Below are 57,671 nucleotides of genomic sequence, written 5' to 3' on the forward strand. Positions count from 1 at the left end.
ACAACCTCTGCCCGCTCCGGCTCACTGTGTTGGCGTAGTTACCTCGAAAACCGGTGCGGCCTTGCACGATATTCTCCACGTTCTGAAGCGTCGCGATCCCTCCCTGCCCGTCATCATCTACCCCACCGCGGTTCAGGGGGATGATGCCCCAGGCCAGATCGTGCGCGCCATTGAACTGGCGAATGCGCGCCGTGAGTGTGATGTGTTAATTGTCGGGCGCGGTGGCGGTTCGCTGGAGGATCTGTGGAGCTTTAACGACGAGCGCGTAGCACAGGCCATCTTTGCCAGCGCCATTCCGGTGGTCAGCGCTGTCGGCCATGAAACAGACGTCACCATCGCCGATTTCGTGGCGGATTTACGCGCCCCGACGCCGTCCGCAGCGGCCGAAGTGGTGAGCCGCAATCAGCTGGAGCTGCTACGACAGCTTCAGAACGGGCAGCAACGCCTGGAGATGGCGATGGATTACTTCCTCGCAGAACGTACGCGTCGCTTTACCCAGCTCCAGCATCGCCTGCACCAGCAGCACCCTCAGCTGCGTCTTGCGCGTCAGCAAACCGTGCTGGAACGTCTGCGCCAGCGCATGAACGTTGCGCTGGAGGGCCAGCTCAAACGTGCGACCTTGCGTCAGCAACGCGTGGCCCAGCGCCTGAACCAGCAAAATCCGCAGCCGAAAATCTACCGTGCGCAAACCCGCATTCAGCAGCTTGAGTATCGGCTGGCCGAGAATCTGCGTGCGCGGCTCAGCAGCACGCGCGAACGCTTTGGCAACGCGGTTACCCATCTGGAGGCGGTCAGCCCCCTCTCTACCCTGGCACGCGGTTATAGCGTCACCACCGCGACCGATGGCAAAGTGCTCAAACAGACCCAACAAGTCAAAGCCGGCGATGTGCTGACGACCCGCCTGTCAGACGGCTGGGTCGAGAGTGAAGTGAAAGGCGTGACGGCCGCGAAAAAACCGCGGACCCGAAAAAAACAGCCCTAATCTGTAGGCGTATCGCCCCCCGGCGTGACGCAAAGCATCAGCCAGGATAAGGCAGAAAAGCTCATCAGCGCGCCAGCCGCGCCTATTGCTCCATACAGCTGCCCGAAGACAATCGCCCCGACAATCTGCCCGACCGCCAGCATTAAAAAGGCCAGACTCACCCCCATCGCGGGTGCAGAGGCGGCAATCGCCGCCCCCTGAACTAATAGCACGCCGGAGAGGATCACATAGCCCGCGCCGTTCAATGCCACGGCAGGTATCAGCCACCCGCTAAAGCCGTGGATCAGGGCGAGCAGAATAAGCGAAACCGCCATAAAAATTTGCGATCCCCGGTAGACCACCCGCATCCCTGTGCGCTGAGCTACGCTACCGGTTAATACCGCCGCAATGCCCGCTCCCCCGCTGATCAGCCAAAGAATATTCGTGGTGCCGCTCTCCAGCCCGGTATGACGTTGAAGCAGCTCCGGACCAAAACTCCACCACGCCGCGCTGGCGATACCGCTGACAAACGCGATCAGTAATAATCTCAGCATTGCCGGTTTAGCCAGTTGGGCCCGCCACCCCTGTTGCACCGCAGCCTGGGGGGCTTTACCCGCAGGGAGAAAGCGCCAGACAGGGATCAAGCAAAGCAGAGCCAGTAGCGCAAAAGCGACACAGGCGAATCGCCATCCTCCCGGCAGAAAAAACAGTATCGGTACCGAGAGGATGATCCCTCCGCTGGTACCCGCATTGATGACCGTATTCACTTGCGTGTTACGCTCAGGCGGTATTACCGCGCTGACCGCGCCGGCCAACGAGGGGGACGCCAGGCCTGAGCTCAGTCCCGCAATAAACAGTCCGATGGCCAGACAGAGCGGCGAAGGTGAAACGGCCAGTATCAGTAGCCCGACGGCCGCGGTGATGGCCGCGAGCGACGCCGTGAACCGGGCACCGAATCGGTTGGTTAACAACGACGCAAATAATACCGACAGGCAGTATGCCGCGTAGCTACAGGCGGCAATCAGACCGGCGGTTTCCATAGAGAGCGGGATGGCCTGTTTTATATCGGGCAGCATAATGCCCCATGAAAACCTTGCCATCCCATAGGTCACGGCGATCAAGACAAAACCGCTGAAGGCGAATGCCATGCTTTTTTTCATTCTGATCCTCGTTATGTACCCCGCTAAAACCTAATCCCTGAACCGGCGGAGTGCCAGTTTTACGCTGCGCGATTTGTCCGACTTATGCCCATCCCCGTGTCGATGGCTTACACTTACACTGGTTCTTTTTTCGGCATTGCCAGAAAACAGGAGAGCAGCATGACCCAGCCTTATAGCGTTATTCCCCCCTACATCTTGCGCCGCATCATCGATCGCGGCTCTGAATTACAGCAGCAGTGTGCTCGCCAGACATTAACCCACGTGCAGACCTTAATGGCCCATATGCCCGGCAAACCCGCCGCCCCGCACGTCAACAATGCCGGTCAGCTGGAGCGTGATATCTACGATGCCCGAAATCTGCAGGAGCTACCGGGAACGCAGGTTCGCTATGAAGGACAACCCTCAACCGGCGATATCGCGGTGGATGAGGCCTATGATTACCTCGGCGTCACGCATGACTTTTTCTGGGAAAACTATCAGCGCGATTCGCTGGATGGTAAGGGGCTAATATTGACCGGCACCGTACATTATGGCCGGGAATATCAAAATGCTTTCTGGAATGGCGAGCAGATGGTGTTCGGCGATGGCGACGGCGAAATATTTAACCGCTTTACCATCGCCATCGACGTGGTGGCCCATGAACTGAGTCACGGCGTGACCGAAACCGAAGCGGGATTAATTTATTACGAACAATCCGGCGCGCTGAACGAATCGCTTTCAGATGTCTTTGGCTCGCTGGTTAAGCAATACCATCTTAAACAGACCGCCCAGGAAGCCGACTGGCTTATTGGTGAAGGGTTGCTGGCATCCGGAATTAACGGGAAAGGGCTACGCTCCATGAAGGAGCCCGGTAGCGCCTATGACGACCCTCTGCTGGGTAAAGATCCGCAGCCAGGCCATATGAATGATTTCCTGAAAACCCGTGAGGATAACGGGGGCGTGCATATTAACTCCGGGATACCTAATCGCGCATTCTATCTCGCCGCGACCGCGCTGGGGGGCTATGCATGGGAGCAGGCCGGATATGCCTGGTATGATACGGTTTGCGACCGGGCCCTCCCGCAGGATGCCGATTTCGCGACTTTCGCCCGATTGACAATCAACCACGGGGGCAAACGGTCCGGCAGCGCAGTGGCAGCAGCAATCGAGGCGGCCTGGAAAACCACAGGAGTGCTGTAAATGCAGATTCCGGAATTGACTGAAGACGCTGTCGTTGAACTGGCGCGAGAAGGCGGCGTCGCCTTTATTCCAAAGTTAAGCGGCCTGCGCAGAATCGCGCTCTCTTCATTGAATGCGCAACAGCGCCAAAAAGTGGTAGAGATTCTGGACCAGGCGCTGGAGCTGGGCCAACCGCCCGGCCAGCCTGCGTCGCCAGGCCAGGGCGATCAGCGCTACTTTCGTATTCAGATCGTCTGGACCCGGCACAATCAGGCGCAATATACGGATGTCATCTTGCTGGTACCCGAACAGGAAGCGCCGCCGTCGCTGGTAGATTTGTGGTTGAAAGGCGAAGGTTGCGTTTGCGATTAAGCCTCTGGCAGAACAAACTCCACGCGCTTTTTCGAGATCAGACCGTGGCCATTCTGGCAAAAATAATCCACTGCGCCGCAAGCTTTTAAGACCTGCAAAGGCTGATGGCACTCCGGGCAAAGGGCTTGCAGCGCAATCTCTTTGTTACAGGCCGCGCAGTGCGCCAGGCCATTTTGCGGGGTTAATTCTGCATGACAATCGGGGCAGGTAACAGGCATTGTGACTCCTTAAAAGGGGTTCAGCATGGGTTGATTTTACCACAGCGCGGTCAGTGGGGGCCACGCAGCCGTTGCTGTAAATTGAGGAGCAGTGTGACTTCGTCCAGTCGCCGTCGGGTAATGTGGCGCACCTCATCCGGCGCGCGGGAAAACAGGCTCGCTTCCCCAAGGATCTGTTCTGCGAGGCAGTGTTCATAGAGCGTACCGGTACGCGCCCAGCGCTGGAGATGTTCACCTTCGCTGAGCGTTAGCACATCCTGCTGGCCTCGCCTGTCGTGGCTGATAATGCGGCCATCGCGAAGATGCAGCCGCAGCCCTTTTTGTCCGCCCTGAGGCCCGGCATATTTATTAAGCCAGACAGCCACCGGAATACCGCTCAGATGCCCTTCTAAATGCGCTTCACCTTCTGCCGTGCGCAGATCGCCTCTCTCGATATCGCGCCCCAGCCGATCCCTGGCGGAGATCACCTGCAGCGCCATGTCGTTATTTCCCCCGAGATGGCAAACCGTTTCCCGCATCATTGCCAGTACGTGGGTGCCAATATCCAGAATTACGCCGTCCGGATGGTGCAACGTACGTGTATCAGGCTCCCCGGTAGCGAAGTTAAGAGCGACAGGTTCCCCTGCCTCATTAAAACCGCTGGGTTCCAGCAAAAAGCCCTCTATTTTGACGATATCTGCAACGCCGGAAATGGCGCGTATTGGGCGTGCTTCACCCTGCGGCTGCCAGCGGGGATCCGGTTGCCCCAGCGCCAGCTGCAGCGCACCGGTTCGCGCCATCCAGTGATCGAGGGCCAGCACTTGCCGGGCGACCCGGCAATCGTTCAACAACCCGTTTAACCGGGTGGCCTGAGCGAGGGTCGCAATAATCGGTTTTTCCACCACGATACGGGGGATCGGGGAAGCCAGGGCCTGCTCGAGTACCTCAAGGTGATGGAGCGAAGAGGTGGTAATAAATAGCGTTTCCAGCGGGGATTCCAGGAGCGTCGACAGCATGGGACAGCGAATGATCCCCTCAGGCTGGCGGTCAAGGCGAAGGTCAAAGCCGTAACAGTTTGCCCCCGTCTGTCGTAGCGCAGGGAGGTAAGCCGTTTCCACCACCGCCCCCAGGCCGATAAAGCCGACATTCATATTCTGCCTCGCTCAATATAAAAAAACCGGCGTACAAGGCGCCGGTTTTGTCTGGTTATAACCCTGCCATCAGGCGGTGGTTACCGGTTTTTCCTCACTTTTCGTCTGCGCATTTTCCAGCATGCGGCGGACCGGAACAATGAGGACGATCAGTACGGCAGCACAGATCAGCAGGGCAATAGAGCAGCGTGCAAAGAGATCCGGCAGCATATCCAGCTGATCGGCCTTAACGTGGCCACCAATCAGGCCCGCCGCCAGGTTGCCCAGCGCACTGGCACAGAACCACAGGCCCATCATCTGGCCACGCATTCTTTCTGGGGCCAGCAACGTCATGGTTGCCAGGCCAATCGGACTCAGACACAGCTCACCTAGGGTCAGCATCAGGATACTGCCCACCAGCCAGAACGGCGATACGCCTGCCCCGCCATTTTGCAGCACGTTCTGTGCCGCCAGCATCATCAGGCCGAAACCTGCCGCTGCGCAGAGAATACCGATGACAAATTTGGTGATGCTGCCCGGACGAATGTTCATGCTCGCCATCTTCGGCCACGCCCAGCTAAAGACCGGTGCCAGCAAAATAATGAACAGAGCATTAATAGACTGGAACCATACCGCCGGAATTTCAAAGTCGCCGATCATACGATTCGTATAGTCATTGGCGAACAGGTTGAACGAGGTAGGTTTCTGTTCAAACGCAGACCAGAAGAAGGCCGCCGAAATCAGCAGAATGAAGCAGACCAGCAGGCGGGCACGCTCTTTGCGATTGAGACCGGCAAAGACGAACAGCCAGATGAAGTACAGCGCTACCGAGGCGGCAATCACGTAGACCAGCGCGCTGGCGACCGCGACCGGATTAATCACAATCACGCCCTGAGCAATCAGCGCAACGACAATCGCCACACCCACCGCCAGCGCCACCAGCCAGGCACCGACGCCATTTTTCTTCGCCACCGGGCTGTTCCAGGTGGAGTCGAGTCCCACTTCGCGGTCATAGCGTTTCATTGATGGCACGGCGAAGAGACGGAAGATCACCAGGGCAACCAGCATCCCGATACCACCGATGCCGAAGCCCCAGTGCCAGCCATGAGATTTAATCAGCCAGCCGGAAATCAGTGGCGCGATAAATGACCCCATGTTGATGCCCATATAAAAGAGCGAGAAGCCGCCATCACGACGCGTATCGCCTTTTTTATACAGGGTCCCTACCATCACCGAGATACAGGTTTTGAACAGACCCGATCCCAGCACAATGAACATCAGGCCGATAAAGAACAAATTGTTCCCCATCACCGCCGACAGCGCAATCGACAGGTGGCCGAGCGCAATCAGAATGGAGCCGTACCAGACCGCTCTCTGCTGGCCGAGCCAGTTGTCGGCCAGCCACCCACCCGGCAGGGCCGCCAGATACATGGTACCGGCGAAGATCCCGACGATAGCCGAGGCATTTTCACGTGCCAGCCCCATGCCGCCGTCATAAACGGTGGCCGCCATGAACAGAATCAGTAACGGGCGAATGCCATAGAACGAGAAACGTTCCCACATCTCTGTGAAAAAGAGCGAGCCAAGCGGATACGGGTGGCCGAAGAAGGTCCGGCTTTCTTTATTATTAACTGAGGATTGCATAGTTCTCCCGAAGAGGTGTGTCGTTGTGCTTATAAACGCGGAATTAAGGTCGGCCAGTTAGGGTTCAGCTCGATCAATACACTCCGAAAATTTTATTTAACCATTTGATAACCAGTCGCTGGTTTTGTCTAGTGCCAGATGCGGAACGTTAAGACGAAAATTCGACAGGTATCTCTTTTCGTAGATTTTATGCTGGAAAAAGCAGAATTGTGATTGACATCAGCGCACTAACGTCAGGAAGGTGAAAGAGCGTGAAAAGTAAAAAGCCCGCTGAAAGCGGGCTTGTTGAGCAACAGGTCACCTGAAACGGTTATTTGCCCTTTTTGATGTGTTTGATTAAACGCTTACGTTTACGCATCTGGTTTGGCGTCAGGGTGTTGCGCTTATTGGCGAACGGGTTATCCCCTTCCTTGAACTGGATACGAATCGGCGTGCCCATTACGTCCAGAGACTTACGGAAGTAGTTCATCAGATAACGTTTGTAGGAATCCGGCAGGTCTTTTACCTGGTTACCGTGAATCACCACAATCGGCGGGTTATAACCACCGGCGTGGGCATATTTCAGCTTCACGCGACGGCCACGCACCAGCGGCGGCTGATGGTCTTCAGCGGCCATGGTCATGATGCGGGTCAGCATCGCCGTGCCTACGCGGCGGGTGGAGCTGTCATAGGCTTCACGCACGGATTCAAACAGATTTCCCACCCCACTGCCATGCAGAGCAGAGATGAAATGCACGCGCGCAAAGTCGATAAAGCCCAGACGGTAGTCCAGGGTCTCTTTCACCTGCTCTCTCACTTCATTGCTGAGGCCATCCCACTTGTTAACCACAATCACCAGTGAGCGCCCACTATTCAGGATGAAGCCGAGCAGAGAGAGATCCTGATCGGAAATACCTTCACGGGCATCGATAACCAGCATGACTACGTTGGCATCTTCGATCGCTTGCAGGGTCTTAATAACCGAGAACTTTTCCACCACATCGGTAATTTTGCCGCGCTTACGCACCCCTGCGGTATCAATCAGAACGTATTCACGCTCGTCACGCTGCATCGGAATATAGATACTGTCGCGGGTGGTGCCCGGCATATCGTAAACCACCACGCGGTCTTCGCCGAGGATACGGTTGGTAAGCGTAGACTTACCTACGTTCGGACGCCCCACGATAGCCAGTTTAATCGGCAGATCCTGCGGGTTGAAGTCGTCTTCCGGCTCTTCTTCGCCCTCTTCACGCTCTTCAAACTGCGCCCAGTATTCGGCGTCTTCATCAACCTCTTCCGGCGGGCTGATTTCATCAACGAACGGCAGCAGTGCAGTTTCGAGCAGGCTGGTTACGCCACGGCCATGTGAGGCCGCGATAGGATAAATATCGCCCAGACCCAGAGACCAGAAATCGGCCATCGCCTGGTCGACATCAATACCGTCGGTCTTGTTCGCTACCAGGAAGGTCGGCTTTTGACGCGAACGCAGGTGCTTGGCAATAGCGGAATCCGCAGGCATCAGACCCGCGCGGGCATCCACCAGGAAAAGAACGACATCGGCTTCTTCGATAGCCAGCAGAGACTGCTCAGCCATACGCGTTTCAACGCCGTCTTCGGTTCCGTCGATACCGCCGGTATCAATACAGATGAATTCACGACCTTCCACTTCTGCACGACCGTACTTACGGTCACGCGTGAGCCCCGGGAAATCCGCAACCAGCGCATCACGGGTGCGTGTTAAACGGTTAAAAAGAGTGGATTTTCCAACGTTCGGGCGCCCGACAAGCGCGACCACAGGTACCATGTTTAAAGCCTCATAAAATGCATTACTACGTCGCTTTTGCGGCGTAGATAAAAAAGTCAAAACGGCCCCTGAAGAGACAGGAGCCGTTTATTATACTACAACCGCTGTGATTAACGCGTGATCGCGTACAGCGTGCCGTCTTTTGCCTGAATCAGCAGTTTGCCGTCAGCGACGACAGGTTCCGTCAGGAAGCCGGAGCTGTCGACTTTATCCTGAGCAACAAAGCGGCCATTTGACGGATCGATCCAGTGCATATAGCCTTCGCTATCGCCCACCACCAGGCTGCCGTTATAGAGCGCCGGTGCGGTCAGCAGACGGTGCAGCAGATCGCTTTGCGTCCACAGGGTCACGCCCCCTTCGGTGCTCAGCGCCAGCAGACGATCGTTCTGGTCAACCAGGTAGATACGGTCGCCATCAACGATGAAATCATTCACTGAACCCAGCTCACGTTTCCACATGATCTGGCCACTACGCAGATCCAGCGCGGTCAGATTGCCGTTGTACGCCAGCGCGTAGACGACGCCGTTGACGATAACCGGCGTGGTATCCACGTCGCTCAGACGGTCGATCTCAGTCGGACCGGTCGCCTGTGAAATACGCTGTTGCCAAATCAACTGGCCCTGCTGCATCAGCACGGCGTTCACACGACCGTTATCACCGCCCACGATGGCTGCGCCAAAGGCGGTTGCAGGGGCGGATTCACCGCGCAGAGAGAGCGCAGGCATATCCAGGTTAACGGTCCATTTTACCGCGCCATCGGCTTCGTTAAGCGCCTGAAGCTGACCATTCGCAGTGTGAACCAGCACCATACCATCGCTCACGACCGGACGAGAAAGCGCTTCGCCTGCGACACGACTCTGCCAGACGATTGAGCCATCGCCGCTGTCCAGGGCGTAGACCTGTGCTTTTTCACTGGCCACATACACGCGTCCACCGGACACGGTTAAACCGCCAGAGAGCAGCGCTGGGTTACGGGAGAACCAGCCGCTTTTTTCTGCCAGATTGATCGACCAAATCTCTTTTCCGTCGTCGGCGTTGACCGCTTTCACGGTGCCTTTACGATCGGCCGCATAGACGACGCTATCCGCATAGGCCGGGTGCAGGTTGGAGTAGAAATCACCGATACCGTCACCGACGGAGGTACTCCACGCAGTAGACGGGGTGAATTGATTTTCCACCGTCGGCAGCGGAGACATGGTGACAACATCTTCTTCGCCACTGAACAGTGAACAGCCACTCAATAACGTAACGGAAAGCAGTCCTGGCAGAAGTAATTTACGCAATTGCATCGGGTCCCTCTCAGACGGACAAATTATTTATTTTCATCTGCATCATTTCGCTCAGCGCTGGCGAGGCGTTGCTTTTTACGCCCGCTTCCCATGCGCTGCGCGCGCCTTGTTTATCGCCTTTGCTCAGCAGTGCTTCACCGCGCAGATCGGCAACAATAGAGGCAAAACCTTCACCTTTAATGGTGTCGAGCGTTTTCAGCGCTTCGTCAGCTTTCTTCTGCTGAACCTGAACGCGTGCCAGACGCAAGTTGATCAGCGCTTTCAGGTTATCGTCGCTGGCGGCAGCCAGACCTTGCTGAAGCTGAGCCGCTGCTTTATCCAGGTCGTTTTTATCAACGAACTGCTGCGCAACTTCCAGCGACGCCAGTGCACCATAGGTGTTTTTTGTCTCCGCGGCGAATTTCTCAGCGGCGGCCAGGGTTTGCGGCTGGTCGGCTTTGATCGCGCTGACCGTATTTTCATACTGCAGCGAGGAGCCACGCACGGAATCCACCTGATGACTGGTCCAGTAACGCCAGCCAATTAATGCGCCAACACCTAAAATAACCCCAACTGCCAGAGCCTTGCCGTTTTCAGCAAAGAAGCGCTTGATGGCATCAACCTGGTCGTTTTCGTTTTCGTACATTTCCACGCCGTCCTTCTCCTTAGAAAGTCAAAGAGCGCAAGTGCGCCGCAACGCCGTCCTGCGTTACCGTAATCTGTTCACCAGAGCGCAAGTCTTTCACCACGACGTTACCCGCAGCGACTTCAGACTCACCCAGCACCAGTGCCACCTGTGCGCCCCACTTATCGGCACGCGCAAACTGTTTTTTAAAGTTGCCGCCACCATGGTTGGTCATCAGCTTAACGCCCGGCAATTCATCACGAATGCGTTCGGCCAGCTGCATTGCCGCAGGTTGCGTATCCGCACCCGAGGCGACCAGGTATATATCGACAACGGATTCTGCTTTAAATTCCGGATTAACTGCCTGAACCAGCAAAACAAGTCGCTCAAGACCCATGGCGAAGCCCACTGCAGGCGCAGCACGCCCACCCAGTTGCTCAACCAGGCCATCGTAACGACCGCCCGCGCAGACTGTACCCTGCGAGCCCAGGCTGGTAGTTACCCACTCAAATACGGTACGGTTATAGTAGTCCAGACCACGTACCAGGCGCTGGTTCACGGTATAGGCAATGCCCGCCGCTTCCAGTAATTTGCACAGACCGGTGAAGTGTTCACGAGACTCGTCGTCCAGATAATCACCCAGCGCAGGCGCGTCGTTCAATAGCGCCTGTACCTCGGCGTTTTTGGAGTCCAGTACGCGCAGCGGGTTGCTGTACATCCGGCGTTTGCAATCGTCGTCCAGCTTCTCTTTATGCTGTTCAAGGAACGCGACCAGCGCGTCACGGTAGTTGGCTCGCGCTTCCAGAGAGCCGATAGAGTTCAGCTCCAGGGAAACGTGCTCAGCAATACCGAGCGCACGCCACCAGCGGGCGGTCAACATAATCAGTTCGGCGTCAATGTCCGGCCCTTGCAGGCCAAAGACTTCAACACCCAGCTGGTTAAACTGACGATAGCGGCCTTTTTGTGGACGTTCGTGGCGGAACATCGGGCCGATATACCACAGGCGCTGCTCCTGATTGTACAGGAGACCATGTTCGATGCCGGCGCGTACACAACCCGCCGTACCTTCAGGACGCAGCGTCAGGCTATCGCCATTGCGGTCTTCAAAGGTATACATCTCTTTTTCAACCACGTCGGTTACTTCGCCGATTGCGCGCTTGAATAACGGGGTCTGCTCTACAATCGGCAAACGGATTTCGCTGTAACCGTAGCTGCCGAGCACCTGTTTCAGTGTGCCTTCAATGCGCTGCCAGATGGCGGTCTCGCCAGGCAGATAATCGTTCATGCCGCGAATGGCTTGAATGTTTTTTGCCACGTTTATTCTCTTTCTATATACAAAAATGAACCCAAAGATTCATTAACCCAAGGGTTCAATCATACACAGGAAGCGCACCGCTTCCCATCTCGTTATTTTTCGACGTGTTGCACGCTGATGCGTTGCGTCTCATCTAGCATGGTTGCCTTGGCACGAATGCGGGCTTCCAGCTGATCGATCATGTCGTTATTATCCAGACGATCTTTGCGAACGCCATCTTCATAGAGACCGCTTTTCTTGTTACCGCCGGTTACGCCCAGGGTAGAGACCAGCGCTTCGCCCGGGCCATTGACCACGCAGCCAATGATAGAGACATCCATTGGCGTGATGATATCTTCCAGACGCTGCTCCAGGGCATTAACCGTACCGATAACGTCAAACTCCTGACGTGAACAGGTTGGGCAGGCGATGAAGTTGATCCCGCGCGAGCGGATGCGCAGCGATTTAAGGATATCGAAACCGACTTTGATCTCTTCGACCGGATCCGCCGCCAGTGAAACGCGCAGCGTGTCGCCGATCCCTTCGGAGAGCAGCAGGCCCAGGCCAATGGCTGATTTCACCGATCCGCTGCGCAGTCCACCGGCTTCGGTGATCCCCAGGTGCAGCGGCTGATCGATCTGTTTTGCCAGCAGGCGATAGGACTCTACGGCAAGGAAGACGTCAGACGCTTTCACGCTGACTTTAAACTGATCGAAGTTCAGACGATCGAGGTGATCCACATGGCGCATAGCGGATTCGAGCAAAGCCTGCGGCGTCGGCTCGCCATACTTTTCCTGCAGATCTTTTTCCAGCGAACCGGCGTTCACACCGATACGGATAGGAATGTTTTTATCGCGTGCGCAGTCAACGACGGTGCGAATACGCTCTTCACTACCGATGTTACCCGGGTTGATACGCAGGCAGTCCACGCCGTATTCCGCCACTTTCAGGGCGATACGGTAGTCAAAATGGATGTCTGCAACCAGCGGAACGCTGACCTGCTGTTTGATAAGTTTGAACGCCTCGGCGGCATCCATGGTTGGTACGGAGACGCGAACAATATCGGCGCCTACGCGTTCTAACGCTTTAATCTGATTAACCGTCGCTTCCACATCCGTGGTGCGTGTGTTCGTCATTGACTGAACGGCGATAGGTGCCCCATCGCCGATTGGCACATTCCCAACGTAAATGCGTTTGGACTTTCTACGCTGAATAGGGGCCTGGTTATGCATGAAAAATCTCCCGCGTCGCCTGTCTGTTACTGTGCTGCTGATTGTTCGGCATCGAGGGTCAGACGCGCAACCTGGTTAGTTCTGATAAAACGGCTCAGATCGACAGGTTTACCCTGGAACTGAATCTGTACGGCTGATGGTGCACCGATTTTAAGTTTGTACGGTGTCTGGCCTGCCAGATTTAAACTGCCATCTTTACGCTGCAGGCCGCTGAAGAGTTTTTTGCCTGTGGCATCGGTCACTTCCAGCCAGCAATCGGCGGTGAAGTTCATGACCAGTGCATTAGGGTCAGCCGCGGGGGTTGCCACCCCTGCCGGATCGGACGGCAGAGTCTGGGCGGTATCCGTCGTCGTGGTGGCCGGAGCGCCAGAATCGACGTTCGCCTGAGACGGAGAAACCACGGCGTTATCCACCGGTGCCTGAGCAGGCTGATCGGCTGCTGGCGTCTGTGCCGGCGTTGCCGCAGGCGCAGCGGTTGCTGCTGTCTGCGGATCGGCTGAAGGCGTGCTGCTTTCGGTGTTCAGAGGAACGTTCTGCGCGCCGCTGTTTCCGGAGTTGTTAAGCTCGATAGAAGATTGATCGGCCATGGTGGTGATCTCTTCCTGCTGCGCTTTGTGGTTCTGCCACCACCATGCGCCCGTCAGACCGATCACTACAAACAGCACCAGCCAGGTAAAGCTCATCAACCAGCCGTCGCGTTTTTTGCGGCGTTTACCTAAAGAAAAAGTCTGCATCGGCGCGACCTTAGCCGCTCTGACCGGTGCCTGCTTTTCCATCATAGGCAGAAGTTCTTCTTCGGGGATATGCACCAGTTTTGCATAAGAGCGGATATAACCACGCAGAAACGTTGAAGCGAGATCGGCCGGAGCCTTGTCTTCTTCAATATCGCGAACCGTGGAAACCTTCAGACATAGGCGCTCTGCAACGGCTTGCTGGCTAAGTCCGAGTTGTTCACGGGCGTTGCGGAGACGAACGCCGGTGGAAAGTGCTGCATTTTGGTCGTGAGTGGCTTCAGTATTCATTCGCTACAACTACTGGTACGTGAAAATTAAGGATCCAGGTGCCGGTGAGTCACAATGCTACCCGCACCGCGAAACTTCTGGTCAGTTAACCTTAGTAAGACAGTCCTGGACTGTCAGGTTTTTGTTGACAGAAGAGGCCTGCCCGCGAGGCTAAACTGTTGTTGCGTCGTTACATACTGCCCTAAAGTCATCAGAAACGCACCGTAATTATTTCCCCTTCACTCGCACACGGAATGATTATGCGCGTGAGACGCCGTCACCGCGCAAAACCTGCGCGGTGACGGCATAAGGATTAGACGGCTTTGACCGCAATCGACTCGCCCTGCATGCGTTTACGCAGCGTGCGTTTGGTACGGTCAATGACGTCACCCGCCAACTGACCACAGGCGGCATCGATATCATCACCGCGAGTTTTACGCACGATAGTGGTGAAACCGTACTCCATCAGAACTTTGGAGAAACGGTCGATGCGGCTGTTAGAGCTACGGCCATACGGCGCGCCAGGGAACGGGTTCCATGGGATCAGGTTGATCTTGCATGGCGTATCTTTCAGCAGCTCGGCTAACTCATGCGCATGCTCGGTACCGTCGTTCACATGATCCAGCATCACGTACTCAATGGTCACGCGGCCCTGGTTAGCGTTGGACTTCTCCAGATAGCGGCGTACACCGGCAAGGAAAGCTTCGATATTGTACTTTTTGTTGATCGGTACAATTTCGTCACGAATTTCGTCGTTAGGTGCGTGCAGGGAGATAGCCAGCGCCACGTCGATCATGTCACCCAGTTTATCCAGCGCAGGCACAACGCCTGAGGTAGAGAGGGTAACGCGACGTTTAGACAGACCAAAGCCGAAGTCGTCGAGCATGATCTCCATGGCCGGCACAACGTTCGTCAGGTTGAGCAGCGGTTCGCCCATGCCCATCATCACAACGTTCGTAATCGGACGGGTACCGGTCACTTTTGCCGCACCGACGATTTTCGCCGCACGCCAGACCTGGCCAATAATTTCGGACACGCGCAGGTTGCGGTTAAAGCCTTGCTGAGCCGTAGAGCAGAATTTACACTCCAGCGCGCAGCCAACCTGTGAAGAGACGCACAGCGTTGCACGATCGTCTTCCGGAATGTAGACCGTTTCAACACGCTGATCGCCCACGGCGATGGCCCACTTAATGGTGCCGTCAGAAGAGCGTTGCTCTTCTACGACTTCCGGCGCGCGAATCTCAGCCACTTCTTTAAGCTTGTTACGCAGCACTTTATTGATGTCAGTCATGTCATCAAAGTTGTCGCTGCAATAGTGGTACATCCACTTCATGACCTGATCGGCACGAAATGGCTTCTCGCCCATCTCTTTAAAGAACTCGCGCATCTGCTGACGGTTCAGATCCAGCAGGTTAATTTTTCCATTTTTATTTGGAACCGCAGGCGTGGCGATTTCGGAGGTGTTCACTAATTCAGACATAATTTTTTCCGGCCTCGTTGTTACACGTTATGGCCCGTGGAGGGTTGAAAAGAAACGCCCCGGAAAGCAGTGTGCTCATCCGGGGCGTTGCATTGTACAAAGTCTGGCGCAGGGATGCCACGTTTGCACGTGGCATTTACGAAAATAATGTGTAAACGAAACCGTTAAATTAACGGGTACGTGGACACACTTCGCCTTCTGCGAAGAAGAAAGCGATTTCACGGGCTGCTGATTCAACAGAGTCGGAACCGTGGGTGCCGTTCTCGGTGAAGCTGTCTGCGTAGTCAGCGCGCAGCGTACCCGCCAGGGCGTTGTCCGGGTTGGTTGCACCCAGCAGATCGCGGTGACGCTGAACCGCGTTTTCGCCTTCCAGTACAGAGACAACGATTGGGCCAGAGGTCATGAACTCTACCAGGCCGTCGAAGAATGGGCGACCTTCATGCTCAGCGTAGAAACCGCGAGCCTGCTCTACGGTCAGATGCAGCATTTTGGTGCCAACGATTTTGAACCCTGCAGATTCAAAGCGAGCAAAGATGCTGCCAATAACGTTTTTTGCCACCGCGTTTGGTTTGATGATGGAAAAAGTACGTTCAATAGCCATGATTACCTCTGTGATTTGTTATGTGGTTTGCATACAGCGTTAGACCTGGCGCGGATTATAATGAGCAATAGCGCCATTGCCTATGGATGGATGTAACATTTTTTTAAAATAAGACGAGTTTCAACAACAGAAACGTTCAGAGACCCCTTTTCTCCGTTTACCTACTGCAGCGTAAAGTGCACAGTGGCCACCTGCCCGGCTTCATCCATCACCAGAAGTTGATACTCCCCGGCCTGTTCCAGTTTTAAGGTATAGGTCCGCCCTTGCGCATTGAGCGGTTCACCGTTTAAAAACCACCAGCGCTGCCCCGTACTGCCGCTAACCTGTAGCGGCAGCGACACGCGCGGCTCGCCCGGAAGACGCTTAACAACCGCCCCCTCCTGAATACCGGAAAGAATTAACGGCACCGGATCGTCCTGACTCAACGGCGGGCACTGCGTCGATGACGGTGGAATACGCTCCGCCCGCCGCTCTGTTCCCGGCAGCCACGGCTCCAGCGCCAGCGGCCAGACGTCGACCGTTTTCTGCCTCGCCTGCGGGCAATCTGCCGCGACCCGTTTACCGGCGCTATCCAGCCACAGCGGGAAGCGGATCCCTCGCATCCCCTCCTGCTCGGGCAGTAAAAGCGTAGGCGGCTGGCTGCCATCGAGCAGCCAGGTTGCCAGACGTCGACGGCAGTTATCATCCCCATCGGGCAATGCCTGGCCTCCAGGCCAGCAGATGACCCCGCGCCCCACAGACGCAGGACGCGGGTCGCGTGGGAGTCGCGCTTCATCCACCACCGAGTGCGACAGCAGCAAATTATTCACCTGGTTAAGCAGCGGTACCGCGCTGGCATAGCCAAACTGCCCCGCCACCGGCGTGCCGTCCGGCCGACCGGTCCAGATGCCGATGACATAGCGGGCATTAACACCGATAGCCCAGGCATCGCGATAGCCATAGCTGGTTCCGGTCTTAACCGCCAGCGGCACCACCTGAGGCAACGCGCTATCTGGCAAAGGCTGGGCCTGGTTAGCCAGTATTCGACGAATGATCCACGCCGCCCCCGGCGTCATTAACGGGCGTTCAACCAGCGGATCGCCGGGTAACAGACGCAGTCGCGCGGCATTTCCATGCCGGGCAAAAGCACTGTAGGCGGCGACAATATCCTGCAGGCGTGCCCCCGCCCCGCCCAGAATCAGCGCCAGATTGGGCTGGGCTCCGGCGGGCAAGATGAGCGGTAAGCCGACGTTACGCAGCTTCCCGGCAAATTTTTTCGGTCCGTAGGCTTCCAGCACCTGTACCGCAGGGAGATTCAGCGAGCGTAGCAGCGCCTCGCTCATACTGATTGGGCCATGGAATCCACTGTCAAAATTGCCAGGCCGATAATCGCCAGTGCGGCGAGGAACGTCCTGTAGCAGCGAGGCCGGATGGATCAGTCCGTCGTCCATCGCCAGGCCATAAACGAAGGGCTTCAGGACCGATCCCGGGGATCGGATTGCGCTCACCATATCCACATGGCTAAAGCGACTGTCATCGTTAATGTCTACCGATCCCACCCAGCCGCGCACTTTCATCGTGGCGTGATCGACAACGATCATTGCCAGCGAGCTACGCGGCGGCAGGCGTCCTTTCCAGTTCATTGCCAGCTCTTCAAGCTGGCGCTGCAAGGTGGCATCCAGCGTGGTGACAATTTTATCGTCGCGGCTTTTGCCCAGCATCATTCGCGAGAACAGCGGCGCCAGCTGCGGCATCTGACGCGGCGCCAGCCACACCGGCTCTTCACGGGATTCCCGCACCTGCTTCGCGCTCCACACCCCCTGGGTTTCCATCCGCGCCAGCACTTTGTTGCGCGCCGCTTCGGCGCGCCCGGGCCAGCGGTCAGGACGCAGACGGCTCGGCGCCTGCGGCAATACTGCCAGCAATGCCGCCTCGGAGTAGCTGAGCTGTGCCGGTGATTTGCCCAGGTAGGCCCAGCTTGCAGCCCCTACCCCCTGCAATGTGCCGCCAAAGGGGGCGCGATTGAGGTAGAGCGTCAGGATATCGCGCTTTGACAGGTGCCACTCCAGCTGCAGGGCGCGCCAGAGTTGACGAATTTTGCCGCCAAAGGTGCGGGGATGTGGATCGAGAAGGCGCGCGACCTGCATGGTCAGGGTGCTCCCTCCGGAAACCACTCTGCCAGAGGTAAGATCTTGCCAGGCGGCACGCAGAACGGAAAAGGGGTTAACGCCCGGATGATCCCAGAACCAGCGATCTTCGTACTGGATCAGCGCTTCAAGATAGCGGGGAGAGACCTCTTCTATTGTGACCGGATAGCGCCAGATCCCTTCACTGTCGGCAAAGCGCCAGAGCGGCGTGCCCTGTTCGTCCACAACAACCCGCGCGGGATTAACCTCTTTTAACGGTAGCGGCCACAGGCGATCGGCGGTAACAACCAGCCCCCATATCAGCAGAATCGCCCCCGCCAGCCACAGCCAGCGGGAGCGCAATGGTGAAAGAACCGGCACGTTACGGGGCTACAGTCAGCGGGCCACTTGCCGCACCCGTTGCCCGCCACTGGGGAACGTACATCGATTCAACCATGGGGACCGGCACCTGATAGGTCCCCGGCGTCACGGCACGTGCCAGGTAGACCAGCGTAACGGGCTGGCCTTCATTCACCGGTACTGCGGCCACAAAACGGTCATCGCGAAACTCCATGTGCTGGATATCCGCCTGCTGCATCTGGTTTAGCAGATTTTGCACTTCGCTACCGCTCTCCTGCAGGCTGGCGCTGCTGCTGGCCAGATTTTGATTTTCCAGCTCAAGACCGGCAGGGAGCAGATCAACCACCAGCGCATCCGGTACGTTCTGGCTGGCCTGCACCTCGAGCCAGACCAGTACCAGCTCACCGCTCTTCAGGGTAGAGAGATCTTTGCTTCTGCCATCGGTGGCCAGAATGTGGCGCTCGATTTTCAGCACCTTCGAGGAAGGCTGCGGCGCACGCTGTGGATAGCCGCTACTGTCGAGACGTACCCACAGCGGACTGGTGCCACTGTTAGTCACCTGCAGCGCAGCCAGCCGATCGCCATCGACATTGGTTACCTGCGGTTTGTCACCGTGCGCCGGCTCTTCTGCCAGGCTGGTGGTGGCCTGCCACGCACCAGAGAGCGTTTGTTGCGCGCGTCCGGCGAGGAACAAGGCATTACTCTCCTGGGTTGATAACCAGCGCTGGCTGAATGCTTGCTGTGCCAGGGCATTCAGCAGGGTGTTTTGTGCCTGCGGTAACAGAGAATTTTCCTGCAACAGCGCGAGCATCATGGCGTTATCACGCAGTTGACTGCCGTAATCCGCGATCCAGTTTTGCGAATCTGTACGCGGGGTTTGCAGCGCAGCTTCCAGCGCCTGCTGGCTTCGTGGCGCATCTCCCATCATCTTCAACGCGACGCCTAACTGCATTAGCGGAAGACCCGATTTTGCCTGCGCATGCTTTTCCCATATTTCACGCAGCGCACCCAGCGGGGCTTTTTGCTGACGCGCCAGCACCAGCGCGGCATAAGCCTGCACCGCGAACTTACTGGCCTGGGTATCGTTACTGTAGCGAATAGAGATCATGCCCGGGTCCTGCAGATAACGCAGCAGACGGTTGTTAGCACTGTTTAGCGCCTCTGCCGGCACGCTGTAGCCCTGCTCGCCCGCCCGTACCAGGAAGTCAGTCACGTAGGCCGTCAGCCAGTACTCTTCCGGGCCGTTTTTATCCCAGAGCGCAAAACCGCCGTCATCCCGCTGCATCTGTAACAGACGCGAGATGCCTACATCAATGGCACCACGCCGTTTTTCATCGGTGTCACCTTTGATACCTAGCGCAGCCAGCTGCGCGGCATTGGTGTAGAGCGACGGGAAGAGTCCACTGGTAGTCTGCTCCAGGCAGCCATAAGGATAGGCCTGCAGTTCACGGATATAACGCGCGAGGTTGAGCGGCGGTTTACCGCTCAGCATCAGTTGCGCCTGCAACGTTGCAGGCGAGAAACCGGCAAGGTGTTGCCCTGGCGCAATCCAGCTCTCCCCCGGGTTGAGCATCGTACCCGAGTTAACCGTCTGTGCCGGGAAGGCCGGACGCACGCCGATTTTCCAGTTTTTACTCAACGGCGCGAAGGTTTCGCCGGGAAGCGACAGGCCATTGACCTGGGCCACTACCTCTCCGTCGCCATATCCCTCCAGCGCACGCACCGGGATGAATAGGGTGCTACGTGCACCGGGCGCCAGTTTTACGGGCTGCGGTTGCCCCCCTTCCAGCGCCAGTTTGCCGTGAACCGTTAACGCCACGTTCAGCGTCTGCGGCCGATCGGTCAAGTTAGTGAGATCCAGCGTCAGCCGCGAAATATCGCCACTGGCGAGGAAGCGTGGGGTGTTGAGCTCAGCGATGACCGGTGCCGCGACCACGACCTTACTTTCGCCGCTGCCAAAGTCGTCGTCGGTCCAGGCTTGTGCCATCAGACGAAGCTCACCGTTAAAATCGCCGATCGGCATCGTAATGGTGCCTTCGCCGTTAGCATCCAGCTCAACCGGCTGCGCCTGCTGGGCGATGATGGTCACGTGATTAACAGGCGGTTTGCCGCCACGTTTGAGCTCATCGCCATCGCCACCGAAGCGCAGGGAGGTCAGACGCCCCTGCCCCTCTATGACCTGGCCGTAGATATCGTAAATATCGGCGCCGTAACGCTTCTGCCCAAAGAAGGCCTGCCAGGGATCCGGCGTGACATAGTCGGTAATGTTTAGCACGCCGCTGTCCACCGCCGAGAGCAGGACATTCACTTTCTGCGGCACCGCCCCCTCTTTAACGCTGGCTTTCACCTTCACCGTCACCGTCTGGTCAGGACGCATTTTTGGCGGGTTTTCCAGCGAAAGATTCAGACGACGGTTTTCATCCCCCATCGGCAAGTGCAGCAGGCCGACGGCGCGTTTTGGCGTGGCAGATTTAGACTTATCGCCGGGACGTACCACCAGCGTACTGAGGTAGAGGTCGTGGCGTTTCCAGGCTTTATCGACAGGAATAGAGAGCTCCAGCCCGTCGGCCGGAACATCGATCTCTTTCCACCATAGCGGCCCTTCGCTGGATTCGATCATCGCATAGCCTTTCCCGGCAGCCGGGGCGGCAATATGCAGCTTGATGGTATCGCCAGGCTGGTAAGCCGGTTTGTCTATCTTCAACGTAACGCGATCCGGGCGCGCCGCGCCGCTGCCTTCACTGTTATCTTGCCAGCTATAACCGGCCCAGAAACGGACGCTGCTGACGGTGTCGTTTGGCGCTTTTACTTCCAGACGATATGATCCCCACTCCACCGGGAAGCTCACTTTACCGGTCTCATCGGCCTTCAGATCCAGCGCCTGCTCCGCTTCGATCAGATCTTTTTGATCGTACTGGGACTGCCAGCCTTCGCTCTCTGACCAGTTCCAGAAGTAGTCACGACGCTCGCGGATAAGGCGAACCTGCAGACCTGAAACTGCTTTTTTGGCGCCGCTGGCATCGGTGTAAACAATATCGAAACCGGCCTGGCTATTTTCGTCCACGATGGGCTGCGTCACGGTGGTGTCGGTGCGGTAGTCATAGACCGCTTTGCTGGCGAACTGCGGGCGAATCCCCGCCAGCGTGTCCGCCGGCCAGATAGCCTGTTCAGCGCGACGTGTCACCGGGCGGCCACCGGACTCCAGCAGGCTGGCCTGCAAAATGAGCTGCAGCGGTGAGTGCGTCTCTTTCCACTGGCTCTCCGCGCTGACCTGCCCGCGCCCCTCGTCATTTAACGTGAGTTGAACTTCATCCAGACTGCGGCTCAGGTTCTCTTCAGCGATATCGCCAAACTGGAATCCCGGCAGTGCCGCGACCGCCTCACGCAGCGGGCGCAGGAACAGCTGCCCCTGCAGATTATTGCCGTTTGCGGGCGCGCCATACAGGTAATACCCGTTCACGTCAAAGCTGACATTGTCCTGCGGTTTAACAGGCGCTTTTTGCCCGCTGATATTCAGCGCCATCCGCTCCGGCATAAAGTCTTCGACGTGGAAATCCCACATCTGCTTTTGATTATCGCCGGTGCTGGCGCGGATGTGCCACATCCCGGTCTGTGCGCCGCTATCCAGCGCATAATTAAAGCGATAGAGGCCATTTTCCGGCTGGCTCACGACCGTTCGCGCCACCTGTCCATCCGGGCGTAATACTTCCAGTTTTACCGGCTGGTCAGGCAAGGGTTTGCCATCACTGTCGCGCAGTAAGCCATTAAGAATTACCGTTTCTCCCGGCCGGTAGAGGTCACGCGGGCCAAACATAAAGAACTGTTTGCTAAAACCTGGCGCACCGGCAATAGCGAATTCGGCGAGGTCGAGTGCGGGCAGATTGAGGTCGAGAAGCGTGGTTTGCCCCTCTTTACGCGCCAGAATAAGCGCCGCTTCTTTATCCGTTTGCAGCACAGCGTGGCCATCGCCGTCGCTGGCGGCCTGAGCCAGCGTCTGGCCTTTGTCGTTGAGCAGCACGACATCAACGCCGGCCTGCGCGCCACCGTTTTCAATGCTCTGGGTAAAGATATCCAGCCGGTTGTGGTAGCGGTGAACCGACAGGCCAATATCGCTGAGGGTAAAGAGCGTGGCGGCATTGCTGTAATTGTAATGCCCCGCCTGGTTCATTACCGCCAGGTAAACACCGGCCTGCTGCAGCGGCGCGATATCACGCAGCGGTAACAGCAGTTTTTCACGGGTGTTACGCGCCGGGTTGAGGTCGAAGCGGCCGGTATAGACCAGCTCCGCCATTTTAAGCAAATTGTCGGATTCCCAGTTGGTCAGGGAGTTACGGTATTCCCACTGGCTGACAAATGCCGCCAGCGACTCCGGTTTCACCCGATAGAAATTGACGTCAACGTTGCTGACGTTCAGCGCCATGACCGGCAGCCCCTCTACCACCTTGCCCGGCAGCAGCGAGCCGCGGCTGGCAAAGCCGACGGTAGGCTCGATATCGCGCGTAGTTATCGCTTTTTCGTAGTCGCTATCGAAGGTGGCTTTATTCAGTGCCAGCAGGCCATGCTCAACGGTCACCACCAGATTGCGGTTGGGCTCCAGATGACGTAAACGGACCTCCTTCAGATTTGGCGCCAGTTCCCATGCGCCATCTACCTTGCCGCTTTTCTTGTCCACGACGTGGAGGGTTTTTGCGAAATCCTGGGAAGGATCGAGCGGCACCGAGAAGGTGAGCACCAGCGTCGATGCGCCGTCGAGCTGAATTTCCGACGCATCCAGCAGCGTCAGCGGCTTGCCCTGACTCTGTTCCGCCAGTTTTTGCAGCGTGGCATCGTCGGGTTTAGTCGCGGCCTTCGGTTCAGCAGGCGTTGCGGCAGCGGTTGCCGGCGCTTCTGCATGGGGTTTCTCGGTGTTGTCATCACAGCCGGCAAGCGTAAAGGCTGTCAGCAGCGCTATGGACAGCGCGGCGAGGCGAAACGGTTTCATCCTGCATCCCTGGCCTGAGAGGCCTGTTGGTCGTCGTCGGGTTAAGTATTATCCGCAAGTTTCATTAATACAAAAGCCCATTTTGAGGGGGCTGGAAAGCATCTCGCAAAATGGTATAGGGAACAGCATCCACCCTGTTATACCGATCACAACCTGCATGGTTACATGTTACCTTTTAGGTCATTTGTTTTTAAAACAATAAGATAGCTGGCTAAGCTCCGTTAGCGCCTGCTAGTTTTATGCCTAAGACGCACCCCGAGTGCGCGGTTCAATAAGAGAGATAGCCATGAAACGAGCCGTGAACGCCCTACAAAATTTCGGAAAATCATTGTACGGACCGGTACTTATCCTGCCGATCGTTGGTCTGTTTATCGCCTTTGGTAACGTGCTGGGTAATGGCGCGCTTGCCGATTACCTGCCGTTTCTTGGGCATCCGTTGGTGCAGAGCCTTGGGCAGTTAATCGCCAAGTCTGCCGTTTCGGTGTTAGTAAACCTGGCGCTGGTATTCGCTGTGGGGATCCCTATCGGCCTGGCGACACGCGATAAAGGTTACGCGGCCCTGATCGGCCTGGTGACCTTTGTGGTCTTTATCAACGCCATGAACGTGACCCTGCAGCTGCAAGGCGCGCTTGCCCCTGCCGATCAGATGAAAGCTGCCGGGCAGGCGATGGTACTCGGGGTACAAGTCCTCGAGATGGGCGTTTTCGCCGGGATCCTGACTGGCGCGCTGTCGGGCTACCTCTACAACAAATATTCCGGGGTACAGTTTAACGGGGCGATGGCTATTTACTCCGGCCACTGCTTCGTCGCTATCGTGATGCTGCCCGTCTCAATGCTACTGGGCGTGGTGATGAGTGAGCTCTGGCCGTTCGCCCAGCATGGTATTAGCGCAATGGCGCTGGCCATTAAAGGGGCAGGCCCGTTTGGGGTGGCGGTGTATGGCTTCCTTGAACGTATCCTGGTGCCGACTGGTCTTCACCATCTGGTCTATACCCCGTTCCTCTATACAGAACTGGGCGGTACCCAGGAGGTATGCGGCACCACCTACCAGGGCGCGCGCAACATTTACTTTGCCGAAATGGCCTGTCCGGACGTAAAGCAACTGAGCAGTACGGTGGTCTGGGATGCGCGCGGTATCAGCAAAATGTTTGGCCTGCCTGCGGCGGCGCTGGCGATGTACATGACCGCGAAGCCTGAGCGTAAAGCTGCGGCAAAAGCGATTCTGATCCCGGCAGCCCTCACCTCCCTGCTGGTGGGCGTGACCGAACCTATCGAGTTCTCCTTCCTGTTTGTCGCCCCGCTGCTGTTCGTGGTGCATGCGGTACTGACCGGGATTGGCATGATGCTCTTCTCCCTGTTTGGCGTTCACGCCATCGGTGCGAACGGCATTATCGATTTCATTCTTTATAACCTGCCGCTCGGCACCGAGAAGTCCAACTGGCCGATGTACATTTTGGTCGGGCTCATCATGTTTGCTCTCTACTTTGTGATTTTCCGCTTCCTGATTGTTCACTTCAACATGAAGACGCCGGGTCGGGAAGATGACGAGCAAGAGACCCGTCTCTATAGCAAGCAGGAGTATCAGGCGAAAGGCAATAACGACGGGCTGGGTGAATCCATTGTGATTGGCCTGGGCGGGCGCGAAAACATTGAAGTGGTGGATAACTGCTACACCCGCCTGCGCGTCACGGTAAAAGACGTGGCGATCATCGACGAGCCGCGACTGAAAGCGACGGGTGCGAAAGGCATTATCAAACAAGGTAACAACGTTCAGGTGGTCTACGGGCTGCATGTCAAAAAAATGCGAGAAGCCGTTGAGACGTTTCTCTGAAAGGAGCTAAAGATGTTTAAACCCCCATTCATTCTCTCTATCGCCGGCGGTGGCAGTACCTATACGCCGGGTATTGTGAAAAGCCTGATGGTGCGCCTGCAGGATTTTCCGCTGGCGGAGATTCGCCTCTACGACATCGATGAAGCACGCCAGAACACCATTGCGCCAGTGGTCGAGAAGGTGATTCGTGACCATAGCCAGAGCATCAAATTTACGGTCACCACCGACCCGGAAGTCGCCTTTAGCGGCGCCCACTTCATCTTCGCCCAGATGCGCGTTGGGCAGTATAAGATGCGCGAGCAGGATGAGAAGATCCCGCTGCGCCACGGCGTGGTTGGCCAGGAGACCTGTGGACCAGGCGGGCTGGCGTATGGCTTGCGTACGATCCTGCCGATGGTTGAGCTGATCGATTTGGTAGAGCGCCACGCCCACGAGAAAGCCTGGATCGTCAACTACTCGAACCCGGCGGCGATCGTCGCCGAAGGGGTGCGTCGTCTGCGTCCTAACGCACGGGTGCTGAATATCTGCGATATGCCAGTAGCGGCTATGCGCAATATGGGAGCGATTCTGGGCGTTGATCGTCATAAGCTGGAGGTGGACTACTTTGGTCTGAACCATTTCGGCTGGTTTACCCGCGTGCTGGTAGACGGCGAAGACAGACTGCCAGAGCTGCGTCGCCATATCGCTAAATTTGGCCTGCTAACGGAAGATGCCGCCAAAACTGACCCGCAGCACTCAGATCCGTCATGGGTGAAGACCTGGCGCAACATTAAGCCAATTATGGATAACTTCCCCGAGTATTTGCCAAACCCGTATTTGCAGTATTACCTGATGCCGAACCAGATCGTCGAGCATCAAAATCCGGAGTACACGCGCGCTAACGAAGTGATGAACGGTCGTGAGAAAAAACTGTTTGCCGCCGCCGAAGAGTATCAACGTACCGGGATTTTGCCCGATGCGTTTCACGTGGGGGTGCACGGTGAGTTTATCGTTGATGTGGCCCGCTCGCTGGCGTTTAACCTGCGTCAGCGCCATCTGGTGATGGTGGAAAACCAGGGAGCGATTACCAACTTGCCGTACGATGCCGTGGTGGAAGTGCCCGCTTATATCACCTCTGAAGGGCCAGAGCCGATCCGCGTGGGGCAGGTTCCCCTGTTCCATCAGACGCTGTTGCAGCAGCAGCTCGCTTCGGAGCAGCTACTGGTGGAAGCGACCATCGAAGGCAGCTACGAAAAAGCGCTGCAGGCATTTACCCTGAACCGCACCGTGCCCACCATGGAGCACGCGAAAGCGATTCTGGATGAGATGATTGAAGCGAATCGTGAGTACTGGCCAGCGCTGCAAAAAGCCTGGCGGGATGGCGAAGCAGTGAAATAATACGGGCTTGCTCGCGAGTTGAACGTGGTTTGCTTGTCGGTGTCAGAAAAAACACCGACAATCCTCTTTTACGGAAAAGAACGGAGGCAACCCATGTCCACCTCATATTTTGTCGCCGCCGACTGGCTGATTGAGCACAGCGACGACCCGGAAATCCAGATCCTCGACGCGCGAATGGCCCCTGCAGGGCAGGAGCATCTCCGCGATATGACCGCTGAATACCGCGCCGGGCATCTGCCGGGGGCGGTATTTTTCGATATTGAAGCCTTATCCGATCACACCTCATCACTGCCACATATGCTTATCCGCCCGGAGGCGTTTTCCGTCGCAATGCGCGAGCTGGGCATCAGTCGCGACAAGCATCTGGTGATCTACGACGAGGGTAATCTCTTCTCCGCGCCGCGTGCCTGGTGGATGCTGAAAAATTACGGCGTCGAAAAAGTCTCTATTCTGGCGGGCGGGCTTGCGGGCTGGCAGCGGGATGAATTGCCGTTGCAGCAGGGCGACGTGACGCTGCCGGAAGGGGAGTTTGACGCAACCTTTGACCCGCATGTCGTAAAACGTCTGACCGACGTGCTGGTCGTCAGCCATGAAAAAACGGCGCAAATCGTCGATGCGCGCCCTGCCCCACGCTTCAATGCCGAAGCGGACGAGCCGCGGGCTGGCCTGAAGCGTGGCCATATTCCCGGCGCGCTAAACGTGCCCTGGGGCGATTTAGTGTTTGAAGGGGAACTGAAAACCACCGACGAACTGCAGGCTATCTTTGAGCGTCAGGGTGTGGATCTGCACAAACCCATTGTTGCCAGCTGCGGCTCTGGCGTCACCGCCTGCGTGGTAATTCTTGCCCTTGCTACCCTCGGTAAAACCGATGTCACGCTCTACGACGGCGCCTGGAGTGAATGGGGTGCACGGGACGATCTGCCGATCGAACCGGCTCACTAATGGATAATCGTCTGGCGACGCTTCTCACGCGCGGGGAGTCACTGACCCGCGCGGAATACCGCGTACTTTCCCATCTGACGGAGCATCCGCTGCTGGTCGGCAACATTACGGTACGCGAGCTCGCGCAGGCGACATTCGTTTCGACCGCCACAATCATGCGGCTTTGCCAGAAGCTGGGGTTCAGCGGGTTTAGCGAATTTATCTGGCACTGTAAGCAACTGCTGTCTGATACCCCGCATATTGCCACTGAGGCCAGTGCCTCCAGCGACGTGCCCGAACTCTTCCATCGGTTTATTGCCAACTATCAGCAGACATTGCAATGGGCGACGGTGGAGAAGCGTCAGCGCTTCCGCGCACTGCTTAGCGAGAAAGAGAGCTTTTTTCTGTACGGTGCCGGGTTTTCTTATCTGTTCGCCGAGTACCTGACCAAAAAACTGCAGGTATTGGGAAAAACGGCGTTTATCTCGGGGCCGGGCGACAGCCGGAATATCTTCCTCAGTAATGCCGCCCGCTATCAGGTCTTTATCGCCGTCTCGCGCAGCGGCGAAACGGAACAGGTGCTGGATAAAGCGCGGATTGCGCAGAACGTAGGGATGGTCGTGGTGGCCTTTACGCGCGCCTCGGCAAATACGCTGGCGGGCATGGCCGATCTGCATTTCGCCCTGTATGACGAAGCGGTGCACTTTGCCGCCGAGGCCGCCGGTGTCACCTCGTTTGAGTCGAACCTGGTGTTGCTGATGGATTTACTGCTGCTGGAAGCAACGGGGTGAAAAACCACCCCGTCTTCATCAAATGATACGGGTCGTTTTGAGATCGCGCAGGAACCCGCCCCAGCGACGCTCATAAAAGGGTGTGATGTGCTCGGTAATAAAGTGGCTAATGCCCTTCTCGCCTTTCAACACCTGACAGATATCAATAGGTTCATCGCCCGGCAGCGTGTCGGTCGCCACACTGCCCGCCGCCTGGATAATCTCATCGATATCGCCGTCTGCCTCAATGCCAATCAACAGCACTGGCTGCTCGTCGGCTCGCTCTTTGATGGAGCAGAGAAACGCGCGTCTGACGGGCTTCATGGTTTTAAACAGCGTGGTTAACGAGTCAATCATCTGCGCCGGCGGCTCGGCCACTTCTGAGAGCAGCAGCGTTTCGCCCCCTTCCAGCACCTCCTGCGTGCTGAGCGGGTTGCCTTCTTCACCCATCAGATGACTGATTTCGCGTGGGGTAAACTCTTTCCCGGTCGGCAATTTGGCGTTAAGGAACAACGTCTGGCCCAGGGTCATCTCAAAAAGGGTACGTACGGGCATGACCACAAACGCCTGTTCGTCTTCTACCGCTGTCTGTAGGGCTTCAAGAGAAGTAAAGAACGGGATCACCGACGTGCCGTCGTCTTTCTCCCAGTGCAGCAGATCCAGCGCGCTGTCTTCAACAACTTGCTCACCTTCCGCCGCAGTACCGGGCACCCAGACAGTAGACTCCAGCAGCGTGCGGAAAAATGCCGGACGGTGGGCGGGCTCGGTCGCCGCCTGCTCCAGCAGGGTTTCTAATTCGTTTTTGGTTTCGGACATAATTATTCCAGATGGTGCATTCGCCCCCTCACCCCGGCCCTCTCCCTCAAGGGAGAGGGAGCAAACCATCCCCTCTCCCCCATGGGAGAGGGTTAGGGTGAAGCAGTAACAGTTACTCTGCCGTCAGCAGGTTTGCAATGGTACGCACGCCCAGCCCGGTTGCACCTGCGGACCACTGTTCAACCGCCGCTTTGCGGTAGGTCGCAGAGCAGTCGATGTGCAGCCAGCCTTCGCGGTAGTTTTCAACAAAGTGGGACAGGAAACCTGCCGCCGTGCTTGCTCCCGCCGGGTAGGCGGCGCTGGCAGTATTGTTCAGCTCGGCAAAGTTAGAGGGCAACTGGCTGCGGTGGAACTCGGCCAGCGGCAGACGCCAGAAGGGTTCGTTTTCTTCGGCAGCACTCGCCAGTACGCGAGCCGCCAGCTTGTCGTCGAAGCTGAACAGCGCGTGGTAGTCATTACCCAACGCGGTTTTCGCGGCACCGGTCAGGGTCGCCATATCGATAATCAGCTCAGGTTTCTGGGCAGAGGCATCGATCAGGCCATCGGCCAGCACCAGACGGCCTTCGGCGTCGGTGTTCATCACCTCCACATTTTTACCGTTGCGGTAGCGAATAATGTCGCCCAGCTTAAAGGCATTGCCGCTAACCATGTTATCCGCGCAGCACAGGTACAGCTTCACACGCTTATTCAGACCACGGGTAATGGCGAAAGCCAGCGCACCGGTAATGGTGGCCGCGCCGCCCATATCGGACTTCATGGAGTCCATAAAGGCGCTCTGCTTCAGGCTGTAACCACCGGTATCGAAGGTGATGCCTTTACCGACCAGGCAGGCAAATACGGGCGCTTCTTTATCACCGGTTGGGTTGTAGTCCAGCGCCAGCAGCACCGGCGGACGCTCAGAGCCGCGGCCCACGGTGTGGATGCCCATATAGTTCTGCTCGCGCAGATCTTCGCCCTTGGTGATGCGGTAAGACATGTTGTCCCCCGCCACGCCGCAGAGCAGGTCAACGGCACGCTGCGCCAGCTGCTCAGGACCAAGCTCTTCCGCCGGCGCGTTGATGGTGTCACGTACCCAGTCAATAATGGTCAGACGGCTTTCCAGCTCTTTCTGACCGGCTTCATCGAGGTTCGCCCACTCGATTGTACGGGTGCCTTTCGGCCCTTTATATCCGGCCCAGAATGCCCAGCTACGATCGATATCCCAGCCTTCACCCGCTAAAGAGACGTGTTTAATGCCAAGACCGTCGATTTTACGTGCTGCGCGTTGAATCAGACCGGCGTCATCCTGGCCCGTCAGGTGCAGGGTAATACCGTCGTTATTGATACTGTAAGTGGCTTTTTCGCCCCAGCGCGCGTCGGCTGGCTGATGCGAAATCGTAATCTTCATCGCTTCGGTCATTTTATTTATCCTTATTAGCAAACGGGCCGCCTGAAGGCAGCCCGTAATGTGATTTAGCTAGCCTCATCTAACCAGACTAACAGAATCGCCTCCAGAATTTTTTCATTGGATGCGTTAGGATCATCGTCAAAATCCTCCAAATCGCAGATCCACTGGTGCATATCGGTGAATCGTACGGTCCTGGGATCAAGATCCGGGTTCGCGTCATAAAGCGCTTCGCCGATTTCACGGCTGTCTGTCCACTTCAGTCCCATATCAATGCTCGCGTGCGTGGTTAATGGTGTAACGCGGGAATTCGACCACCAAATCTTCATCGGTGACGCGCGCCTGGCAGCTTAAACGGCTGTCTGGCTCCAGACCCCATGCTTTATCCAGCATGTCATCTTCGTCTTCGGTGCTTTCGGCGAGCGAGTCAAAACCTTCACGTACGACGCAGTGGCAGGTTGTGCAGGCACAGGATTTTTCACAGGCGTGTTCCACTTCAATACCGTTACGCAGGGCAACGTCAAGGATGGTTTCGCCGGTCTCAGCTTCCAGAACTGCGCCATCCGGACAGAGGTCCGCATGAGGCAGAAAAACAATCTTTGGCATATTAAACCTCGTCCACGGAGTGGCCTTTCAGCGCGACACGGACCGACTGATCCATACGGCGAGCGGCAAACTCTTGGGTTTGTTTATCAACGTTTTTAATCGCTTGTTCTATGGCGTCAGCGTCATTGCCTTCTGCTACCGCATGCAGTTGTGCGATGGCATCGTCAATGGCCTGACGTTCTGCGGCGCTTAGCAGCGCGGCATCGGCAGTGAGCGCACCGGTCAGGCTTTCCAGCACACGTGCGGCTTCAACTTTCTGTTCAGCCAGCATACGCGCCTTCACGTCCTGTTCGGCAAAGCTCATTGAGTCCTGAATCATGGAGGCGATTTCGCCCTCGGTCAGCCCGTAAGACGGCTTAACCTGGATGGAGGATTCGACACCGGTGGATTTTTCCATCGCCGTCACGCTCAGCAGGCCATCGGCATCCACCTGGAAGGTGACACGAATATGTGCCCCGCCCGCAGGCAGCGCCGGGATCCCGCGCAGCGCAAAGCGCGCCAGCGAGCGGCAATCCTGTACCAGCTCACGTTCACCCTGCATCACGTGAATGGACATGGCGGTCTGGCCATCTTTAAAGGTGGTGAACTCCTGCGCACGCGCCACCGGAATGGTGGTATTACGCGGGATCACTTTCTCCACCAGGCCACCCATGGTTTCGAGCCCCAGGGAGAGCGGGATCACATCCAGCAACAGCATTTCGCTGTCCGGTTTGTTCCCCACCAGAATATCCGCCTGAATCGCCGCCCCGATAGCGACCACTTTGTCCGGGTCGATAGAGGTCAGTGGCGTACGGCCAAAGAACTCACCCACGCGCTCACGCACCAGCGGTACGCGGGTTGAACCGCCCACCATGACCACTTCCAGTACGTCCTGCGCCTCTACGCCAGCATCTTTCAATGCGCGACGGCAGGCCAGCAGCGTGCGTTTAACCAGGGAGGCGATCAGGTCATTAAACTGGTCACGGGTGATCTCCCCCTTCCAGCCAGCGACCTCAACGGTGACGCTTTGCGCATCGCTGAGGGCAATTTTGGCCGCAATCGCCGCATCCAGCAGTTCACGCTGTACGCGCGCGTCGCTGCGATCGTCAATCCCCGCCTGCAGGCGAATGAAATCTGCCAGCAGGTGGTCGAAGTCATCACCGCCCAGGGCTGAATCACCACCGGTGGCCAACACTTCGAATACGCCGCGGCTCAGGCGCAAAATAGAGATATCAAAGGTCCCACCGCCAAGATCGAAGACGGCAATGACCCCTTCCTGACCGGAGTCGAGGCCGTAGGCAATGGCGGCGGCGGTTGGTTCATTGAGCAGACGCAGAACGTGCAGGCCCGCCAGACGCGCGGCGTCTTTGGTGCCTTGACGTTGTGCATCGTCAAAATAGGCCGGAACGGTGATCACTACGCCATCCAGTTCGCCCTGCAGCGAGTCAGTGGCGCGCGCGGCCAGCGCTTTAAGAATGTCTGCAGAGACACGAATCGGGTTGAGCAAACCGGCAGCGGTGGCAATCATCGGCAGACCGTTCTCACTCGCCTGCAGCTGATACGGCAGATGCGGGTAACGGGTCTGGATGTCGGCCAGGGAACGGCCCATCATGCGCTTCACAGAGCTAATGGTATTAGCCGGATCTTTGGCAGCATTAGCACGCGCGTGGTAACCGACCGTGTGACCCTGTTGCTGGTAGTGGACCACCGACGGCAACAGGTGCTGGCCCTGTTCATCTGCCAGCGTACTGGCCTCGCCGCTACGCACGGTTGCCACCAGCGAGTTGGTGGTGCCTAAATCAATGCCCACCGCCAGACGACGCTGGTGCGGCGCAGCACTTAAACCGGGCTCACTAATTTGTAATAAGGCCATAATTGCTTCCGAAATTAAAAATCGAGCAGCTTTTCTTCGAGTTGTTCAGCACTGCTTCGCAGTTTATCGAGAAAACGGAGTTTGCGTACCGTGTCGGCCGCTACGTCCCACGTCTCATTGTTCAACTGCTCCACCATCTGCTGATGGCGGGTATCAAACATGCCCTTCACGCGGGTGATAAAACGTTCCAGACGCGCTTCGTCTTTGGCTTGTTCAATCTCATCCAGCTCTTCGCGCAGTTCCAGCTGTTCCATCAGGAACGCGGTATCACGTACGGTATGCTGTTCGCTCGCCAGGTCGAAACCGTGGAGCGAGAGCAGATACTCAGCGCGGGTCAGAGGATGACGCAGCGTCTGCCAGGCCTGATTGATGGTGGCAGAGTGTGAAACGGCAGCCAACTGTTCTGACTGCGTCCCACTCGCAAATTTATCCGGATGATACTGGCGCTGCAGATCCTGAAAGCGGGTCGTTAAAGCCGGGATATCGATCGGGTATTGAGCGGGTAGTCCGAAGAGTGTGAAGTAATCCATAACAATCTCAGGGGTAGCCTGTTAGAACAAACCCCACGCGCAGGTAACTGCGGTGGGGTTATTCGGGTGACGCACAATCAAACGTGGAAGCTTTCGCCGCAGCCGCACTCATCTTTTACGTTCGGGTTGGTGAATTTAAACCCTTCGTTCAGACCTTCTTTAACAAAGTCCAGCTGAGTGCCGTTAAGGAACTGTAGGCTTTTGCCATCGACCACCACCTTCACGCCCTTGTCTTCAAACACGGTATCGTCAGACGCCGGTTCATCAACGAACTCCAGGACGTACGCCATGCCAGAGCAGCCGGAAGTCCGCACGCCCAGGCGCAGGCCAAAACCTTTACCACGGTTTGCCAGGAAGGCGCTTACGCGCGCGGCAGCGCTGTCGCTAAGGGTAATCGACATAACAACCTCAACTAATTATTTTGCTTCACGTTTACTTTTGTAATCCGCAATTGCGGCTTTGATCGCGTCTTCTGCCAGGATAGAGCAGTGAATTTTCACCGGCGGCAGTTCGAGTTCATCGGCGATATCGGTGTTTTTAATCGCCTGCGCTTCGTCCAGAGACTTGCCTTTCACCCATTCGGTGACCAGCGAGCTGGAGGCAATGGCGGAACCGCAGCCGTAAGTCTTGAAGCGCGCGTCTTCAATGATACCTTCATTGTTAACTTTGATCTGCAGCTTCATGACGTCGCCACACGCCGGTGCGCCAACCATGCCGCTACCTACGCTGTCGTCGCTGTTGTCGAAAGAGCCAACGTTGCGTGGGTTCTCGTAATGATCAATAACTTTTTCGCTGTATGCCATGATTGAATTCTCCTTATAAACCGATTAGTGATGTGACCATTCAATGCTGTTCAGATCCACGCCTTCTTTGAACATTTCCCACAGAGGAGAAAGCTCACGCAGACGGCCAATGGAGTTGCGAACCAGCTTGATGGTGTAGTCAATCTCTTCATCGGTAGTAAAACGACCTAAAGAGAAACGAATGGAGCTGTGTGCCAGCTCGTCGGTCATGCCCAGCGCGCGCAGCACGTAGGATGGCTCGAGGCTTGCAGAAGTACAGGCAGAACCGGAAGAGACCGCCAGATCTTTCAGCGCCATGATCAGCGATTCGCCTTCAACGTAGTTAAAGCTGACGTTGAGGATGTTTGGCGCGCCCTGCTCAAGATCGCCGTTCAGATACACTTCTTCCATATCTTTCACGCCATCCCACAGACGGTTACGCAGCGTACGCAGGCGTGCCATCTCGGTTTCCATCTCTTCTTTGGCGATACGATACGCTTCGCCCATGCCCACGATCTGGTGAACAGGGAGAGTACCGGAACGCATGCCGCGCTCGTGACCGCCGCCGTGCATCTGGGATTCGATACGGATACGCGGTTTACGACGCACATACAGCGCGCCAATGCCTTTCGGGCCATAGATTTTGTGGCCGGAGAAGGACATCAGATCCACTTTCAGCTGGCTCAGGTCGATAGGCAGTTTGCCCACGCTCTGGGTCGCATCCACGTGGTAAATAATACCGCGTGCACGGCACAGTTCGCCGATGGTGGCGATATCCTGAACCACGCCAATTTCGTTGTTTACGTGCATGATGGAGACCAGAATGGTGTCATCACGCATTGCCGCTTCGAGCTCTTTCAGGTCGATGATACCGTTGCTCTGCGGGGCGAGGTAGGTCACTTCAAACCCTTCACGCTCCAGCTGACGGCAGGTATCCAGCACGGCTTTGTGCTCGGTTTTGCTGGTGATGATGTGCTTGCCTTTTTTCTGATAGAAGTTGGCCGCACCTTTAATCGCCAGGTTATCGGATTCGGTGGCACCGGAGGTGAAAACAATTTCACGCGGGTCAGCGCCAACCAGCTCAGCAATCTGATTACGGGCGATATCAACCGCCTCTTCAGCATGCCAGCCAAAACGGTGTGAACGGGAGGCAGGGTTACCAAAGTTTCCGTCCAGGGTCAGACACTGCATCATTTTCTCGGCAACACGCGGGTCCACCGGCGTGGTTGCGGAGTAATCGAGATAGATCGGTAATTTCATTGCTCTTTAAACTCCGTACATCGCTTCAATGCAAGGAATCAGGCTACCGGCTGGATGTACGACCGAGTACACGGGGCGAGTTAACGCCCCGGCCTGATTCTAAAATTCTTTATAATTTTTACCCTGACTATTTTGCGGGGCTGCAACGCACCGAAAACAGGCCAGGGAAACTACGCGCGCAGTTTAACGTCGATGGCGTCTTGCGTGCGGGTATTGCGCTGTGCTTCGTGATTATGCTGACGGTCAGAGACGTCCAGCACTTCCTGGTTGTTAACCAGTTCACCAATGGTGATGTTGTTCAGGAAGCCGGTCAGACGGTCGCTCAGGTCGCGCCACAGCGCGTGCGTCAGGCATTTATCACCACCCTGACAACCCCCTTTGCCCTGGCAGCGGGTCGCGTCAACGGACTCGTCCACTGCGCTAATGACTTCGCCAACCGCAATACTGCCTGCGTCTTTACCCAGTAAATAACCACCGCCAGGACCACGAACGCTGGAAACCAGGCCATTTTTACGCAGTCTTGAAAACAGCTGTTCCAGATAAGAGAGGGAAATTCCCTGACGTTCAGAAATATCAGCCAACGGTACCGGGCCCGCTTCGGAGTTGAGCGCAACGTCCAGCATCGCGGTCACGGCATAACGCCCTTTAGATGTCAGTCTCATGTCTTACTTAACCTCAAACTCGCCCCTGCCCGGGGTTTTTTATTGTAAAATGGGGTATTGCATAGCAGGGCCAAGTCTGACATTCCCGACTAAAATGGTCAACTATTTAGTTGACTGTTTTAGTCAGGTATTTAACCTTCTGTGCCGTATCATAAAAGTGCGGCCTGATGCCCTCACCTCTCCCCTCTTCCAGGAGAAAAGGGAGAGAGTGGCGCTACTCTTTATTCTTCTGCTCAATCGACGCCAGAATGCCGCGCAGGATATTCAGCTCCTGGCTTTCCGGACGGGCGCGCGTAAACAGACGACGCAGCTTATTCATGACCTGACCCGGATGATCGGCGCGGATAAACCCGGTGCCCAGAAGCGTTTTTTCAAGGTGCCCGTAGAACCGTTCCAGATCGTCCACCAGCGGGTATGGCGCCTCTTCCGGCTCGGCGACCGGCGCGTTTTCCTGGGTTGCCAGCCATGCCATACGCACTTCGTAAGCAATAACCTGTACCGCCATCGCCAGGTTCAGCGAGCTGTATTCCGGGTTCGCTGCAATGGCCACGTGATAATGGCACTTTTGCAACTCTTCGTTAGTCAGACCGACGCGTTCACGGCCAAACACCAGCGCCACAGGGGCGTGCTGCCCTTCAGCAACGCTCTTCAGACCGCATTCGCGAGGGTCAAGCATTGGCCACGGCAGCGTGCGGGAGCGCGCACTGGTGCCAACGACCAGGCTGCAACCCGCCAGGGCTTCATCCAGGGTATCGACGATTTGCGCGTTACCGATGACATCGCTGGCACCCGCCGCGAGCGCAATGGCCTGTGAGTCGGGTTTGACCAGCGGGTTAACCAGCCAGAGGTTGGTTAAGCCCATGGTTTTCATCGCGCGGGCCACGGAGCCCATATTGCCGGTATGCGAGGTTTCGACCAGCACAATTCGAATATTTTGCAGCATAATTTTTCTGAGTCTGAAGAATATTCGGCCATGCTACCATAAACGGAAGACATATTCCGAACTCGCTGCTATACTCTGCGCCGTTTTCGTATCCCCCGTTCTTTAACATCCAGTGAGAGTAACCGATGCAACATCCAATGTTGACCATCGCCGTGCGCGCAGCGCGCAAGGCGGGTAATGTAATTGCCAAGCACTACGAGACGCCAGATTCCGTAGAAACCAGCCAGAAAGGCAGCAATGATTTTGTGACCAACGTCGATAAAGCCGCAGAAGCGATGATTATCGAAACCATTCGCAAATCTTACCCGCAACACACCATCATCACCGAAGAAAGCGGTGAGCACGTGGGCGAAGATCAGGATGTTCAATGGATTATCGATCCGCTGGATGGCACCACCAACTTCGTAAAACGTCTGCCCCACTTTGCTGTTTCTATCGCCGTACGCATTAAAGGCCGTACTGAAGTCGCCGTGGTTTACGATCCAATGCGTAACGAACTCTTCACCGCGACCCGCGGCCAGGGCGCACAGCTGAACGGCTACCGTCTGCGCGGCAGCAACGCCCGCGATCTGGATGGCACTATTCTGGCGACCGGCTTCCCGTTCAAAGCGAAACAGCACGCTCCTGCCTATATGAAGGTACTGGGCAAACTCTTTACTGAATGTGCTGACTTCCGTCGCAGCGGTTCTGCAGCACTGGATCTGGCCTACGTTGCCGCAGCGCGCGTGGATGGCTATTTTGAAATTGGCCTTAAGCCATGGGACTTTGCCGCAGGCGAGCTGATTGCCCGTGAAGCCGGCGCGCTGGTGTGTGATTTCACCGGTGGTCATAACTACATGATGACGGGCAACCTGGTTGCCGGTAATCCGCGCGTCGTCAAAGCCATGCTGGCCAGCATGCGTGACGAACTGAGCGAAGCGCTGAAGCGCTAATCTCTGAGGGCGGGTGAGGTTCTCCTCACCCGCTACTGCCGCAAATCTCTCACGCGCTCAAGCCAACAGCGAATGCAGAGCACCGCAAAACATCCCCGCAATTTAACTCTCAGCGCCAAATAACAGTGACAAATAAACCGCACTGTAAGATCCAGCTGCGCCCAGTCCAGCCGACCCGTTGTCGGCAGAGAGACTAAAACGGCCGCAGCCCTCGTCCTACCGGAACCACACTGACCCACATCACTACTGCAGCCGCGAGCAACATCACCCCGCCGGCCAAGGCTAAGGTCGTCCAGCCAATTTGCTGCCACAGTACAGGGGTTTTATTGCCGCTAAGCCTGATGGCCAGCTGGCGAAAGCTATGCACCAGCAACGCCAGCGCGCTGATGGTAATAGAGGTGCCTGCCGACATCGCCAGGGCAGAGATTACGCCCCAACCGAAGACGCCGATAACCTTACTGAAGAGCAATACCATAATCGCCCCGGAGCAGGGCCGCATCCCCATAGAGAGAATGATCATCAGCCTGGCGCGCCAGTCATCGCCTTGCTGTAATTGCGCCCTGGTGGGCAGATGTTGATGGCCGCAACCACAGTGGGCATCGTGCACATGATGCGGCGCAAAACGTTTAAACGTCGGCTTACGCAGCAACGCACGTAACTTTTTTATTGCCCGCCAGCAGAGCATCACTCCCAGTACCCCCACTAGCGCATAGCTCCCCTTTTCTAGCCAGAAACTGCTGGCATGAAGCTGGCGTGCGGGCAGTTGCAGAAGCGTTAGCACCACGATCACTAACGCAATGGCCACCAGCCCCTGCAGCAGCGAGGAGGCAAGCGTCAGGCCAATACTGGATTTCAGCTTAGAGGGATGGGTTGCCAGCCATGTAGTAATAACAATCTTGCCATGCCCGGGCCCGAGCGCATGCAGCACACCATAGAGAAAGCTGAAAATCAGCAGCGAACCGCCCGCACGAGCAGGGTTATCCGCCACCGCCTTCAGCAACCCGCTCATCTGCTGGTTAACCTCACGCTGCCAGATAACGCTCTGCATCATGACCTGCGGCCAGGCCTGCCATAACCAGATTACTGCCCCGACGGCCAGTAGCATAAAGAGTCCCAGCGGCCAGAGATGCAGCCAGCGGCGCTGCTTGGTGGGCTGAGAAAAGGTTACTGACATTGTAAGGTCACCTGTTGAGCAAACTGTTTACCGAGGTCCATGTCCTCCGGCGGCGCATCGTCCTTATCAAGAGAAATGGCAAAATTGAGCGTCTCTTCGCTGGGCTCGGGGGTATGAACCGCGAGGGAACATTTTTTCTGCAGCGCGGCTGGCAGCGTGACATCGCCATCTTCGGCGTAGCTCATGTCCACATAATAAGAGGGATCGAAGGTAGAGAAGGTGTAGGTCTGCCCGGCCAGCGGCTGCGGTTGCGCCAGCGGCAGCACAAAGGTCAGCACGGCCTGGTGATCCTCGCGGCTCATGCCGTACTCCGTAGGACGATTGAGAAACTTCACCTTCTGCCCGTTATGCCAGAATTCGGTGAAGTAGTGCTGACCGAGCACATTGGCCATCACTTCTGCCGCCAGCTTTTTCCAGATCTCATCCCCCGGACGCGCATCGCCGGCGTCGTACAGCAGATCGGCGGAGGTCATTTCATCCATGGTCCAGCGCATCTTGAGCCCGGTAAGTTGACTGTCGTTAGCCACGATCTCGGTTTTGAGGGTGATAAAACTGTGAGGATGCGCGGCCACGGCAGAAGATATTACCGCCAAAAATAGCGCCGCAGCGCTTTGTTTAACTATTTGCATCTCTTCCTCACGTCAAAAATTCTGTGATGTCCGCCCGCATTCCTGAAGGAAAGAGCCCTGAACGCGCGCTATTACGCAGATCCTTTAGCTATTCTTATCAAACATTCTTACTGGAACCTTGCAGATGATGACGACTCTCGAAATGCCATCTGTGCTTTCCAGTTCGCAGCGCCGCTGCCAGGTGCTGCTGATGCTCTATCTGCCGGATTTTATCGCCACCGAGCAGCGCATCGGTGAAATCAACGGGGTGGATCACAGCATTGCCCGGCAAGATATAGCCGAGACGCGCGATGAAATCCAGCGCTATCATCGGCTCAACATTGCTACGCACCATGACGGCAGCTACCGGATTGAAGGCACCACACTTGACCAACGCTTATGCTTGCTGCACTGGCTGCGGCGGGCACTCCGACTCTGCCCGCATTTCGTCGCGCAGCAGTTTACCCCATCTCTGAAAACCGCGCTTAAACAGCATGGCATTGCGCGCACGTTGTATGACGATACCAATTTACGGGCGCTGATAAATTTCTGCTCCCGCCGCTTGCAGCGTCAATTCGAGTGCCGCGACGTGCAGTTTTTACAGCTTTACCTGCAATATTGTCTGATTCAACACCATCTGGGCCAGACGCCGCAGTTTTCGGAGATTCAGCGCAGCTGGACGCAACAACGTGGTGAGTATCTGATGGCGCAGGAGATTGTTCGCCACTGGCAGCGCCGCGTGCTTCCCCTGCCCCATGAGGATGAGCAGCCATTCCTGACGCTGCTGTTTATGATGCTACGCACCCCGGATCCACTACGGGATATGCAAAACCAGGATGAGCAGTTACGCCAGGCAATTGGCCGTATGATTACCCGCTTTCATTGCCAGACGGGGATGCGTTTTAGTGACGAGCAAGGGCTGACCGATCAGCTCTATATTCATCTTGCCCAGGCGCTAAACCGGTCTCTGTTCGGGATTGGGATTGATAACAGCCTGGCGGAGGAGATCCAGCGCCTTTATCCACGGCTGATGCGCACCACCCGCGATGCGCTCCTGGAGCTGGAGAGCACGTTTTCGCTCTCTTTTTCCGAAGAGGAGGCCAGCCTGGTGGCGGTGATATTTGGCGCCTGGCTGATGCAGGAAAATGACCTGCATGAAAAACAGGTGGTGCTGTTAACCGGAACGGATAAAGCGAGCGAAGAGGCGATCGAGCAACAACTTCGCGAACTGACCCTCCTGCCCTTAAACATTCGCTATGTGCCGTTACAGGCTTTTCAGAAGGAGGGCGCCCCCCGGGAAGCAGCCCTGGTGGTGACCCCCTACGCGACCGCCCTGCCGCTCTTCTCGCCGCCGCTCATCCACGCGGTAGAGACGTTGAATGCGCAGCAGCAGGAACATATTCGCGTGATGCTGGAGACTTAGCGCGCTGCCACGCGCGGTCGGAGCACCATGGCCGGCAGCGCCAGCAGCGCCATTACCCAGAAGACACCCTGACCGAGATGCTGATACAGGAAGCCTGCAAATACGGTCATGACCGCAATACTTCCCCCCATCGCCACCGCAGAATAGACCGCCTGTAGACGAATCACGTCGGCCCCTTCCCGTGAAGCGATGTAGCGCATCGCCGCCAGGTGGCAGACCGTGAAAGTGCCGCAGTGCAGGATCTGGGCGACAATGAGCCACGGCAACGCTGTCGTCCAGCCCATGATCCCCCAGCGGGCCAGGCCGCAAACGGCAGAGAGCAGCAGCAGGTCCCGTGCGCCGAAGCGGCGGAACAGCCTGTTGCTTAAGGCAAAGATAATCACTTCAGCCACCACGCCCAGCGACCAGAGATACCCCACCGCCGAGGCTGAATACCCTGCCCCCTGCCAGTAGATGGCGCTAAAGCCGTAATAGGCCGCGTGCGCCCCCTGTAGCAGGCAGACGCAAGCCAGGAACCGCCAGCTCTGGGTTACCAGAGCGCGCCAGGCCGGCCAGCCTGCGCTCTCCTGATGACGGCTTTCCCCCTGCGGCATTACCGATGGGCGCAAAAGTAGCCCAAGCAGCATCGAGAAAATACCGAGGGTTAACAGCGCCAGAATCGCCTGATAGTCATACAGGCTAACCAGTTTGCCCACCAGCGCAGAGCCAATGACAAAGGCGATCGATCCCCACAGGCGCACCCGACCATAATCCATGGTGATCTGTTTCTGCCAGGTGTTTGCCAGCGCATCGGTGAGGGGCACCAGCGGTGAGAAAAAGAGGTTAAAGCCAACCATCACCACCATTAACCACGCAAACTGCTGGCTGACCCAGAAGCCGCAGAGAAACACCAGGGTTAACAGCGCCAGGACGCGCACGGCGTTGATCAGAAGAGCGGGATCGCTCACGCGGGGGGCAATCAGCAAGCTACCGAGGAAGCGCGCCACCAGGCCTGCGCCCAGCAGTACACCAATGGTCTCGGGCGTCAGGCCTATGCCTTTAAGCCAGACGCTCCAGAAAGGTAGAAAAATACCGTAGCTAAAAAAGTAGGTGAAGTAGCTGAGCGCCAGCCAGCGTGTGGAATGCAAGACCATGAATCCCTCCCGTTATGGAGGCGATAGTCTGGCGAGAAAGGCGATACTGCGCAAGTCCATAAGCTGGCTAAGCATTAACTTTTATTTAACTTTTATCACCGGCCTTCCCTTCCTGCCCCGGCTATAGTTGCGCGGTGTCAGGAGTCACTCCTGAGTGAAAACGCGCGGGATCCGTTTTGAGAAGAGAAAATACGGGATCCAGATTAGCGCGCCGACAACGGGCGTGAGCGCATTGCGAATATCCATCGTATCCAGCGTGGCCCCGAACAGCCACACGCGTAAGGCGACAAAGTACAGCATATAGAGCAGGCCAAAAAGATAGTATGGAATTATCACCTTGCGAATATTTCGCTTCCTTTTGAAGAAGTACCAGCCCGTCAGGAAAGTCAGCACAACATCAATAACAATCAGCGCCACGCCGCCTATACCGAAAGGGGTGATTGCCATTCCTTGTCGCATAAAGCCCACAATGGACGAGATAAATTCCCAGGCATTGAAGGGGGAGATCAGCATATTGATGACTAACCCGGCCGCAGGAAGATAGAGCAGGCCGTTAATTTTCTTCTCATCCAGACTTTCACACTGATGACATAACCCCGACTCTTTATTGGCCGGTTGTTCCTGACATTCAATACATTGCATCGCGATATCCTTGCCGAAAAAAGAGAATTCTACACAGCCAGCCTGTGACCCTGAAATTAAAATCACCCTAACGGCTGATTTATTGCGGGAAGGTCAATGGCAGGTGCCGATAATTTGTATTAGGGTTAAATTACGCCCCACCGAAAAGCGAGCTCATCATGAACGCACTTCGCTATTTAGATTTCGGTCAGTCACGCCCTCTGCTTCTTTTGATTGCCCGGATCGCTATCGTGCTGCTGTTTATTATTTTTGGTCTACCGAAAATGACAGGGTTTGATGGCACCGTGCAATATATGGCGAAGCTGGGCACTCCCATGCCGATGCTGGCGGCGATTATTGCGGTGGTGATGGAGATCCCGGCGGCTATTTTGATCGTGCTGGGTTTCTTTACCCGCCCTATCGCACTGCTGTTTGTCTTTTACACGCTGGGTACGGCAGTTATCGGCCATCCTTACTGGGAGATGAGCGGCGACGCCGTCATGCCGAATATGATTAACTTTTATAAAAATATCAGTATTGCTGGGGCCTTTTTATTATTGGCCGTCACCGGGCCTGGCGCAATTTCTATTGACCGGCGCTAAACCTTCCCTTTTCGCCTGTAAATAAAAAAGGCCGCTTGCGCGGCCTTTTCTCTTTCTGCGAAGCAGAATTATGCGTATACCGGGAAGCGTGCGCAGATTTCCAGAACTTTACCTTTAACGCGCTCGATAACCGCGTCGTCATTGATATTGTCCAGCACGTCACACATCCAGCCTGCCAGCTCTTTCACTTCCGCTTCTTTAAAGCCACGGCGAGTAACGGCCGGTGAACCGATACGGATACCGGAGGTCACGAACGGGCTCTTCGGATCGTTAGGTACGCTGTTTTTGTTTACGGTAATGTTGGCGCGGCCAAGGGCAGCGTCAGCCTCTTTACCGGTCAGGTTTTTATCGACCAGATCCAGCAGGAACAGGTGGTTTTCAGTACCGCCAGACACCACTTTGTAGCCACGGTTCAGGAACACTTCCACCATCGCTTTAGCGTTTTTAGCAACCTGCTGCTGATACACTTTGAACTCTGGCTCCATCGCTTCTTTCAGCGCCACGGCTTTCGCTGCGATAACGTGCATCAGCGGGCCGCCCTGCGCGCTTGGGAAGACAGCAGAGTTCAGTTTCTTATACAGATCTTCGTCGCCGCCCTTCGCCAGGATCAGGCCACCGCGTGGACCCGCCAGGGTTTTGTGAGTCGTGGTGGTGACAACGTGCGCATGTGGAACCGGGTTCGGGTAAACGCCCGCAGCAATCAGACCGGCAACGTGCGCCATATCCACAAACAGATATGCGCCGATGCTGTCTGCGATTTCGCGCATTTTAGCCCAGTCAACGATACCGGAGTAGGCAGAGAAGCCGCCGATGATCATCTTCGGCTTGTGCTCTTTGGCCTGCTTCGCCATGTCTTCGTAGTCAATTTTACCGGACTCATCAATACCGTAAGGAATGATGTTGTACAGTTTGCCCGAGAAGTTAACCGGGGAGCCGTGAGTCAGGTGGCCGCCCTGCGCCAGGTTCATACCCAGAACGGTATCGCCCGGCTGCAGCAGTGCGGTGTAAACCGCGAAGTTAGCCTGAGAACCGGAGTGCGGCTGGACGTTAGCGTAGTCGGCGCCAAACAGCTCTTTCGCGCGGTCGATTGCCAGCTGCTCAACGATATCCACGTACTCGCAACCGCCGTAGTAGCGCTTGCCCGGATAACCTTCAGCGTATTTGTTGGTCAGCTGAGAGCCCTGCGCCTGCATCACACGCGGGCTGGTGTAGTTTTCGGAGGCGATCAGTTCGATGTGCTCTTCCTGACGTACTTTTTCCTGCTCCATAGCCTGCCACAGTTCGGCATCATAATCGGCAATGTTCATTTCACGCTTTAACATCCGCATCTCCTGACTCAGCTAACAATAAAATTTTGACCTGAAAAAGGCAGTCCTGTTGGACAACGCGCAACAGTATAACTGATTAGTTCTGTGATAACAGGTCTTGACAAACGATTTTACGCAAACGTTTTCCTGCCCGCCACGCAAGGGTTTGACACATAAAGCGCAGACGGCAAGTAAGGGATTTCTTTTCAGGTTTGTGATGTGAATATTTCACGTTGCAAAGAACCATTTACAACGCAGGGTTATTTTTTATAAGATGTATTTAAAATACATCATTAGAGTTACAGAAAAGGAAGCAGCCATGCTCGACGCCCAAACCATCGCAACCGTGAAAGCCACTATTCCCCTGCTGGTTGAAACGGGTCCTAAACTTACCGCCCACTTTTACGACCGGATGTTCGCCCACAATCCCGAGCTCAAAGAAATTTTTAACATGAGCAACCAGCGTAACGGCGATCAGCGCGAAGCGCTGTTTAATGCGATTGCCGCCTATGCCAGCAACATCGATAACCTGGCGGCCCTACTGCCGGCAGTCGAGAAAATTGCGCAGAAGCACACCAGCTTCCAGATCAAGCCGGAGCAGTACAACATCGTGGGTACTCACCTGCTTGCCACCCTGGATGAGATGTTCAGCCCGGGTCAGGAGGTGCTGGATGCCTGGGGTAAAGCTTACGGCGTGCTGGCTAATGTCTTTATCAACCGTGAAGCGCAGATCTACAGCGAGCATGCCAGCAAAAAGGGTGGCTGGGAGGGCACTCGCGCCTTCCGTATCGTAGAGAAAACCCCGCGCAGCGCGCTGATTACCAGCTTCGAATTCGAACCGGTGGATGGTAAAGCCGTAGCGGATTATCAGCCTGGCCAGTATCTGGCCGTGTGGCTGAAACCCGAAGGCTTCCCGCATCAGGAGATCCGCCAGTATTCCCTCACCCGCAAAGCCAATGCTAAGAGCTATCGTATCGCCGTGAAACGCGAAGAGGGTGGTCAGGTCTCAACCTGGCTGCATAACGAAGCGAAAGTAGGCGACGTGGTGCATCTGGCCGCGCCGGCCGGTGATTTCTTTATGGCCGTTGACACCGACACGCCGGTTACGCTGATTTCCGCAGGCGTGGGGCAAACCCCGATGCTGGCGATGCTGGACACTCTGGCGAAATCGCAGCACAGCGCACCGGTAAACTGGTTCCATGCCGCCGAGAACGGTGATGTGCATGCGTTTGCCGATGAAGTACAGGCTCTGGCTGCTCAGTTGCCGCACTTTACCGCACATACCTGGTACCGCCTGCCGACGGAGGCCGATCGCACAGCAGCACGCTTTAATGCCGAGGGGTTGATGGATTTAGCCCCGCATAAAGGCCTGTTTAACGCCCCGGAGATGCTGTTTTATGTCTGTGGCCCGGTAGCCTTTATGCAGTTCGCAGCCGCGCAGTTGGTCGAACTGGGGGTCAATAAAGAGAACATCCATTACGAATGTTTTGGCCCGCACAAGGTGCTGTAATGCAAAAAGCCCCCGGCAATTACCGGGGGCTTTTTTTATACAGATGAGCCAGCGTGATGCGAGTTTAGATCGCCGCATCGTCCTCTTCACCCGTACGAATACGGATCACCCGCGCGACATCAAAGACAAAGATCTTTCCGTCGCCAATTTTGCCGGTCTGAGCGGTGCGAATAATCGTATCCACGCAGGTGTCGACGATATCGTCGCTGACCACGATCTCAATTTTCACCTTCGGCAGAAAGTCCACCATGTACTCTGCGCCACGATACAACTCAGTATGGCCCTTCTGGCGACCAAAGCCTTTCACTTCAGTTACCGTCATCCCGGTGATGCCGACTTCCGCCAGCGCTTCACGCACATCGTCCAGTTTGAAAGGTTTAATAATCGCATCAATTTTTTTCATGGTGAGTCCTTGAAATCGTACCTGTCAGCAGCATCGTAATCGGTTGCTCACAGTATCATACCCGATGGATTTAGCGGTATTACTCTTTAAAGTCGTTTGCTTCCAGCTCATGGCGCGACAGCAATTTGTAAAACTCGGTGCGGTTGCGTCCAGCCATACGGGCCGCATGGGTCACGTTGCCTTTGGTAATTTGCAGCAGCTTACGCAGGTAGTTAAGTTCAAACTGATTACGCGCTTCCACAAAGGTGGGGAGCGCGGTGTTCTCCCCTTCCAGCGCCTGCTCAACCAGCGCATCGCTGATCACCGGCGAGGAGGTCAGCGCTACGCACTGCTCGATCACGTTCACCAGTTGGCGCACGTTGCCCGGCCAGCCGGCGGTCATCAGCCGCTTCATGGCATCGGTTGAAAAGGCTCGCACAAAGGGTTTATGCCGCTCAGCCGACTGGCGCAGCAGTTGCGTCGCCAGCAGCGGGATATCTTCAGCACGCTCTGCCAGCGGCGGTATTTTCAAATTCACCACGTTAAGGCGATAGTAGAGATCTTCACGGAACTCTTTGCGCTCCATCGCTTTCGGCAGATCGCGATGGGTTGCAGAAATAATGCGGACATTGATGTCGATATCGCGGTTACTGCCCAGCGGACGTACTTTACGCTCCTGCAAGACGCGCAGGAGTTTCACCTGCAAAGGCGCGGGCATATCGCCGATCTCATCCAGAAATAGCGTGCCGCCCTCTGCGGCCTGGAACAGCCCTTCGCGGCTGCTCACGGCCCCGGTAAAGGCGCCACGGGCATGACCAAAGAGCTCCGACTCCAGCAACTGTTCAGGCAAGGCACCGCAGTTAATGGCGATAAAGGCATTTTTACTACGCGGGCTGGCGTTGTGAATGGCCTGAGCAAGGATCTCTTTCCCGGTACCACTCTGGCCGTTAATCAATACGCTGACGTCAGACTGGGCCACCATTCTCGCCTGCTCAAGCAGACGCAGCATAATGGGGCTGCGGGTCACAATCGCCTCGCGCCACTGGTCATCGCCGGACGAAGCGGTATGTTCCAGCGCATCGTCGATGGCTTTGTAGAGCGCATCTTTATCCACCGGCTTGGTGAGAAAACTGAACACCCCCTGCTGCGTGGCCGCCACGGCATCGGGAATCGATCCGTGGGCGGTAAGGATGATCACCGGCATGCCGGGCTGGACTCGCTGGATCTCGATAAAGAGCTGCATGCCATCCATCTCATCCATGCGCAGATCGCTAATCACCAGATCCACTTTTTCCCGAGCCAGCACCCGCAACCCTTCCTGTCCGCTTTCGGCGGTCACGACGCTGTAGCCTTCACTCATCAGACGCATTCCCAGCAGCTTTAGCAGCCCAGGATCATCATCTACCAGTAAAAGGTGCGCAGGTTTACGGCTCATGGCTCACTTCCTCAGATTTTGGCACATCGCCCACCGGTTTGCGGGTGGAGAGTTGACGCTCAATATCGGTCAGGTTTTCCAGCTTGCGGGTAGTGGTCTCCAGCTCGCCACGCAAATATTGCTGCTGCTGGCGCAGTGTATCCAGCTCCTCGTCACTCGCTTGCTGAAGCTTACTGTAACGCGAACGCTCTTCGGCAAGCTGCAGCTGCTGCATCTGCCCGTCACGCCAGACCTGGAATAAGGGGCGTACCTGTGCCGGGATCTGTGGGCTCAGGGCATCAAGTCGGGTGGTATAGGCGCGGCGCTCCACAGGGCTGATTTTGGCATTTGCCAGCAGGATGCCGCGTTTAAAGGTTCCTTGCCAGCTATCATCCGCCCAGTTCCTTGCCTCTGCGCGGGCAACCGACGGTGCCAGGCGTTCGGCACAGTCCATGCTGCGCAGCCAGTAAAGAGGGTTAGTCTCGGTTTCGTGTCCCTGTAATCGCCAGATATTATTGCAGTCCGTGGAGAGGAAATCGGCCAGTTGATGTTCAGGCAGCTTCTCTTCCGGCTTATTGCTAATGGCGCTGGTCGGCGCATGGGTAACACAACCGCTCAGCAGCAGACCGGCAAGGCTGATACGTAGACATTTGCTGTTAAATACCGCGTTAATGGCGCGGGAAAAGATATGTGACATACTCACCAGGCATAGATTCATTTCATTGATTTTTCCGGCTTAAGCGGCAGTTCGATGCGAAAGCAAACATCGGTACGGTCGTCAGTAATTAGGTTTAGCTCTCCGTGCATGCGGCGAATGCAGTCGCGAGCGATGCTCAGACCCAGGCCGCTCCCCTTGACCGCCCCTTTGCGCTGATGGCTCCCCTGGTAGAAGGGCTCAAAGATCATCTCCTGCTCGTCATCAGGGATAGGGCTTCCAGTATTGGCGACATCAATACAGATCCGCGAACCCTGGGTAAAACTCCGAATATAAATGGTACCGGATTCAGTACCATAGTGCACCGCATTGGAATAAAGATTGTCCAGCACGCTCATCAGTAGCATTGGCTCAGCAACACAGGCTGACGCCTGCAGATCCGTTTCGGTATGCATCATTTTAGCTCGCGCCGGCAAGCTATGGGCGGAGAGCACCATATCGACCAGCGGCGCAATCTCAACCCGCTCTAGCTCTGGCGCACCATCCGCCAGTTTACGGTTGTAATCAAGCAACTGCTCAATCAATTTTTGCAGATTGCGGCTGCTGTCATCGAGAATATCCACAATCTCTTTTTGCTCGGGGGTGAGCGGCCCGGCAACCTGGTCTGCCAACAATTCGGTGCCTTCACGCATGCTGGCCAGCGGCGTTTTCAATTCGTGGGATATATGACGCAGGAACTGGTGGCGTTGTGACTCAAGCCACGCCAGCCGCTCCGAGAGCCAGATGATACGCTGCCCCACCGAACGCAGCTCGCGCGGGCCGGTAAAGACCACGGTGTTGCCCAGAGAGCGCCCTTCCCCCAGGCGGTTGATCATCCGCTCAATGCCTTTTACCGGGCCGATGATCATGCGGGTAAAGAGCAGTACCAGGATCAGGCTGACCAGGAACAGCACCAGCGCCTGCCAGCCGAAGAACTGCCCGCGTTCGGCGATCTCCTGCTGTAGCTGCTGGCCACGAGAGAAGATCACCGAACGGGTAGCCTGTACCATCTCGGTATTGGCCGCGGCGAAGGCTTCCAGTCGGGAGGCGGCGTCGGCGTCCGGGCCGCTGTTATGGCATTGAAGCTGGGCAAGCGCGTTGAGATCCTGACGCAACGCCTGATAGAGTTTATCGTCCGGTAATACCCCGGCGTGGGCATCCAGCATTTCACTGTAACGCTTGCGCTGATTCTGGTACACCCGCGCCAGCGTTCGGTCATCCAGTACGCAGTACTGCCGGTAGCTGCGCTCCATCTCCAGTGCGGCATTGGTCATCGCCTCACTGCGACGGGCATCAATCAGCGTGGTCCGGTTAGTCAGCGCCGCCTGGGCGCTGAGCGCGTTCAGGCTCTGCCAGGCCTGCCATGCCAGCACCAGTAGCGGCAGCAGGATCAGGATAAAGGCCATCATAACTAACTGTCGCAGGGAGCGAGGAAAAACAGGCCAGCGTTTCAACGCATTACTCTCAGCTAAATAGGGGGTGAGTGGGATGCTACTGACTACGCGCTTCAGATACAACAAAGCCGGGTAAAAACCCGGCTTTGTTGTGGAATGAGGCGGTGCCTAACTCGACGTTTCGCCCTGGGTCTGATAAAGCAAAGCAATTATCAGTAGTTGGACGGCAGGCACCTTGTTGTGCGTCATTCGAAGTTTATGTAGCGCGTCCCGAAGGGGCTGACATAAGAAGGTGAATGAGCCACTGGTTATAATTATGCAACACTCGTGCCAGAATGCAAATAAATTTATTATTTATATGATTTATAAGGATTTAATATATAAAAGACGTTAGTTTTCCGCTGAATGATTTTCAGGCTAACTGTCGCCATTTAGCAACAGCTTAAAGTGCAATTACCCCACCCTATAAAAATCAATCATTTATGTGTCTCCATATAGAGACACCCGATTATTGCGCTTGTCGCAATTTCCCGACACTATCGCGTGTTCTCCATCACAAATAAAAAAGCCCGGCGTTTGCCGGGCCTTATTACTTGCCGGGGAATTAACCCAGCTGTTTACGCGCGTTGCGGAAGATACGCATCCACGGGCTGTCTTCGCCCCAGTTTTCCGGGTGCCAGGAGTTGCTGACGGTACGGAAGACGCGTTCCGGGTGCGGCATCATAATGGTCGCACGGCCGCTTTCGCTGGTGACCGCGGTAATACCATTGACTGAGCCGTTCGGGTTCGCCGGGTAGGTCTGGGTGACTTTGCCGAAGTTATCCACGAAGCGCAGCGCCACCAGCCCTTTACTTTCCAGCTGAGCGAGATGCGCCGCATCACGTACTTCTACCTGCCCTTCGCCATGAGAGACGGCAATCGGCATCTGCGATCCTACCATCCCCTGCAGCAGCAGAGACGGGCTTTGGGTCACTTCAACCAGGCTGAAACGCGCTTCGAAGCGATCGGACTGGTTACGCACAAAGCGCGGCCAGGCTTCGCTACCAGGGATCAGCTCGCGCAGGTTAGACATCATCTGGCAGCCGTTACACACGCCCAGCGCCAGCGTCTGCGGACGATGGAAGAAGGTTTCGAACTCATCGCGCACGCGGCTGTTGAAGAGGATCGATTTCGCCCAGCCTTCACCGGCCCCCAGTACGTCACCGTAAGAGAAACCACCGCAGGCTACCAGCGCATGGAAATCTTCCAGACCCCTGCGTCCGCCAATCAGGTCGCTCATGTGCACATCTATGGCATCGAAGCCCGCACGGTGGAAGGCCGCTGCCATCTCAACGTGAGAGTTCACCCCCTGCTCACGCAGAACCGCCACTTTCGGGCGCGCGCCGGTCGCGATATAAGGCGCGGCGATATCCTCGTTGATATCGAAGGAGAGCTTCACATTCAGCCCTGGATCGTTATCGTTGGCCTTGGCCTCGTGTTCCTGATCGGCACATTCCGGGTTATCGCGCAGGCGCTGCATCTGCCAGGTGGTCTCTGCCCACCACATACGCAGGGTGGTACGGCTTTCGCTGAACACCGCATGGCCGTCCGCTTCAATCACGAAGCGATCGCCCTGTACGGCTTTGCCCAGATAGTGCACGCAATCTGCCAGGCCATGCTGAGCCAGCAGGGCCTCAACCGCGTCGCGGTCGGCAGCACGCACCTGAATCACGGCGCCCAGCTCTTCATTGAACAGCGCGGCCAGACGATCCTCGCCCAGCGTCGCGATGTTGGCTTCCACGCCACAGTGACCGGTAAAGGCCATCTCTGCCAGAGTCACCAGCAGACCGCCGTCGGAACGGTCGTGATAAGCCAACAGTTTGCGCTGCGCCACCAGCGTCTGAATCGCGTCGTAGAAGCCTTTCAGCTGCGCCACGTCACGCACGTCGGCAGGCTTATCGCCCAGTTGACGGTAAACCTGCGCCAGCGCGGTTGCCCCGAGGGCGTTCTGGCCTTTGCCGAGATCGATCAGCAACAGGGCATTATCTTCGAGAGACAGCTCAGGGGTAATGGTCTGACGCACATCTTCCACGCGGGCAAAGGCGGTAATCACCAGCGACAGCGGAGAGGTCATCTCACGCTGTTCGTTACCTTCCTGCCAGCGGGTTTTCATCGACATGGAGTCTTTACCCACCGGAATGGTCAGCCCCAGCGCCGGACAGAGCTCTTCGCCCACGGCTTTCACCGCTTCGTACAGCCCGGCGTCTTCACCCGGATGACCCGCTGCGGCCATCCAGTTAGCAGAGAGTTTGATGCGTTTGATATCGCCAATGCGGGTAGCGGCGATGTTGGTCAACGCTTCACCCACGGCCAGACGAGCCGAAGCCCCGAAGTCCAGCAGTGCAACCGGCGCGCGCTCGCCCAATGCCATCGCTTCACCGTAGTAGCTATCGAGGCTGGCGGTGGTTACCGCGCAGTTGGCAACCGGGATCTGCCATGGCCCTACCATCTGGTCACGGGAGACCATCCCGGTCACGGTACGGTCGCCGATAGTTACCAGGAAAGTTTTTTCCGCCACGGTGGGCAGATGCAGAACGCGGTTTACCGCTTCTGCTATCGAGATGTCCTGACGTTCCAGCGCTTTGCCTGCCGCTTTACGAGTCTCGACATCGCGGGTCATCTTCGGCGTTTTGCCCAGCAGCACGTCCAGCGGCAGATCGATCGGCTGGTTGTCGAAATGGGTGTCATTCAGGCTGAGGTGCATCTCTTCGGTCGCTTCACCGATCACCGCATAAGGGGCACGTTCACGACGGCACAACTCATCGAACAGCGGCAACTGGTCTGGCGAAACCGCCAGCACGTAACGCTCCTGCGATTCGTTACACCAGATTTCCAGCGGGCTCATGCCCGGTTCGTCGTTCAGGATGTCGCGCAGGTTGAAACGGCCACCGCGACCGCCATCGCTCACCAGCTCCGGCATAGCGTTGGAGAGACCGCCCGCCCCGACGTCGTGGATGAAGAGAATCGGGTTCGCATCGCCCAGCTGCCAGCAGCGGTCGATCACCTCCTGACAACGGCGCTCCATTTCCGGGTTATCACGCTGCACGGAGGCAAAATCGAGGTCTGCATCAGACTGACCGGATGCCATGGACGAGGCCGCCCCGCCGCCCAGACCGATGTTCATCGCCGGACCGCCGAGCACGATCAGCTTCGCACCGACGACGATCTCACCTTTCTGCACGTGATCGGCGCGGATGTTGCCGATCCCGCCCGCCAGCATGATGGGTTTGTGGTAGCCGCGCAGCTCTTCACCGTTGTGGCTCTCCACTTTCTCTTCGTAGGTACGGAAGTAACCGTTAAGCGCCGGACGACCAAATTCGTTGTTGAATGCCGCACCGCCCAGTGGGCCGTCGGTCATAATATCCAGCGCGGTGACAATACGTTCCGGCTTACCGAAATCTTCTTCCCAGGGCTGTTCAAAGCCTGGGATACGCAGGTTGGAGACGGAGAAGCCCACCAGACCCGCTTTGGGTTTTGCACCGCGACCGGTTGCCCCTTCGTCACGGATTTCACCGCCGGAGCCGGTCGCAGCACCCGGCCACGGCGAAATCGCCGTCGGGTGGTTATGCGTTTCTACTTTCATCAGGATATGCGCAGGCTCCTGATGGAAGTCATAGCGCCCTGCTTCGCGATCGGCGAAGAAGCGGCCCACCTCGGAACCCTCCATTACCGCGGCGTTGTCTTTATAGGCAGACAGCACGTGGTCAGGGGTTTGCTCCATGGTGTTTTTAATCATTTTGAACAGCGACTTCGGCTGCTGTTCGCCGTCAATCACCCAGTCGGCGTTGAAGATTTTGTGGCGGCAGTGTTCTGAGTTCGCCTGGGCGAACATATAGAGTTCGATATCGTTCGGATTGCGGTTCAGTTTAACGAACGCATCCTGCAGATAATCAATTTCATCTTCGGCCAGCGCCAGGCCGAGACGCAGGTTGGCGTCAATCAGCGCCTGACGGCCCTGCCCCAGCACATCCACACTCTGCACGGGCGCCGGCTGATGATGGGCGAAGAGCTGCTCCGCGTCGTTTAACGCGCCAAAGACGCTCTCCATCATGCGGTCATGCAGTTCAGCGGCCACGGTCGCCCACTGGGCGTCGGTCAGCGTTGAGGCTTCAACGTAATAAGCCACGCCGCGTTCAAGGCGGTTTACCTGCGTCAGGCCACAGTTATGGGCGATGTCGGTTGCTTTAGAAGACCAGGGGGAGATGGTACCAGGGCGAGGGGTGACGAGCAGAAGTTTACCGGTTGGGGTATGGCTGCTCAGGCTCGGGCCATACTTCAGCAGGCGCTCAAGTCTCGCTCGCTCCTCTGCATCCAGAGGGGCATTCAGGTCAGCAAAATGGACATACTCAGCGTAAATATTGCTTACCGGAAGGTCGGCCGCCTGAAAACGTGCCAGCAGTTTGTTGATACGGAAGGCAGACAGTGCAGGCGAACCACGCAGAATTTCCATCATAAGTCTCTCGTCTTCGAAGCGCCGGAGGCGCTTACAGTGTGCGCAAGGGGGGAAAACGGGCGTCATTATAGAGAATCCTGAGCGCAGACGAAACCGTTTGCGTCGAAATAAAATCACAGCGGAAATTTAACAATAGGTGTTGCCGTTATCTGTAATAAGTTGCCAACTGGCTTAAGTTTACGCAAAATGCCGCTCAATCAATGGCAAACCGTACGTTTAACATGGCCACTGCAGACTGAGGCAAGCGCTGACGCAGAGAATTAACTAATTGAAAAAATTAAAGATTAATTATCTGCTCATCGGCATTGTTACCTTGCTGCTGGCAGCGGCCTTATGGCCTTCTATCCCCTGGTTCGGCAAAGCCGAAAACCGTATCGCCGCGATCCAGGCGCGGGGGGAGCTGCGCGTAAGTACCATTACCTCCCCGCTGACCTACAATGCCATCAACAATAAAGTGATTGGGCTGGACTACGAGCTGGCGCAACATTTTGCTGACTACCTGGGCGTGAAGCTAAAAGTAACCGTACGCCAGAACATTAGCCAGCTTTTCGACGACCTCGATAACGGCGATGCCGACCTGCTGGCCGCCGGTCTGGTTTACAACAGCGAGCGCAGCAAAAATTATCAGCCGGGCCCAACCTACTATTCCGTTTCGCAGCAGCTGGTCTACCGCGTGGGCAGCCTGCGCCCGCGTACCCTGGCAAATCTGACCGCTGAACAGCTGGTCATTGCGCCTGGCCACGTGGCAATCGAAGACTTACGCGTCCTGAAAGAGAAAAAATATCCTGACCTTAGCTGGACGGTCGATGAAAAGCTGGGCACGACGGCCCTGCTCGAACAGGTTAAAGACGGGAAGCTGCCCTATACCATCGCCGACTCGGTTGCCATCAGCCTCTTCCAGCGTGTACATCCTGAACTGGCCGTGGCGCTGGACGTGACCGACGAGCAGCCGGTGACCTGGTTCAGTAAACTTGATGACGATCAGACCCTCCCTGCCGCAATGCTCGATTTCTTCAGCGGCCTGAATGAAGATGGCACCCTGGCACGGCTGGAGGAAAAATACCTCGGTCATGGCGATGACTTTGATTATGTGGATACCCGCAGCTTCCTGCGGGCCGTCGACAACGTGTTACCGGATCTTCAGCCGCTGTTTGAGAAATACGCTCAGGAGATCGACTGGCGGTTGCTGGCCGCGATTTCATATCAGGAGTCGCACTGGGATGCGCTGGCCACCTCGCCCACCGGCGTACGTGGATTGATGATGCTGACCAAGAATACCGCCCAGAGTCTCGGCCTTACCGACAGGACGGATGCGGAGCAGAGCATCAGCGGCGGGGCGCGCTATCTGCAGGACATGATGAGCAAAGTCCCGGAGACGGTACCGGAAGAGGAGCGGATCTGGTTTGCGCTGGCGGCGTATAACATGGGCTACGCCCATATGCTCGATGCACGCGCCCTGACGGCCAAAACCAAAGGCAACCCGGACAGCTGGTCAGACGTGAAGCAGCGCCTGCCTCTCCTGAGCCAGAAACCCTGGTACAACAAGCTCACCTACGGGTATGCGCGCGGCCATGAGGCCTACGCCTACGTCGAAAACATTCGTAAATATCAGATAAGCCTGGTGGGTTATTTGATGGAGAAAGAGAAAGAGGCGGCGCAGGCGCGCCAGATGGCTGAAAACTACCCGGTGGTCGCCCCGGACGAACTTAACCACCCGGTAACTTCGATTCTGCCTTTTGTTGCTTTTTCTGCAGGCGACGCATTCGAAAAAAGTCACTCAGCATCGCCGAACAGGCTGGTGCAAGTACCCCACCGATGACATTAACCTGATGATTCATTCCGGGGTGTCCCAGCACGTTCATAAGAGAACCTGCGGCCCCGGTTTTTTCATCCTGCGCGCCGTACACCACGGTGCCAATGCGGCTGTGGACCATCGCACCTGAGCACATGACGCACGGCTCCAGGGTAACATAAAGCGTGGTCTCCAGCAGACGGTAGTTTTGCAGTACCAGCCCCCCCTGACGCAGCGCCATAATCTCTGCATGCGCGGTAGGATCGTGGCGGCCAATCGGGCGGTTCCACCCTTCGCCAATCACCTTATTGTTGTGTACCAGCACGGCACCCACGGGCACTTCGCCCTCATCCCAGGCGCGTTGAGCCAGCGAGAGCGCGTGGCGCATCCAGTATTCATGATTAGGTTCAGGGTTAGACAACGACATGCACTCCAGTCTGTAAAGCGGGCGCATTATACACACAGCTTATGTATAACACTATTCCAGCTGCTGTAGCTCGCCCTGGGGAGTGACACGCCAGCGGTGCTGGCAGAAGTAGAGCAGCGGGTTATCTTGCTTACTGTCGCTGTAACCACTGTACAGGCGCAGCGGCGTACCGATTCTTTTCTCCAGTTGCGCCACCTTTTCATGGCCAAGACAGCGCATGGTGAGCACCCAACCGCCGTAGCGTCGCCCTGTCTGGGTGGCGATAAGGTTCACTTTCGGCAACCACGGCGTATCGAAATAGACGAGCTCCACCAACGGCTGTGGAGATCCGGTAATCAACCAAATATCGGCATCCGACGCATCAAGATAGGCGGTGAGCCTCTGCTGCACCACCGGAAAGGCGGTAACATGCTGGCGAAACCAGTCGGCAAAATCCTGACGCAGCTGTTGCAGTCGCGCCTCGCTGTGGCCAAATGTGCATCCCCACAGCAACAGACTCATGGGCCAGCGGGCTGCGCGCCCTTTTATCAGTAACGCGCAGCCGATGACCGGCAGGAGGGGCAATACGAGCAACGCATTCAGGGGTTGTCGGCGCAATAAATAACGCATAAACGTACCGAACATATCCTGTTGATGAAGCGTTCCATCCAGATCAAAAAAGACAACCCGACGCTCGTTAT

The 57,671-nt window shown here is 56.4% G+C and carries 49 protein-coding genes and 1 pseudogene (2 of these 50 only partly in view); 13 read left to right on the top strand and 37 right to left on the bottom strand.

The features are described from left to right. On the top strand, positions 1-982 hold the 3' portion of the coding sequence (xseA, locus tag B3B59_RS15595) for an exodeoxyribonuclease VII large subunit (protein ID WP_286809490.1). The gene continues 395 nt to the left of window position 1, outside the view; the window shows 982 of its 1,377 coding nt (coding positions 396-1,377); its start codon lies beyond the left edge, outside the window; its stop codon occupies positions 980-982. Here the strand turns inward: xseA and B3B59_RS15600 are convergent. Further along, entirely contained in the window at positions 979-2,121 is a 1,143-nt protein-coding gene (locus B3B59_RS15600) for an MFS transporter (protein WP_286809491.1), read from the bottom strand. The genes xseA and B3B59_RS15600 overlap by 4 nt on opposite strands. Before the next feature lie 159 nt (positions 2,122-2,280). Here B3B59_RS15600 and B3B59_RS15605 point away from each other — a divergent pair, with 159 nt between their 5' ends. Together B3B59_RS15605 and B3B59_RS15610 are read left to right on the top strand one after the other, a co-directional pair. Beyond that, on the top strand, positions 2,281-3,300 hold the full coding sequence (locus B3B59_RS15605) for a M4 family metallopeptidase (RefSeq protein WP_040074532.1): 1,020 nt from the start codon (positions 2,281-2,283) through the stop codon (positions 3,298-3,300). Next, complete coding sequence (locus tag B3B59_RS15610) at positions 3,301-3,651, top strand: protealysin inhibitor emfourin (RefSeq protein ID WP_046884561.1); 351 nt, start codon at positions 3,301-3,303, stop codon at positions 3,649-3,651. On the opposite strand, the gene B3B59_RS15615 is transcribed toward B3B59_RS15610, so the two are convergent. From B3B59_RS15615 to B3B59_RS15675, 13 genes are all read right to left on the bottom strand, one after another. Continuing rightward, positions 3,648-3,869 carry a zinc ribbon domain-containing protein gene (locus B3B59_RS15615; RefSeq protein ID WP_040074530.1) on the bottom strand — a complete coding sequence of 74 codons (222 nt, stop codon included), beginning with the start codon at positions 3,867-3,869 and terminating at the stop codon, positions 3,648-3,650. The genes B3B59_RS15610 and B3B59_RS15615 overlap by 4 nt on opposite strands. Positions 3,870-3,919: 50 nt before the next feature. Beyond that, on the bottom strand, positions 3,920-4,999 hold the full coding sequence (locus B3B59_RS15620; RefSeq protein ID WP_286809492.1) for an oxidoreductase: 1,080 nt from the start codon (positions 4,997-4,999) through the stop codon (positions 3,920-3,922). 69 nt (positions 5,000-5,068) lie between these two features. Beyond that, a complete protein-coding gene (locus tag B3B59_RS15625; RefSeq protein WP_212478463.1) occupies positions 5,069-6,622 on the bottom strand; it encodes a peptide MFS transporter in 1,554 nt (517 codons plus the stop codon). 310 nt (positions 6,623-6,932) lie between these two features. Continuing rightward, positions 6,933-8,405 carry a ribosome biogenesis GTPase Der gene (der, locus tag B3B59_RS15630; protein ID WP_040074525.1) on the bottom strand — a complete coding sequence of 491 codons (1,473 nt, stop codon included), beginning with the start codon at positions 8,403-8,405 and terminating at the stop codon, positions 6,933-6,935. 110 nt (positions 8,406-8,515) lie between these two features. Further along, positions 8,516-9,694 (bottom strand): outer membrane protein assembly factor BamB, encoded by a 1,179-nt coding sequence (gene bamB, locus B3B59_RS15635; RefSeq protein WP_040074524.1) that lies wholly within the window; start codon positions 9,692-9,694, stop codon positions 8,516-8,518. A gap of 10 nt (positions 9,695-9,704) precedes the next feature. Then, positions 9,705-10,325: a YfgM family protein gene (locus B3B59_RS15640; RefSeq protein WP_040074522.1), complete on the bottom strand. Its 621-nt coding sequence runs from the start codon at positions 10,323-10,325 to the stop codon at positions 9,705-9,707. Between the two features lie 13 nt (positions 10,326-10,338). Beyond that, positions 10,339-11,613 carry a histidine--tRNA ligase gene (gene hisS, locus B3B59_RS15645; protein WP_040074520.1) on the bottom strand — a complete coding sequence of 425 codons (1,275 nt, stop codon included), beginning with the start codon at positions 11,611-11,613 and terminating at the stop codon, positions 10,339-10,341. A 92-nt stretch (positions 11,614-11,705) separates the two neighbouring features. Continuing rightward, positions 11,706-12,824, bottom strand: a complete 1,119-nt coding sequence (ispG, locus tag B3B59_RS15650; RefSeq protein ID WP_040074518.1) for a flavodoxin-dependent (E)-4-hydroxy-3-methylbut-2-enyl-diphosphate synthase — start codon at positions 12,822-12,824, stop codon at positions 11,706-11,708. A 26-nt stretch (positions 12,825-12,850) separates the two neighbouring features. Next, complete coding sequence (rodZ, locus tag B3B59_RS15655) at positions 12,851-13,846, bottom strand: cytoskeleton protein RodZ (protein WP_286809493.1); 996 nt, start codon at positions 13,844-13,846, stop codon at positions 12,851-12,853. 292 nt (positions 13,847-14,138) lie between these two features. Next, the gene (locus B3B59_RS15660; protein WP_040074516.1) at positions 14,139-15,305 is read right to left on the bottom strand and encodes a bifunctional tRNA (adenosine(37)-C2)-methyltransferase TrmG/ribosomal RNA large subunit methyltransferase RlmN; all 1,167 of its coding nucleotides are present in this window, start codon (positions 15,303-15,305) and stop codon (positions 14,139-14,141) included. Between the two features lie 169 nt (positions 15,306-15,474). Further along, positions 15,475-15,906 (bottom strand): nucleoside-diphosphate kinase, encoded by a 432-nt coding sequence (ndk, locus tag B3B59_RS15665; RefSeq protein WP_003860625.1) that lies wholly within the window; start codon positions 15,904-15,906, stop codon positions 15,475-15,477. Between the two features lie 161 nt (positions 15,907-16,067). Next, a complete protein-coding gene (pbpC, locus tag B3B59_RS15670; RefSeq protein WP_286809494.1) occupies positions 16,068-18,392 on the bottom strand; it encodes a peptidoglycan glycosyltransferase PbpC in 2,325 nt (774 codons plus the stop codon). Position 18,393: 1 nt separating this feature from the next. Continuing rightward, entirely contained in the window at positions 18,394-23,352 is a 4,959-nt protein-coding gene (locus B3B59_RS15675) for an alpha-2-macroglobulin family protein (RefSeq protein WP_286809495.1), read from the bottom strand. 286 nt (positions 23,353-23,638) lie between these two features. Here B3B59_RS15675 and B3B59_RS15680 point away from each other — a divergent pair, with 286 nt between their 5' ends. From B3B59_RS15680 to B3B59_RS15695, 4 genes are all read left to right on the top strand, one after another. Then, positions 23,639-25,183: a PTS transporter subunit EIIC gene (locus B3B59_RS15680; RefSeq protein ID WP_040074512.1), complete on the top strand. Its 1,545-nt coding sequence runs from the start codon at positions 23,639-23,641 to the stop codon at positions 25,181-25,183. A gap of 12 nt (positions 25,184-25,195) precedes the next feature. Then, entirely contained in the window at positions 25,196-26,560 is a 1,365-nt protein-coding gene (locus B3B59_RS15685; RefSeq protein ID WP_046884554.1) for a 6-phospho-alpha-glucosidase, read from the top strand. Positions 26,561-26,653: 93 nt separating this feature from the next. Next, positions 26,654-27,502, top strand: coding sequence for a 3-mercaptopyruvate sulfurtransferase (sseA, locus tag B3B59_RS15690; RefSeq protein WP_040074510.1), 849 nt, complete (start codon positions 26,654-26,656; stop codon positions 27,500-27,502). Further along, positions 27,502-28,272, top strand: a complete 771-nt coding sequence (locus B3B59_RS15695; RefSeq protein ID WP_286809496.1) for a MurR/RpiR family transcriptional regulator — start codon at positions 27,502-27,504, stop codon at positions 28,270-28,272. Before sseA ends, B3B59_RS15695 begins: the two co-directional genes overlap by 1 nt. A gap of 18 nt (positions 28,273-28,290) precedes the next feature. Here the strand turns inward: B3B59_RS15695 and sseB are convergent, their stop codons facing one another. The 11 genes from sseB to trmJ form a co-directional block, all read right to left on the bottom strand. Further along, the gene (sseB, locus tag B3B59_RS15700) at positions 28,291-29,067 is read right to left on the bottom strand and encodes an enhanced serine sensitivity protein SseB (RefSeq protein ID WP_212478458.1); all 777 of its coding nucleotides are present in this window, start codon (positions 29,065-29,067) and stop codon (positions 28,291-28,293) included. Between the two features lie 112 nt (positions 29,068-29,179). Continuing rightward, positions 29,180-30,466: an aminopeptidase PepB gene (gene pepB / locus B3B59_RS15705; RefSeq protein WP_286809497.1), complete on the bottom strand. Its 1,287-nt coding sequence runs from the start codon at positions 30,464-30,466 to the stop codon at positions 29,180-29,182. Positions 30,467-30,519: 53 nt separating this feature from the next. Beyond that, positions 30,520-30,720, bottom strand: coding sequence for a Fe-S cluster assembly protein IscX (gene iscX, locus B3B59_RS15710; RefSeq protein WP_040074502.1), 201 nt, complete (start codon positions 30,718-30,720; stop codon positions 30,520-30,522). 1 nt (position 30,721) lies between these two features. Next, positions 30,722-31,057, bottom strand: a complete 336-nt coding sequence (gene fdx / locus B3B59_RS15715; protein WP_040074501.1) for an ISC system 2Fe-2S type ferredoxin — start codon at positions 31,055-31,057, stop codon at positions 30,722-30,724. Between the two features lies 1 nt (position 31,058). Next, positions 31,059-32,909 (bottom strand): Fe-S protein assembly chaperone HscA, encoded by a 1,851-nt coding sequence (gene hscA, locus B3B59_RS15720; RefSeq protein WP_046884551.1) that lies wholly within the window; start codon positions 32,907-32,909, stop codon positions 31,059-31,061. Positions 32,910-32,923: 14 nt separating this feature from the next. Next, a complete protein-coding gene (hscB, locus tag B3B59_RS15725; protein WP_046884550.1) occupies positions 32,924-33,439 on the bottom strand; it encodes a co-chaperone HscB in 516 nt (171 codons plus the stop codon). 77 nt (positions 33,440-33,516) lie between these two features. After that, on the bottom strand, positions 33,517-33,840 hold the full coding sequence (gene iscA / locus B3B59_RS15730) for an iron-sulfur cluster assembly protein IscA (protein WP_040074497.1): 324 nt from the start codon (positions 33,838-33,840) through the stop codon (positions 33,517-33,519). Between the two features lie 15 nt (positions 33,841-33,855). Then, on the bottom strand, positions 33,856-34,242 hold the full coding sequence (iscU, locus tag B3B59_RS15735) for a Fe-S cluster assembly scaffold IscU (protein WP_004866383.1): 387 nt from the start codon (positions 34,240-34,242) through the stop codon (positions 33,856-33,858). A gap of 24 nt (positions 34,243-34,266) precedes the next feature. Further along, the gene (locus B3B59_RS15740; protein ID WP_040074495.1) at positions 34,267-35,481 is read right to left on the bottom strand and encodes an IscS subfamily cysteine desulfurase; all 1,215 of its coding nucleotides are present in this window, start codon (positions 35,479-35,481) and stop codon (positions 34,267-34,269) included. A 170-nt stretch (positions 35,482-35,651) separates the two neighbouring features. Further along, the gene (gene iscR, locus B3B59_RS15745) at positions 35,652-36,143 is read right to left on the bottom strand and encodes a Fe-S cluster assembly transcriptional regulator IscR (RefSeq protein ID WP_040074494.1); all 492 of its coding nucleotides are present in this window, start codon (positions 36,141-36,143) and stop codon (positions 35,652-35,654) included. Between the two features lie 214 nt (positions 36,144-36,357). Continuing rightward, entirely contained in the window at positions 36,358-37,086 is a 729-nt protein-coding gene (trmJ, locus tag B3B59_RS15750) for a tRNA (cytosine(32)/uridine(32)-2'-O)-methyltransferase TrmJ (protein ID WP_040074493.1), read from the bottom strand. A gap of 125 nt (positions 37,087-37,211) precedes the next feature. Here trmJ and suhB point away from each other — a divergent pair, with 125 nt between their 5' ends. Continuing rightward, positions 37,212-38,018 (top strand): inositol-1-monophosphatase, encoded by an 807-nt coding sequence (gene suhB / locus B3B59_RS15755; protein WP_172657805.1) that lies wholly within the window; start codon positions 37,212-37,214, stop codon positions 38,016-38,018. Between the two features lie 193 nt (positions 38,019-38,211). Here suhB and B3B59_RS15760 read toward each other — a convergent pair whose 3' ends face one another. Then, on the bottom strand, positions 38,212-39,192 hold the full coding sequence (locus tag B3B59_RS15760) for a nickel/cobalt transporter (protein WP_286809498.1): 981 nt from the start codon (positions 39,190-39,192) through the stop codon (positions 38,212-38,214). After that, complete coding sequence (locus B3B59_RS15765; protein WP_040074490.1) at positions 39,183-39,821, bottom strand: DUF1007 family protein; 639 nt, start codon at positions 39,819-39,821, stop codon at positions 39,183-39,185. Before B3B59_RS15765 ends, B3B59_RS15760 begins: the two co-directional genes overlap by 10 nt. 124 nt (positions 39,822-39,945) lie before the next feature. Between B3B59_RS15765 and csiE the strand changes: the two genes are divergently transcribed. Next, on the top strand, positions 39,946-41,223 hold the full coding sequence (gene csiE, locus B3B59_RS15770) for a stationary phase inducible protein CsiE (RefSeq protein ID WP_207292214.1): 1,278 nt from the start codon (positions 39,946-39,948) through the stop codon (positions 41,221-41,223). Here the strand turns inward: csiE and B3B59_RS15775 are convergent. Together B3B59_RS15775 and B3B59_RS15780 are read right to left on the bottom strand one after the other, a co-directional pair. After that, complete coding sequence (locus B3B59_RS15775; RefSeq protein WP_286809499.1) at positions 41,220-42,356, bottom strand: 3-phenylpropionate MFS transporter; 1,137 nt, start codon at positions 42,354-42,356, stop codon at positions 41,220-41,222. The two genes, csiE and B3B59_RS15775, sit on opposite strands and share 4 nt — an antisense overlap. 144 nt (positions 42,357-42,500) lie before the next feature. Continuing rightward, positions 42,501-42,998, bottom strand: a complete 498-nt coding sequence (locus tag B3B59_RS15780) for a DUF2569 domain-containing protein (protein ID WP_046884545.1) — start codon at positions 42,996-42,998, stop codon at positions 42,501-42,503. A 158-nt stretch (positions 42,999-43,156) separates the two neighbouring features. Between B3B59_RS15780 and B3B59_RS15785 the strand changes: the two genes are divergently transcribed. Continuing rightward, positions 43,157-43,579: a DoxX family protein gene (locus tag B3B59_RS15785; protein WP_286809500.1), complete on the top strand. Its 423-nt coding sequence runs from the start codon at positions 43,157-43,159 to the stop codon at positions 43,577-43,579. 68 nt (positions 43,580-43,647) lie between these two features. Here the strand turns inward: B3B59_RS15785 and glyA are convergent, their stop codons facing one another. Continuing rightward, positions 43,648-44,901 (bottom strand): serine hydroxymethyltransferase, encoded by a 1,254-nt coding sequence (glyA, locus tag B3B59_RS15790; protein WP_046884544.1) that lies wholly within the window; start codon positions 44,899-44,901, stop codon positions 43,648-43,650. A 304-nt stretch (positions 44,902-45,205) separates the two neighbouring features. On the opposite strand from glyA, the gene hmpA reads away from it, so the two are divergent. Next, on the top strand, positions 45,206-46,396 hold the full coding sequence (hmpA, locus tag B3B59_RS15795; protein WP_286809501.1) for an NO-inducible flavohemoprotein: 1,191 nt from the start codon (positions 45,206-45,208) through the stop codon (positions 46,394-46,396). Between the two features lie 64 nt (positions 46,397-46,460). Here hmpA and glnB read toward each other — a convergent pair whose 3' ends face one another. From glnB to purL, 5 genes are all read right to left on the bottom strand, one after another. Then, positions 46,461-46,799 (bottom strand): nitrogen regulatory protein P-II, encoded by a 339-nt coding sequence (gene glnB / locus B3B59_RS15800; protein WP_003860685.1) that lies wholly within the window; start codon positions 46,797-46,799, stop codon positions 46,461-46,463. 79 nt (positions 46,800-46,878) lie between these two features. Then, positions 46,879-48,213: a two-component system response regulator GlrR gene (gene glrR, locus B3B59_RS15805; protein WP_040074483.1), complete on the bottom strand. Its 1,335-nt coding sequence runs from the start codon at positions 48,211-48,213 to the stop codon at positions 46,879-46,881. After that, positions 48,203-48,910, bottom strand: coding sequence for a two-component system QseEF-associated lipoprotein QseG (gene qseG, locus B3B59_RS15810; RefSeq protein ID WP_286809502.1), 708 nt, complete (start codon positions 48,908-48,910; stop codon positions 48,203-48,205). The genes glrR and qseG overlap by 11 nt, the downstream gene beginning before the upstream one ends. Next, the gene (qseE, locus tag B3B59_RS15815) at positions 48,907-50,340 is read right to left on the bottom strand and encodes a two component system sensor histidine kinase QseE/GlrK (RefSeq protein WP_233801772.1); all 1,434 of its coding nucleotides are present in this window, start codon (positions 50,338-50,340) and stop codon (positions 48,907-48,909) included. Before qseE ends, qseG begins: the two co-directional genes overlap by 4 nt. A 544-nt stretch (positions 50,341-50,884) precedes the next feature. Further along, complete coding sequence (purL, locus tag B3B59_RS15820; RefSeq protein WP_233801475.1) at positions 50,885-54,772, bottom strand: phosphoribosylformylglycinamidine synthase; 3,888 nt, start codon at positions 54,770-54,772, stop codon at positions 50,885-50,887. A gap of 36 nt (positions 54,773-54,808) precedes the next feature. Between purL and B3B59_RS20510 the strand changes: the two are divergent. Together B3B59_RS20510 and mltF are read left to right on the top strand one after the other, a co-directional pair. Continuing rightward, positions 54,809-54,893, top strand: a pseudogene (locus tag B3B59_RS20510) (hypothetical protein); the annotation flags it as partial. Positions 54,894-55,040: 147 nt separating this feature from the next. Beyond that, positions 55,041-56,591, top strand: coding sequence for a membrane-bound lytic murein transglycosylase MltF (mltF, locus tag B3B59_RS15825; RefSeq protein WP_286809503.1), 1,551 nt, complete (start codon positions 55,041-55,043; stop codon positions 56,589-56,591). On the opposite strand, the gene tadA is transcribed toward mltF, so the two are convergent. Both tadA and yfhb read right to left on the bottom strand, forming a co-directional pair. Then, positions 56,479-57,018: a tRNA adenosine(34) deaminase TadA gene (gene tadA / locus B3B59_RS15830; RefSeq protein ID WP_414671908.1), complete on the bottom strand. Its 540-nt coding sequence runs from the start codon at positions 57,016-57,018 to the stop codon at positions 56,479-56,481. The two genes, mltF and tadA, sit on opposite strands and share 113 nt — an antisense overlap. Positions 57,019-57,042: 24 nt before the next feature. Further along, a protein-coding gene (yfhb, locus tag B3B59_RS15835) for a phosphatidylglycerophosphatase C (RefSeq protein ID WP_207292223.1) crosses the window boundary here: on the bottom strand, positions 57,043-57,671 show its 3' portion. Its footprint extends 7 nt past the window's final position; 629 of the gene's 636 nt are visible here — the last part of the coding sequence; the start codon falls outside the window, past its right edge; its stop codon occupies positions 57,043-57,045.

Origin of the sequence: Leclercia sp. UBA2479 (assembly GCF_002341985.1) — a bacterium.
Taxonomy (GTDB): domain Bacteria; phylum Pseudomonadota; class Gammaproteobacteria; order Enterobacterales; family Enterobacteriaceae; genus Enterobacter; species Enterobacter pneumoniae.

Coding starts and splice junctions, on each gene's coding strand:
- trmJ (WP_040074493.1), bottom strand. CDS start 37,086: ATGCTGCAAAATATTCGAATTGTGCTGGTCGAAACCTCGCATACCGGC.
- hscA (WP_046884551.1), bottom strand. CDS start 32,909: ATGGCCTTATTACAAATTAGTGAGCCCGGTTTAAGTGCTGCGCCGCAC.
- rodZ (WP_286809493.1), bottom strand. CDS start 13,846: ATGAATACTGAAGCCACTCACGACCAAAATGCAGCACTTTCCACCGGC.
- csiE (WP_207292214.1), top strand. CDS start 39,946: ATGATGACGACTCTCGAAATGCCATCTGTGCTTTCCAGTTCGCAGCGC.
- B3B59_RS15760 (WP_286809498.1), bottom strand. CDS start 39,192: ATGTCAGTAACCTTTTCTCAGCCCACCAAGCAGCGCCGCTGGCTGCAT.
- B3B59_RS15660 (WP_040074516.1), bottom strand. CDS start 15,305: ATGTCTGAATTAGTGAACACCTCCGAAATCGCCACGCCTGCGGTTCCA.
- suhB (WP_172657805.1), top strand. CDS start 37,212: ATGCAACATCCAATGTTGACCATCGCCGTGCGCGCAGCGCGCAAGGCG.
- ispG (WP_040074518.1), bottom strand. CDS start 12,824: ATGCATAACCAGGCCCCTATTCAGCGTAGAAAGTCCAAACGCATTTAC.
- B3B59_RS15605 (WP_040074532.1), top strand. CDS start 2,281: ATGACCCAGCCTTATAGCGTTATTCCCCCCTACATCTTGCGCCGCATC.
- hscB (WP_046884550.1), bottom strand. CDS start 33,439: ATGGATTACTTCACACTCTTCGGACTACCCGCTCAATACCCGATCGAT.
- iscX (WP_040074502.1), bottom strand. CDS start 30,720: ATGGGACTGAAGTGGACAGACAGCCGTGAAATCGGCGAAGCGCTTTAT.
- hmpA (WP_286809501.1), top strand. CDS start 45,206: ATGCTCGACGCCCAAACCATCGCAACCGTGAAAGCCACTATTCCCCTG.
- tadA (WP_414671908.1), bottom strand. CDS start 57,018: ATGCGCCCGCTTTACAGACTGGAGTGCATGTCGTTGTCTAACCCTGAA.
- purL (WP_233801475.1), bottom strand. CDS start 54,772: ATGATGGAAATTCTGCGTGGTTCGCCTGCACTGTCTGCCTTCCGTATC.
- B3B59_RS15600 (WP_286809491.1), bottom strand. CDS start 2,121: ATGAAAAAAAGCATGGCATTCGCCTTCAGCGGTTTTGTCTTGATCGCC.
- iscA (WP_040074497.1), bottom strand. CDS start 33,840: ATGTCGATTACCCTTAGCGACAGCGCTGCCGCGCGCGTAAGCGCCTTC.
- B3B59_RS15695 (WP_286809496.1), top strand. CDS start 27,502: ATGGATAATCGTCTGGCGACGCTTCTCACGCGCGGGGAGTCACTGACC.
- B3B59_RS15785 (WP_286809500.1), top strand. CDS start 43,157: ATGAACGCACTTCGCTATTTAGATTTCGGTCAGTCACGCCCTCTGCTT.
- fdx (WP_040074501.1), bottom strand. CDS start 31,057: ATGCCAAAGATTGTTTTTCTGCCTCATGCGGACCTCTGTCCGGATGGC.
- sseA (WP_040074510.1), top strand. CDS start 26,654: ATGTCCACCTCATATTTTGTCGCCGCCGACTGGCTGATTGAGCACAGC.
- B3B59_RS15675 (WP_286809495.1), bottom strand. CDS start 23,352: ATGAAACCGTTTCGCCTCGCCGCGCTGTCCATAGCGCTGCTGACAGCC.
- B3B59_RS15775 (WP_286809499.1), bottom strand. CDS start 42,356: ATGGTCTTGCATTCCACACGCTGGCTGGCGCTCAGCTACTTCACCTAC.
- der (WP_040074525.1), bottom strand. CDS start 8,405: ATGGTACCTGTGGTCGCGCTTGTCGGGCGCCCGAACGTTGGAAAATCC.
- ndk (WP_003860625.1), bottom strand. CDS start 15,906: ATGGCTATTGAACGTACTTTTTCCATCATCAAACCAAACGCGGTGGCA.
- B3B59_RS15610 (WP_046884561.1), top strand. CDS start 3,301: ATGCAGATTCCGGAATTGACTGAAGACGCTGTCGTTGAACTGGCGCGA.
- glyA (WP_046884544.1), bottom strand. CDS start 44,901: ATGTTAAAGCGTGAAATGAACATTGCCGATTATGATGCCGAACTGTGG.
- B3B59_RS15620 (WP_286809492.1), bottom strand. CDS start 4,999: ATGAATGTCGGCTTTATCGGCCTGGGGGCGGTGGTGGAAACGGCTTAC.
- glnB (WP_003860685.1), bottom strand. CDS start 46,799: ATGAAAAAAATTGATGCGATTATTAAACCTTTCAAACTGGACGATGTG.
- B3B59_RS15615 (WP_040074530.1), bottom strand. CDS start 3,869: ATGCCTGTTACCTGCCCCGATTGTCATGCAGAATTAACCCCGCAAAAT.
- qseG (WP_286809502.1), bottom strand. CDS start 48,910: ATGAATCTATGCCTGGTGAGTATGTCACATATCTTTTCCCGCGCCATT.
- B3B59_RS15740 (WP_040074495.1), bottom strand. CDS start 35,481: ATGAAATTACCGATCTATCTCGATTACTCCGCAACCACGCCGGTGGAC.
- B3B59_RS15680 (WP_040074512.1), top strand. CDS start 23,639: ATGAAACGAGCCGTGAACGCCCTACAAAATTTCGGAAAATCATTGTAC.
- B3B59_RS15685 (WP_046884554.1), top strand. CDS start 25,196: ATGTTTAAACCCCCATTCATTCTCTCTATCGCCGGCGGTGGCAGTACC.
- bamB (WP_040074524.1), bottom strand. CDS start 9,694: ATGCAATTGCGTAAATTACTTCTGCCAGGACTGCTTTCCGTTACGTTA.
- B3B59_RS15625 (WP_212478463.1), bottom strand. CDS start 6,622: ATGCAATCCTCAGTTAATAATAAAGAAAGCCGGACCTTCTTCGGCCAC.
- sseB (WP_212478458.1), bottom strand. CDS start 29,067: ATGTCCGAAACCAAAAACGAATTAGAAACCCTGCTGGAGCAGGCGGCG.
- iscR (WP_040074494.1), bottom strand. CDS start 36,143: ATGAGACTGACATCTAAAGGGCGTTATGCCGTGACCGCGATGCTGGAC.
- B3B59_RS15765 (WP_040074490.1), bottom strand. CDS start 39,821: ATGCAAATAGTTAAACAAAGCGCTGCGGCGCTATTTTTGGCGGTAATA.
- pepB (WP_286809497.1), bottom strand. CDS start 30,466: ATGACCGAAGCGATGAAGATTACGATTTCGCATCAGCCAGCCGACGCG.
- B3B59_RS15780 (WP_046884545.1), bottom strand. CDS start 42,998: ATGCAATGTATTGAATGTCAGGAACAACCGGCCAATAAAGAGTCGGGG.
- glrR (WP_040074483.1), bottom strand. CDS start 48,213: ATGAGCCGTAAACCTGCGCACCTTTTACTGGTAGATGATGATCCTGGG.
- iscU (WP_004866383.1), bottom strand. CDS start 34,242: ATGGCATACAGCGAAAAAGTTATTGATCATTACGAGAACCCACGCAAC.